Source organism: Chryseobacterium sp. S90, from assembly GCF_047444895.1.
Lineage (GTDB): Bacteria > Bacteroidota > Bacteroidia > Flavobacteriales > Weeksellaceae > Chryseobacterium.
This window is the reverse complement of sequence record NZ_JBLGCX010000004.1, coordinates 112,125-169,795: the sequence shown is the minus strand read 5'-3', so window position 1 is coordinate 169,795 and position 57,671 is coordinate 112,125. Positions and strand designations below refer to the sequence as shown.

At 36.9% G+C, this 57,671-nt stretch carries 50 protein-coding genes (2 of these 50 cut by a window edge); 31 read left to right on the top strand and 19 right to left on the bottom strand.

Features of this window, described 5'->3' with window-relative positions; genetic code table 11:
* Both ACLMCG_RS12845 and ACLMCG_RS12840 read right to left on the bottom strand, forming a co-directional pair.
* Positions 1-71, bottom strand: the 5' portion of a protein-coding gene (locus ACLMCG_RS12845) for a DUF1572 domain-containing protein (protein WP_413959818.1). Its footprint begins 400 nt before the window's first position; 71 of the gene's 471 nt are visible here — the first part of the coding sequence; it begins with the start codon at positions 69-71; the stop codon falls past the left edge of the window.
* 156 nt (positions 72-227) lie between these two features.
* Positions 228-1,919, bottom strand: coding sequence for a DUF6909 family protein (locus ACLMCG_RS12840; RefSeq protein WP_223598347.1), 1,692 nt, complete (start codon positions 1,917-1,919; stop codon positions 228-230).
* 496 nt (positions 1,920-2,415) lie between these two features.
* Between ACLMCG_RS12840 and ACLMCG_RS12835 the strand changes: the two genes are divergently transcribed.
* Positions 2,416-4,611, top strand: a complete 2,196-nt coding sequence (locus tag ACLMCG_RS12835; protein ID WP_223598346.1) for a glutamine synthetase III — start codon at positions 2,416-2,418, stop codon at positions 4,609-4,611.
* A gap of 339 nt (positions 4,612-4,950) precedes the next feature.
* Complete coding sequence (locus ACLMCG_RS12830; protein WP_047422199.1) at positions 4,951-5,661, top strand: C40 family peptidase; 711 nt, start codon at positions 4,951-4,953, stop codon at positions 5,659-5,661.
* Between the two features lie 188 nt (positions 5,662-5,849).
* On the opposite strand, the gene ACLMCG_RS12825 is transcribed toward ACLMCG_RS12830, so the two are convergent.
* The 6 genes from ACLMCG_RS12825 to ACLMCG_RS12800 form a co-directional block, all read right to left on the bottom strand.
* Positions 5,850-6,425, bottom strand: a complete 576-nt coding sequence (locus ACLMCG_RS12825; protein ID WP_413959817.1) for a pentapeptide repeat-containing protein — start codon at positions 6,423-6,425, stop codon at positions 5,850-5,852.
* A gap of 107 nt (positions 6,426-6,532) precedes the next feature.
* Complete coding sequence (rodA, locus tag ACLMCG_RS12820) at positions 6,533-7,762, bottom strand: rod shape-determining protein RodA (RefSeq protein WP_149387557.1); 1,230 nt, start codon at positions 7,760-7,762, stop codon at positions 6,533-6,535.
* Positions 7,759-9,804, bottom strand: coding sequence for a peptidoglycan D,D-transpeptidase FtsI family protein (locus tag ACLMCG_RS12815; protein WP_413959816.1), 2,046 nt, complete (start codon positions 9,802-9,804; stop codon positions 7,759-7,761). The genes rodA and ACLMCG_RS12815 overlap by 4 nt, the downstream gene beginning before the upstream one ends.
* Positions 9,801-10,307 (bottom strand): hypothetical protein, encoded by a 507-nt coding sequence (locus tag ACLMCG_RS12810; protein WP_002982456.1) that lies wholly within the window; start codon positions 10,305-10,307, stop codon positions 9,801-9,803. The genes ACLMCG_RS12815 and ACLMCG_RS12810 overlap by 4 nt, the downstream gene beginning before the upstream one ends.
* Positions 10,300-11,154 (bottom strand): rod shape-determining protein MreC, encoded by an 855-nt coding sequence (mreC, locus tag ACLMCG_RS12805; RefSeq protein WP_047422195.1) that lies wholly within the window; start codon positions 11,152-11,154, stop codon positions 10,300-10,302. Before mreC ends, ACLMCG_RS12810 begins: the two co-directional genes overlap by 8 nt.
* 28 nt (positions 11,155-11,182) lie before the next feature.
* Positions 11,183-12,208: a rod shape-determining protein gene (locus ACLMCG_RS12800; protein WP_002982450.1), complete on the bottom strand. Its 1,026-nt coding sequence runs from the start codon at positions 12,206-12,208 to the stop codon at positions 11,183-11,185.
* A gap of 454 nt (positions 12,209-12,662) precedes the next feature.
* Here ACLMCG_RS12800 and hemA point away from each other — a divergent pair, with 454 nt between their 5' ends.
* From hemA to hemE, 4 genes are read left to right on the top strand one after another with little or no spacing between them, the layout of a single operon-like run.
* The gene (hemA, locus tag ACLMCG_RS12795) at positions 12,663-13,937 is read left to right on the top strand and encodes a glutamyl-tRNA reductase (RefSeq protein WP_142717305.1); all 1,275 of its coding nucleotides are present in this window, start codon (positions 12,663-12,665) and stop codon (positions 13,935-13,937) included.
* Entirely contained in the window at positions 13,924-14,832 is a 909-nt protein-coding gene (hemC, locus tag ACLMCG_RS12790; protein ID WP_413959815.1) for a hydroxymethylbilane synthase, read from the top strand. The genes hemA and hemC overlap by 14 nt, the downstream gene beginning before the upstream one ends.
* A 52-nt stretch (positions 14,833-14,884) precedes the next feature.
* The gene (locus ACLMCG_RS12785) at positions 14,885-15,568 is read left to right on the top strand and encodes a uroporphyrinogen-III synthase (RefSeq protein WP_413959814.1); all 684 of its coding nucleotides are present in this window, start codon (positions 14,885-14,887) and stop codon (positions 15,566-15,568) included.
* 47 nt (positions 15,569-15,615) lie between these two features.
* Complete coding sequence (gene hemE, locus ACLMCG_RS12780; protein WP_047376227.1) at positions 15,616-16,647, top strand: uroporphyrinogen decarboxylase; 1,032 nt, start codon at positions 15,616-15,618, stop codon at positions 16,645-16,647.
* A gap of 79 nt (positions 16,648-16,726) precedes the next feature.
* On the opposite strand, the gene ACLMCG_RS12775 is transcribed toward hemE, so the two are convergent.
* Positions 16,727-17,548: a T9SS type A sorting domain-containing protein gene (locus ACLMCG_RS12775; RefSeq protein WP_413959813.1), complete on the bottom strand. Its 822-nt coding sequence runs from the start codon at positions 17,546-17,548 to the stop codon at positions 16,727-16,729.
* Positions 17,549-17,700: 152 nt separating this feature from the next.
* Between ACLMCG_RS12775 and ACLMCG_RS12770 the strand changes: the two genes are divergently transcribed.
* Positions 17,701-17,826: a GNAT family acetyltransferase gene (locus tag ACLMCG_RS12770; RefSeq protein WP_223598340.1), complete on the top strand. Its 126-nt coding sequence runs from the start codon at positions 17,701-17,703 to the stop codon at positions 17,824-17,826.
* A gap of 51 nt (positions 17,827-17,877) precedes the next feature.
* On the opposite strand, the gene ACLMCG_RS12765 is transcribed toward ACLMCG_RS12770, so the two are convergent.
* The 5 genes from ACLMCG_RS12765 to ACLMCG_RS12745 all read right to left on the bottom strand — a co-directional run bounded on the left by ACLMCG_RS12765 (position 17,878) and on the right by ACLMCG_RS12745 (position 23,773).
* Positions 17,878-19,098 (bottom strand): aminotransferase class V-fold PLP-dependent enzyme, encoded by a 1,221-nt coding sequence (locus ACLMCG_RS12765; protein ID WP_413959812.1) that lies wholly within the window; start codon positions 19,096-19,098, stop codon positions 17,878-17,880.
* Positions 19,099-19,337: 239 nt separating this feature from the next.
* A complete protein-coding gene (locus ACLMCG_RS12760) occupies positions 19,338-19,979 on the bottom strand; it encodes a 50S ribosomal protein L25/general stress protein Ctc (protein WP_223598338.1) in 642 nt (213 codons plus the stop codon).
* A gap of 55 nt (positions 19,980-20,034) precedes the next feature.
* Complete coding sequence (locus tag ACLMCG_RS12755) at positions 20,035-20,973, bottom strand: ribose-phosphate pyrophosphokinase (protein WP_184558726.1); 939 nt, start codon at positions 20,971-20,973, stop codon at positions 20,035-20,037.
* An 85-nt stretch (positions 20,974-21,058) separates the two neighbouring features.
* Positions 21,059-22,522 (bottom strand): G-D-S-L family lipolytic protein, encoded by a 1,464-nt coding sequence (locus tag ACLMCG_RS12750; protein WP_413959811.1) that lies wholly within the window; start codon positions 22,520-22,522, stop codon positions 21,059-21,061.
* Positions 22,523-22,534: 12 nt separating this feature from the next.
* Positions 22,535-23,773, bottom strand: coding sequence for an OmpP1/FadL family transporter (locus tag ACLMCG_RS12745; RefSeq protein WP_223598336.1), 1,239 nt, complete (start codon positions 23,771-23,773; stop codon positions 22,535-22,537).
* Positions 23,774-24,211: 438 nt separating this feature from the next.
* On the opposite strand from ACLMCG_RS12745, the gene ACLMCG_RS12740 reads away from it, so the two are divergent.
* From ACLMCG_RS12740 to ACLMCG_RS12715, 6 genes are all read left to right on the top strand, one after another.
* Positions 24,212-25,609, top strand: a complete 1,398-nt coding sequence (locus tag ACLMCG_RS12740) for a stage 0 sporulation family protein (protein ID WP_413959961.1) — start codon at positions 24,212-24,214, stop codon at positions 25,607-25,609.
* Positions 25,602-26,066, top strand: a complete 465-nt coding sequence (locus tag ACLMCG_RS12735) for a gliding motility lipoprotein GldH (RefSeq protein WP_413959810.1) — start codon at positions 25,602-25,604, stop codon at positions 26,064-26,066. Before ACLMCG_RS12740 ends, ACLMCG_RS12735 begins: the two co-directional genes overlap by 8 nt.
* A gap of 6 nt (positions 26,067-26,072) precedes the next feature.
* Positions 26,073-28,451 (top strand): transglycosylase domain-containing protein, encoded by a 2,379-nt coding sequence (locus tag ACLMCG_RS12730; RefSeq protein ID WP_413959809.1) that lies wholly within the window; start codon positions 26,073-26,075, stop codon positions 28,449-28,451.
* A gap of 75 nt (positions 28,452-28,526) precedes the next feature.
* Positions 28,527-30,068, top strand: a complete 1,542-nt coding sequence (locus tag ACLMCG_RS12725) for a protein adenylyltransferase SelO (RefSeq protein ID WP_413959808.1) — start codon at positions 28,527-28,529, stop codon at positions 30,066-30,068.
* Positions 30,069-30,154: 86 nt separating this feature from the next.
* On the top strand, positions 30,155-30,970 hold the full coding sequence (locus ACLMCG_RS12720; protein ID WP_413959807.1) for a T9SS type A sorting domain-containing protein: 816 nt from the start codon (positions 30,155-30,157) through the stop codon (positions 30,968-30,970).
* Between the two features lie 74 nt (positions 30,971-31,044).
* The gene (locus ACLMCG_RS12715; protein ID WP_413959806.1) at positions 31,045-32,322 is read left to right on the top strand and encodes a DUF6080 domain-containing protein; all 1,278 of its coding nucleotides are present in this window, start codon (positions 31,045-31,047) and stop codon (positions 32,320-32,322) included.
* A 53-nt stretch (positions 32,323-32,375) separates the two neighbouring features.
* On the opposite strand, the gene ACLMCG_RS12710 is transcribed toward ACLMCG_RS12715, so the two are convergent.
* Positions 32,376-32,933 carry an SPOR domain-containing protein gene (locus tag ACLMCG_RS12710; protein ID WP_223598330.1) on the bottom strand — a complete coding sequence of 186 codons (558 nt, stop codon included), beginning with the start codon at positions 32,931-32,933 and terminating at the stop codon, positions 32,376-32,378.
* A gap of 184 nt (positions 32,934-33,117) precedes the next feature.
* Between ACLMCG_RS12710 and ACLMCG_RS12705 the strand changes: the two genes are divergently transcribed.
* The 13 genes from ACLMCG_RS12705 (at position 33,118) to ACLMCG_RS12645 (ending at position 49,242) form a co-directional block, all read left to right on the top strand.
* The gene (locus ACLMCG_RS12705; protein ID WP_223598329.1) at positions 33,118-34,476 is read left to right on the top strand and encodes a c-type cytochrome; all 1,359 of its coding nucleotides are present in this window, start codon (positions 33,118-33,120) and stop codon (positions 34,474-34,476) included.
* Between the two features lie 23 nt (positions 34,477-34,499).
* Positions 34,500-37,559, top strand: a complete 3,060-nt coding sequence (locus ACLMCG_RS12700; RefSeq protein ID WP_413959805.1) for a TAT-variant-translocated molybdopterin oxidoreductase — start codon at positions 34,500-34,502, stop codon at positions 37,557-37,559.
* A gap of 25 nt (positions 37,560-37,584) precedes the next feature.
* Positions 37,585-38,982 carry an NrfD/PsrC family molybdoenzyme membrane anchor subunit gene (nrfD, locus tag ACLMCG_RS12695; protein ID WP_149387537.1) on the top strand — a complete coding sequence of 466 codons (1,398 nt, stop codon included), beginning with the start codon at positions 37,585-37,587 and terminating at the stop codon, positions 38,980-38,982.
* Positions 38,969-39,490 (top strand): DUF3341 domain-containing protein, encoded by a 522-nt coding sequence (locus ACLMCG_RS12690; protein WP_413959804.1) that lies wholly within the window; start codon positions 38,969-38,971, stop codon positions 39,488-39,490. Before nrfD ends, ACLMCG_RS12690 begins: the two co-directional genes overlap by 14 nt.
* Position 39,491: 1 nt before the next feature.
* Positions 39,492-40,181 carry a c-type cytochrome gene (locus tag ACLMCG_RS12685; RefSeq protein WP_047380199.1) on the top strand — a complete coding sequence of 230 codons (690 nt, stop codon included), beginning with the start codon at positions 39,492-39,494 and terminating at the stop codon, positions 40,179-40,181.
* Positions 40,182-40,189: 8 nt separating this feature from the next.
* Positions 40,190-41,521 carry a hypothetical protein gene (locus ACLMCG_RS12680; RefSeq protein WP_047422176.1) on the top strand — a complete coding sequence of 444 codons (1,332 nt, stop codon included), beginning with the start codon at positions 40,190-40,192 and terminating at the stop codon, positions 41,519-41,521.
* 157 nt (positions 41,522-41,678) lie between these two features.
* The gene (locus ACLMCG_RS12675) at positions 41,679-42,695 is read left to right on the top strand and encodes a hypothetical protein (protein ID WP_413959803.1); all 1,017 of its coding nucleotides are present in this window, start codon (positions 41,679-41,681) and stop codon (positions 42,693-42,695) included.
* Between the two features lie 175 nt (positions 42,696-42,870).
* Complete coding sequence (locus ACLMCG_RS12670; RefSeq protein WP_223598325.1) at positions 42,871-44,070, top strand: hypothetical protein; 1,200 nt, start codon at positions 42,871-42,873, stop codon at positions 44,068-44,070.
* A 3-nt stretch (positions 44,071-44,073) separates the two neighbouring features.
* The gene (locus ACLMCG_RS12665) at positions 44,074-44,610 is read left to right on the top strand and encodes an adenine phosphoribosyltransferase (protein ID WP_047380195.1); all 537 of its coding nucleotides are present in this window, start codon (positions 44,074-44,076) and stop codon (positions 44,608-44,610) included.
* A 228-nt stretch (positions 44,611-44,838) separates the two neighbouring features.
* Positions 44,839-45,546, top strand: coding sequence for a tetratricopeptide repeat protein (locus ACLMCG_RS12660; protein ID WP_149834126.1), 708 nt, complete (start codon positions 44,839-44,841; stop codon positions 45,544-45,546).
* Positions 45,547-45,549: 3 nt separating this feature from the next.
* Positions 45,550-46,068, top strand: coding sequence for a 6,7-dimethyl-8-ribityllumazine synthase (gene ribH, locus ACLMCG_RS12655; RefSeq protein ID WP_034734563.1), 519 nt, complete (start codon positions 45,550-45,552; stop codon positions 46,066-46,068).
* A 165-nt stretch (positions 46,069-46,233) separates the two neighbouring features.
* Entirely contained in the window at positions 46,234-48,312 is a 2,079-nt protein-coding gene (locus ACLMCG_RS12650; RefSeq protein ID WP_413959960.1) for an LTA synthase family protein, read from the top strand.
* Between the two features lie 66 nt (positions 48,313-48,378).
* The gene (locus ACLMCG_RS12645; protein WP_413959802.1) at positions 48,379-49,242 is read left to right on the top strand and encodes a neutral zinc metallopeptidase; all 864 of its coding nucleotides are present in this window, start codon (positions 48,379-48,381) and stop codon (positions 49,240-49,242) included.
* A 64-nt stretch (positions 49,243-49,306) separates the two neighbouring features.
* Here ACLMCG_RS12645 and ACLMCG_RS12640 read toward each other — a convergent pair whose 3' ends face one another.
* Entirely contained in the window at positions 49,307-50,170 is an 864-nt protein-coding gene (locus ACLMCG_RS12640) for a GLPGLI family protein (protein ID WP_413959801.1), read from the bottom strand.
* A 12-nt stretch (positions 50,171-50,182) separates the two neighbouring features.
* On the bottom strand, positions 50,183-51,121 hold the full coding sequence (locus ACLMCG_RS12635; RefSeq protein ID WP_413959800.1) for a GLPGLI family protein: 939 nt from the start codon (positions 51,119-51,121) through the stop codon (positions 50,183-50,185).
* A gap of 213 nt (positions 51,122-51,334) precedes the next feature.
* Here ACLMCG_RS12635 and ACLMCG_RS12630 point away from each other — a divergent pair, with 213 nt between their 5' ends.
* The 5 genes from ACLMCG_RS12630 (at position 51,335) to sufD (ending at position 55,944) form a co-directional block, all read left to right on the top strand.
* Positions 51,335-51,664, top strand: a complete 330-nt coding sequence (locus tag ACLMCG_RS12630) for a HesB/IscA family protein (protein WP_027372006.1) — start codon at positions 51,335-51,337, stop codon at positions 51,662-51,664.
* Between the two features lie 82 nt (positions 51,665-51,746).
* Positions 51,747-53,195: a Fe-S cluster assembly protein SufB gene (gene sufB / locus ACLMCG_RS12625; protein WP_047422168.1), complete on the top strand. Its 1,449-nt coding sequence runs from the start codon at positions 51,747-51,749 to the stop codon at positions 53,193-53,195.
* Between the two features lie 7 nt (positions 53,196-53,202).
* On the top strand, positions 53,203-53,706 hold the full coding sequence (locus tag ACLMCG_RS12620; RefSeq protein ID WP_413959799.1) for a GNAT family N-acetyltransferase: 504 nt from the start codon (positions 53,203-53,205) through the stop codon (positions 53,704-53,706).
* A gap of 18 nt (positions 53,707-53,724) precedes the next feature.
* Positions 53,725-54,468, top strand: a complete 744-nt coding sequence (sufC, locus tag ACLMCG_RS12615; RefSeq protein ID WP_047376159.1) for a Fe-S cluster assembly ATPase SufC — start codon at positions 53,725-53,727, stop codon at positions 54,466-54,468.
* A 141-nt stretch (positions 54,469-54,609) separates the two neighbouring features.
* Positions 54,610-55,944, top strand: coding sequence for a Fe-S cluster assembly protein SufD (sufD, locus tag ACLMCG_RS12610; protein WP_374200527.1), 1,335 nt, complete (start codon positions 54,610-54,612; stop codon positions 55,942-55,944).
* 71 nt (positions 55,945-56,015) lie between these two features.
* Here the strand turns inward: sufD and ACLMCG_RS12605 are convergent, their stop codons facing one another.
* Both ACLMCG_RS12605 and ACLMCG_RS12600 read right to left on the bottom strand, forming a co-directional pair.
* Entirely contained in the window at positions 56,016-56,939 is a 924-nt protein-coding gene (locus tag ACLMCG_RS12605) for a DUF3078 domain-containing protein (protein ID WP_223598319.1), read from the bottom strand.
* Between the two features lie 226 nt (positions 56,940-57,165).
* Positions 57,166-57,671, bottom strand: partial view of a DUF3078 domain-containing protein gene (locus ACLMCG_RS12600; RefSeq protein ID WP_413959798.1) — the 3' portion only. The gene runs 421 nt beyond the window's last position; 506 of the gene's 927 nt are visible here — the last part of the coding sequence; its start codon lies off the right edge, out of view; it ends in the stop codon at positions 57,166-57,168.

Here is a 57,671-nt window from a genome sequence, read left to right as displayed (position 1 = left end):
GTATTGGCAATCCAAAGGCCATCAAACAGTACTTCTCTGAATCTTTTTGATAATTGTGATACTGAACTCATAAGCTGCTATCTTTTGTTTTTTGAAGATATACAATGTAAGAATTTTTTACAACAGAGCCTTGCCAAGGTGTAAAACCTTGGCAAGGCTCTCTCAAAAACAAAAAACCTCAAATGCAAAATACACCTGAGGTTGATATTATAAATATTGAATTATAATTATTTTTTCGCAGAAACTTCTTTCTTTCCGCTTCTTAAAATCTTCTCAAGGATTCTTAAAGTAATCAGATACGTTGGCTTTACTCCTGTAAGACCTAAGCCTCCTGAAGATAATGTACTTCCTGTTTCCAGCGGGTTATCCGATGCATAATAAGCATACATTACAAAAAGATCCGGTGAAATATGGTGTCTGATCTTTGAAGCGACCTGAATCGCTTTCTGATAATGTGCTCCTTCCATTTCAAGCCCAATCGCTTTCCAGGAAGTATTCATAAAGTAGGATAAGATATCTCTGTTTTGCAGTGAAGTTCCCAGAACAGTAATCATTGGACCTTCAAAAGCTTTTAATTCATCATCTTTGAAATCTTCCAGCTTCAATGCATTCTCAAATGGATAATTGTCTGCAGTTCCTTCAAAAATATGAGAAGTAGGAATCATAATATCTCCTTTTTCTCCTGTAAGAATTCCCGCTTTACCCATGATAGAGACAGATTTCACTTTCATCATATAGATTTCTCCTTTATGTTCAAAAGGTCTTAAAAGCTCATCCATTACCTCAAAAGCCTGCTCTCCGAAAGCATAATCAAATACCATGATCACATCATCTCCTGTAAACTTACTGTCTGCAAACGGTGTATTCTTCAGATCTGTTTTGCTGAGGTCTATAATCTGAACATCTATATTACTTCCGCTTTTATCAGCGATATGAATCATCCCTTCATCCAAAGCGTATTTTGAAACTTTATCACGAAGTTCTTTTTTGTTCGATATCTCTTCGTATAGTTTATAATCCACTTCATGATGTTGTTTCTTTTTAAGAGCATTATTAGCGTACAGCATATTTTTCACCGAGTGCATATTGGCAGAAATAATATGTAAAGGTCTCATATGAAGATCATTTTCAAATAAAACCTCTTTCACTTTATTCGCCCATTTTTCACCAAAATAATGGTGACCTACTCTTTCCTTTAGTATAGAACTGAAATGAATTTCCCTCTCTCTACTTCCTTTTGCATCATCAAGGCTTACTTTCCCTAAGTTGTAAATGATTTTGAATAAACGGTCAGGGTTATGATCGTCACCAAAAGTATTATATGCTCTTAAAGTTTCATCAAATGATCTTCCGATTAAAGAAGAAAGATGAATAAGTGCCACTTCTTTTTCTTTTCTGCTGAATTTCTTTTCCCCTTTCACAACCTCTTCGATAATCTTAAAGGCACGTGTCGGCTTCCAGTTTTCATCCTGGATAAATGCCAGGTTGCGGATTTTATCAGCTTCTATAAACAGGAATGTCAGGTGGGTAAGAATGTCATAAATTTCGGAACGTCCCAAAAGAACTTCAATATTCATCTGGTGTTCGTCTATTCTATAACAGTTTCTTCTTCTTTTCTTTGGAACAATTGGTTCGAAACTCCCTTTATCAAACCCTTCATCAGATGTAAGATGAATAAAAGCACATTCCTCAATTCCTTCCGGAAGTCTGTCCAAAACATACATCAACCCGTCAAGTTCCAATTTGCTTGGAATATTCATGGTACCATAAATCTCTGGGTTGATTGTCTTCAGCAAGCTTCTGATGCTCTCTCCTGAAACTCCTCCCGGCTTGAAAAACCCTCTATAAAATAAGTGTCTCATAGAAATGTATAGTCTTTCAATAGCCTCCGTTGTTTCTCTTGCTCTAGAATTTGTCATAAAATAAATTTCACACAAATATACAAAATCTCCGCTCAACTTATTTTAACTATCTTTTAATAAGTTGTTTAAAACCTATAGATAAGCGGGGTTTATTTGGGAATCCTTTGACTTGTTATATCATTTTGTCTGATACTTATTGTGGTACTACTTTGGTCCTTTCCTGTATTTGTTTTCTATTTCTCTTTCATCTTTTTATTTATTTCAGAAAAAAAATCAAGAACTAGTTTAAAATAATTGTAATTTTAATGGTATACAATTCCATTATTATATTGGACTGTATATTCTCTTTTCGTACAGCTAAAGTTAATATCTCTGGTTTTTCAAGCCTGCGAATGTTAACTTTTAACCAAAATTTACAAATCCACCCTAACAAAAACACCCAAACAAATGTTTAATTTGTGTAAATTTTCAAAACACCCCTAAAATTTTTAGGGTTAAAATATTTTCAATTCATTTTTTTTGTAAATTTGCCGTGTAAAAAATCAACCCAATTATGTCAACCTTAAGATTCAAAGCACTAGAAACCCTTCCATTTAAGGATTTCAGAAAAGACAACTCTGTTGAGATCCCTGCAAAATTATCAGAGCTATTCTGTAAAAATGTTTTCTCAGAAGAAACAATGAGAGAATATTTAACTAAAGAAGCATTCGGTTCTATTATGGATGCTATTAAAAAAGGAACTAAGATCCAGAGACATATTGCAGATCAGGTAGCTGTAGCTATGAAAGACTGGGCAATGAGCAAAGGGGTAACCCACTATACTCACTGGTTTCAGCCTTTGACAGGTACTACTGCAGAAAAGCACGATTCTTTCTTCACTCCTATTGAAGGGGGTAGAGCTATCGAAAGATTCAGCGGAAACATGCTTATCCAGCAGGAACCTGATGCATCATCATTCCCTAACGGAGGTATCAGAAATACTTTTGAAGCAAGAGGTTATACAGCTTGGGATCCTACATCTCCGGCATTCATCATGGGAACTACATTATGTATTCCTTCTATCTTCATCTCTTATACAGGTGAAACGCTAGATTATAAAGCACCTCTTTTGAGAGCTTTGAACGCTGTGGACGAAGCTGCAACGAATGTAATGCAGTATTTTGACAAAAACGTAACGAAAGTAACTCCTACGTTGGGTTGGGAACAGGAATATTTCCTTGTTGATTCAGCATTATACCAATCACGTCCGGACCTTGTATTAACAGGTAAGACATTATTAGGACATTCTCCTGCAAAAGGACAACAGTTAGATGACCATTATTTCGGTTCCATTCCTACAAGGGTAATGAACTTCATGAAAGAGTTGGAAATCGAGTGTATGAAATTGGGAATCCCTGCAACAACAAGACACAACGAGGTTGCGCCTAACCAGTTCGAGCTTGCTCCAATGTTTGAAGAAGTGAACGTTGCTGTAGACCACAACTCATTGTTGATGGACATCATGGCAAGAGTTGCTCATAAACACCACTTCCACATTCTTTTCCACGAAAAACCATTCGCTGGAGTAAACGGAAGCGGAAAACACAATAACTGGTCTTTAGCAACAGACACCGGAGAAAACCTTCTAAGCCCGGGAAGAAACCCAAAGAAAAACTTACAGTTCTTAACATTCTTTGTTAACACTATCAAAGCGGTTCACGAATATGCAGATCTTTTAAGAGCAAGTATCGCTTCTGCAAGTAATGACCACAGACTTGGTGCCAATGAAGCGCCGCCAGCAATTATTTCTGTATTTATCGGAAGCCAGCTGTTCAGTGTTTTGGAAGAACTTGAGAAAGTAACCAACGGAAAATTATCTCCGGAGGAAAAAACAGAATTAAAATTAAATGTAGTTGGGAAAATTCCTGAAATCCTGTTAGATAACACAGATAGAAACAGAACTTCACCATTTGCATTTACAGGAAATAAATTTGAGATCAGAGCGGTAGGTTCTTCTGCAAACTGTGCGGAATCTATGACTGTAATGAATACCATTGCAGCAAAACAGCTTAATGATTTCAAGAAAGAGGTTGATGCTTTAATTGAAACGGGTCTTAAGAAAGACGAAGCAATCTTTAATGTATTGAGAGAGTACATCAAGCAGTGTAAAAACATTATGTTTGAAGGTGACGGATATTCTGATGACTGGGCGAAAGAAGCTAAGAAAAGAGGATTGAACAACCTTAAAACAACTCCAGAAGCATTAAAGCAGGAAATGGATAAGAAATTCTTGGATCTATATGAAGAGATGGGAATTTTCAACCACAGAGAAGTTGAGGCGAGAAACGAAATTAAATTAGAAAAATACTCTACCGTTATTGATATTGAAGCAAGAGTGTTAAGTGATATCGCAAGAAACCACATCATTCCTTCTGCATTAAATTACCAGAACAGGTTAATTGAAAACGTAAAAGGTCTTAAAGACATCTTTGGTGATAAAGAATTCAAATCTTTGGCAAAAGAGCAAATGAGTTTAATTACAAGCATTTCTGAAAATGTTTCTAAAATTAAACTTGGTGTTGAAGATCTTATCAAAGCCAGAGAAGCAGCAAAAAGCGTATCAGACAGCCAAAAACAGGCAGAAACTTATTGTAACAAAGTAAAACCATTATTTGATCCTATCAGAGATGCTTCTGATGCATTGGAAATGATGGTTGACGATGAGCTATGGCCGATGACAAAATACAGAGAAATGTTGTTCACAAAATAACACCTGTAAAGTTCCATATTAGTTCAAATTCCTCGGTTTTCCGGGGAATTTTTTTTGTTTTATTAACATACCTGGAAATGAAGCTTTTAAATTGTAAAACCTGATATATAGAAGAAAATCGACATCGTTTGTTAAAGAATCTTAATAAAAAAAACCGCATACTTACCAAAAATAGGCCGTTGCGGTTTATTTTTCTTTAACATATGTAAATAATATGTTAAAATGTGTTAAAGTAAGATCCTGACAATTATCATATCAGGGGTCTTTTACTCGGAATCTTTACTTTTGTATTGCTTTTGAAAATAAATATTCCTTTTTAACACGGATAATCAAATATATATGAAGAAAAGAGTTTTGTTTTATTTAGTTGCTTTAGTTACTACAGTTTCATTGCAATCGTGTGCTACAAATTATGTGGTTTCAAAACCAGCAACTTACACAAAAGAATACAAAACAGATGCCAAACTAGCTTCTTTAGATAACAAAAGAATGGAGCAGGATAAGCAGAAACTTATCGACTCTTTCTTAGCTGAAAAGGCTGCATCTATCGCTAGTGCTAAAAAAGCAGTTAAGAATTCTGAGATTGCGAAAGTAATCAAACATAATAAAACCATTGACGGTATCCTTGAAGAAGCTGAAACATACCTTGGAACTCCATACAGATACGGAGGAACTACAAGAAACGGTATAGATTGTTCAGCTTTTGTTCTTTCTGTATTCGGAGCAGCAGCAGGGCTTAGCTTACCTAGAGTAGCAGCATCTCAGGCTCAGGAAGGAGAAAGAATTGAAAAAGGAGATCTACAGAAAGGAGATTTGATTTTCTTTTCTCACGGAAGAAGAATTTCTCACGTAGGTATTGTAGAAAGTGTTACTGAAGAGGGTGAGATCAAGTTTATCCACGCAGCAACATCAAAAGGAGTAATGATTTCTTCACTGAATGATTCTTATTGGGGACCTAAGTTCAGATTCGCTAAAAGAGTGATCAATGAAGAAGGAGAAGCTTACAATAACTTAGCAGCAATCACTCCCGCTACACCAGCAAATTTTTAATTTTATAAATAATTGATTTAAATAATGAAGCCATCAGAATTCTGATGGCTTTTTTATACACCCTATTTGCACTAAGTTTCAGCTTGTGGTAATGAAGAATGTATATTAAAAAAGAAAAGCGAATTAAAACCCACTCTATTGATTCAACATTGATATTTTTATAAACAATCAGTACATGGCAGAAGAAATCAACTGTTCTTATCAATTTCAATATCCAGTTTATACAATAGTCCATATATTTCAGAAAGTGAAAATCTGGCCTTTTTAAGCCTATTTAAAGCCGGATCTATTGAATAATTGACAGAAGTTCTGAAATCTGCTTTTTCAAGATTTGTAGTATCGAAAACAGCGCCAGACAGATCACAGTTACCAAAGACAGCATTTGATGTATCACATTCAGTAAAGTCTACCTCAATTAACCTCGAATTTTTAAAAATCGTTTTCTTAATGGAGGTCTGATAGAAAACTGAATTATTCAAAGCACATCCATCAAATGTAAAAGATAAACCGAAGGCATTACAATCATTAAACTGAAGACCAAACATTTTACATTCTTTGAAAATCACACTATGAAAAGCGGTTCTTACAAGCTTTGCCATGCTGAGGTTACATTCTATAAATTCACAGTCTGTAAAGCTGAATCCGGAAAGGTTTGCATATTCAAAATTACAGTTCCGGAAAGTACAGTTTTCATACTCTCCTTTTTCCAGTTGAGAAAAGTCTGTGTTTTCAAAATCCTGATCCAGGAAATAAGCTTCTTTCATATTTTCATGATTTATCAATGGCAATATACTCCACCTATGGGCGGATTTTAAATTAAGAATAAAAATTTCAGCTTTTAAACGTTGATTTTTTTGATCTTAAAAGACCATTACACCAAGCTGTTTTTATCCGAATAATTAAGTTTAAAGAAAATAAAAGTCATCATAGAGAATGCCAACAGAGAACTTCCTCCATAACTGAAATACGGAAGAGGGATCCCAACCGTAGGGAAAAGTCCCATAACCATGCCTAAATTGATCGAAAAGTGCATCAGAAGAATCGAGGCAAAACAATATCCGAAGACCCGGTTAAAAGTAGACTTCTGCCTTTCTGCGAGATAATATATCCTTCCGATATAAATCATGTAGCATAAGATAAGAATTGCACTTCCTAAAAAGCCCCACTCTTCTCCTACTGTACAAAAGATATAATCCGTTTCCTGCTCGGGTACAAATTTTCCCTGGGTAACAGATCCTTCACGATATCCTTTCCCCCAAAGCCCACCGGATCCGATAGCTGTTTTGGAATATAGTAAATTGTATCCTGAAGTATCCCTAAATGCCTTTTCACCTTTATAAAGAACATCAATTCTTTCTCTCTGGTGTTTAGGAAGTTTTTCTAAAATAGTTGGAGATGCGAAAGCCAGTCCGCACAGAAGAAGGATAGATCCTGAAATTCCCGAAATAGAAATCACATCCCAGGACATTCTATGATAGTTCATCGCAATCAAAATACCGGCAATTACCAGAACAGCTATTGCAACATAAATAGGAGGAACAGCTAATGAAATCAGAAAAACACCGGCAAAAAGAAATCCTATCCCAAACAAAAGACCACTCAGTCCTTCTCTGTATAAGGCAATGAAAAATGCAATAAATACAAGCATGGAACCTACATCCGGAATAGCAAGAACCACAACCGCAGGAACGCCGATAATAGCTAAAGTAGTCAGTAAAGACTTCCGGTTTTTAAGATTAAAATCAGGTCCTGAAACATAGTTGGCAAGCATCAGCGCCGTTCCTATCTTCGCAAATTCTACAGGCTGCATGGTAAAACTTCCAAATTTATACCAGTTCTTTTGTCCTAAAATTTCTTTTCCAAAAGGAAAAAGTCCGATAAGTAGTAAGACTCCGCCAATGTAAATAATCCCTGCCATATTTTCAAAGAACTTACTTCTGCTGAAAAATATGATAAGTCCTACAAATAACGAAATACAGAAAAAGATCAATTGCTTTTCCCCTAGTTTCTGGTCAACACTGTAAATATTTGCAATGGCAAAAACACAAAGCAGGAAATACAGCCCAAGGCCTAATTTATCTATTCCTTCCGTCCATTTCATTGCTTGACAGTTTTTTTAGCAGTGTTATTCTTTTTAGTTTCCTCTTCTATTTTCTTTTGCAGTTTGGCTTTTTGTTGCTTAACAAGATTCAGACTGTCCTTTATTCTTTTTTGTTTAATAGAATCCGGCTTAGGATCAACGTATAACCCTTTACGTTTCAAATCTGAAATCCACTGCCTTTTATATTCCGGCATAAAGCTGGAGGTAATCATCTTTTTATAAAGATTCTCACGCTTCAGATCACCTGTGATATATTTTTCAGCAATTACTGTACAGGCCGGACCAGCCCAAGTAGCCCCAAACCCTGCATGCTCCATTACGGCAACCACCACAATTTTAGGTTTATCCGCAGGGGCAATCAATACAAAGATAGAATTATCCTTTCCTTGCGGAACCTGTGCAGTACCTGTTTTAGCTAATTGTGTAAAGTCATTGGATTTCAATCCTCTTGCCGTTCCTCTCAAAACCACAGCTTCCATACCTTTTAAAACAGGTTCAAAATGCTTTGGATCAACCAACGTTTTATGTTTAACCTTAAATCTTGGATCAGGATTAGGTTTTCCATCAATTGCTTTAACGATATGAGGGGTATAATACCATCCCTTATTAGCGATAGCACCTACATAATTGGCCAACTGAATAGGAGTTACCAAAACATCTCCCTGACCCATTCCATTATAAATAGCTCCGGTTGACATCTCATCCCAGTTTTTAAAATCAGTTCTTTTGGAACCGCTTGCTTTCATGATGGCTTTGAACCTTTTCTCATAAAAATCTCCGGAAGGTATTCTTCCTTTTGCTCCTACAGCAAAATCATTATTTAAAAACTCTCCAACACCAAAGCTGCTCATGATCTTTTTCCACTCATCAACACCTTTTGAAGGATTTCCAGGATATTTTTTAATGATAGCGATAAATGCATAGGTAAAGAAGCAGTTACTTGAAACCTGAATAGAAGGAATCAACGGATCTGCTCCACCATGTCCTTTAATTCTTTTTCCTTTATAGAAAAACCCACCGCCACATGGGAAAATAGTCTTTTCATCCATTACTCCCATCTGCATAGCAGCCAAGGCAGTCAACAATTTGAATGTCGATCCCGGAGGATATCCTGCCTGCAAGGAACGGTCAAAAGTGGGCTTATTCTCGTAAAGAGTATCTTTTGACAGAGCATATAAATTCTTTGATTTGTAAGGTCCGGTGAAAAGATTCGGGTCAATATCCGGTCCGGTAGCGGCAACCAGCACTTCCCCATTATTAGGATCTAAAGCTACAATTGCACCGTGCTTGTTCACCAGCATTTCTTCAGCAGTTCTCTGAAGATCATAATCAATGGTTAATGTAATGTCTTTACCAGTAATCACATCTTTATCCAGTGATCCGTTTTTATAAGACCCAATATTCCGGAGCCTGATATCTTTTTGGATATATTTTACTCCTTTTACTCCACGAAGTTCTTTTTCGTAGGATTTTTCAACTCCGGTTTTTCCGATAAAGTCTCCCGGTAAATAATATATAGAATCCTTTTTTATTTCACGCTCATTTACTTCACTGGTATATCCCAGAAGATTACCTGAAGTAGAGACTTCATATTGACGCTGAGGTCTTTGTACAATATTAAAAGCCGGATATTTAAAAATAATTTCCTGAACTCTTGCAATATCTTCTCTGCTCAGATCCTTCAGAAAGGTCATCGGAGTCAGTTTGGAATAGTATTTTTCCTTTTTAATAACATCAATTCTTTTGATAAAATCCGCTTTGGAAATCTTCATAAGACTACAGAATCCGAGCGTATCAAAATCCGGCCGCATTAAAGCCTGTGTAAAAGAGACTTCATAAGCAGGCTGGTTTCCTACCATGATTTTACCATTCCTGTCAAAAATGACTCCACGCTGTGGAATAACATATTCGGTTTTGATGGAGGTATTCGCTGCATTTAATGCATAACGGTCTGTAAACAACTGTAAATAGGCAAGCCTCGCCACAAAAATAAGGGCGATGACAACGAGGATGGAAAAAATTTTAAAATAACGTGTGTTCAAACTTTTTGTTTGATTTTAAATATTAATGCGTAAATGACTATAAATATAAATGAAATTACACTAGTCACCAACACATTAAACAATATTTCAAAAAATCTGCTAAACTTAAAGAATTCGATATACTGTACTAAAAGCTGGTGCAGAAAAATACTTGAGAATAAAAACAGCAAAAACTGCGCCCATTGAAGGGACTGAAATGAGAAAAAGTCCGTAGATGTATCGGTAGAAGTCCTGAAGATCAACGTTCTGAAATAAGCAATCAGTGTTGTTGCAAATGCATTGATTCCCCACGAATAAAGAAAACCATCAATTGACAGCCCTATTAAAAAGCTCAATGCCAGGAACTGAAATTTATTCCTGAAAAAAGGATAGAACATGACAAATACGGGATACAATACCGGAGTATATTTCCCGAAAAGCGTAATCCTGTTCAATACAAATATCTGTAATGCCACAAGAAAAATCATGATCAATATATCAGTAAATAAAGTCCTGCTAATCATTTTCTTTTTTTATTACAGCCTGCATAGTGTCCTGAATCTTCTGCACTTCTGCTTTCTTAAGATTCTTCACTACATATACTTTGTTCAACGCTCCCATTTTTTCACTCAGCTCAACGGAAATATCCCAGAAACCGGTTTTATTATCTACAGAGTATCCTGCAATAGTACCGATGGTCACTCCTTTAGGGAAGATTGCAGATTTACCATCTGTAACAACCGTATCCCCTACTTTTAATGCAACATATTTTGGAATATCTGCAAGGTGCATCACTCTGGAATTATCACCATTCCACGTTAAAGTCCCGAAATATCCTGAATTTTTGAGTGCTGCATTAATTCTGATCTTGTTAACACTTAAGACCGACTGAACTAATGCATAACTGTCTGTAGAATTAATTACAATTCCCGCAATACCTCTTGGTGCCATTACCCCCATCTGAGGAAAGACCCCGTCTCTACGGCCACGGTTGATTGTAAAATAGTTGTTTCTTCTGTTGATACTGTTGAAAACAATTTCACCATCAACAAAAGTATAGATCTGCCCGCCACCGATGGTATCGTGAACTCTTTTGAAAACAGGTTTTTTTGCTCCGTCTTTTCCGTAGAGTTCAGTCATAAGGGCTTTATTCTGAACCACAAGATCTTCGTTGATCTGTTTTAGTTTCAGATAGGAAACTCCTTCATCAATATATCCGGAAACCCAGGAATTGAACGCAGCAGTCTGCCCCGCTATCCAGGATTTCTGCATGGCATTTCTGGAGAATATCAAAACCAGAGCAATAATTTGCAGAAATATAAAGAAGACGAAAAGAGTATTCTTCGAAAATAATCTCAGCAAAAATCCCATTCAGATATAAAGTCGTAAAAAGTTAAAATTATTTAATTAAGAAATTGAACTTATCCATATTCTTAAGGGCAATACCTGTTCCGCGAACTACAGCTCTCAACGGATCTTCCGCAACAAATACAGGAAGACCTGTCTTTTTGTGGATTCTGTCCGCAAGACCTCTTAATAACGCTCCTCCTCCGGCAAGATAAATACCTGTTTTGTAAATATCGGCTGCCAGTTCCGGTGGTGTAAGAGAAAGTGTTTCCATTACAGCATCTTCGATTCTGATGATGGATTTGTCTAATGCACGTGCAATCTCTTTATATCCAACCATAATTTCTTTAGGCTTCCCTGTGATAAGGTCTCTACCTTGTACCGGGATATCCTCGATGTCTACATCAAGATCTTCTACTGCAGAACCTACTTCAATTTTGATTCTTTCAGCAGTTCTTTCTCCGATATAAAGGTTATGGTGAGTTCGTAGGTAATAAGCAATATCATTGGTAAATACGTCTCCGGCAATCTTCACAGATTTATCACATACGATACCTCCTAAAGCTACTACCGCAATTTCCGTAGTACCTCCACCTATATCGATGATCATATTTCCTTCAGGTTTCTGTACGTCTATTCCCACCCCAATTGCTGCTGCCATTGGTTCATAGATCAGTCTTACTTCTTTTGCGTTTACTTTCTGAGCAGAGTCTCTTACCGCTCTTTTTTCAACTTCAGTGATACCAGAAGGGATACAGATTACAATTCGTAATGCCGGTTGTATGAATTTACCTTTGATTCCAGGAATTTTTTTGATAAACTCCTTGATCATGTGTTCAGAAGCGTGGAAATCAGCGATAACCCCATCCTTCAAAGGACGGATGGTCTTGATATCCTCGTGAGTTTTACCCTGCATATGCTTGGCCTGCTCCCCGACGGCAATCGGCTTACCCGATGAACGTTCAATTGCAACAATTGAAGGTTGATCTATAACAATTTTATTATTATGGATGATTAGGGTATTAGCAGTTCCAAGGTCTATCGCAATTTCTTGCGTAAACATATCAAATAAACTCATATTTTTCTTCTGATTTTAAGTTTACAAAGATATAAATTTAACCCTACTAAAGAAATTTCCCACCAACTTAATTTGGTTAAAATTTTATTAAAATTTATAATTCTTTATTAACTTTCAGTTTAGATGTTTACAGACTTTGAGTTAAACTAAAATTAATGGGTTGTTAAAAGGGCGAAAAAGCGAAATCACCAACAGGTAAAAAGGCCTGCACACAACAGGCAAACGGGTTTCTAAGCAACCCTGCAGTGCATTTAAAATTTTCAGGGTTTCTTAAAAAAATTAACAAAGAAAAATAATCAATAGTAAAATTTAAAGAAACCCACTAATAGAGACAAACTCATTTTTTTGCTGTCTTGCTCTTTTCTCCATTATCATCTTATAGTTTTTTACGATAATTATCATATACACTATCTGAGAGTGATTAATTAAAAAAAGCGTAAATTTGCGACTGCTTATGTTACAGTATTCCAACATTCATCGAACGTCAAATTTTGCCGTGCTTTCTATAAGCTACGAGAAAGCCGACGTAGAAACGAGAGGAAAGTTTGCATTTTTTGATGAAAACATCAAAAACTTTGTTTCCAGGGTCCACCAGGAAGACCTTGGGGATGCATTTGTGGTTTCCACCTGTAACAGGACCGAAATTTATACGACTTCTCCCAATTACCTTTTAGTGGCGGAAGAATATTGCAAAACTATTGGAGTACATCTTACGGATTTCCTTCAGTTTGCCAATATTCTGACCAAGGAAGAGGCTCTGATTCATCTTTTCAGAGTTGCTGCCGGTCTTGAAAGTCAGATTATCGGAGATTTTGAAATTATCGGACAGATCAAAAAAGCATACAGCCGTTTCAAAAAAGAAAGACAGAATTCTAATCCTTATCTTGAAAGAGCTATCAATGCAGCTATTCAGATTTCGAAAAGAATAAAAAATGAAACCGGAATTTCCAACGGTGCAGCTTCTGTTTCTTATGCGGCGGTTCATTATATTTTAAACAGCCAGAAAAGAATTGCTGAAAAAAACATTCTTCTTTTGGGTGTAGGTGAGATTGGACAGAATACTGTTGAAAATCTGGTAAAGCATGTCTATCAGCCAAAAATTAAAATTGCAAACAGAACTCAGGAGAAAGCTGAAAAGATTTCCCAGAAATATAATATTCCTCACGTTGATTATTCTGATTTTGACCAGGAATTAAAAAACACTGATATTCTTATTGTGGCAACAGGAGCCAAGCATCCTATTGTCAACCAGTCTCATTTCCCGAACGGAAAAGAAACATTGGTGATTGACCTTTCTATTCCTCATAACGTTGAAAAGAATGTTACCGAAAATAAAAATGTAACATTGATTGATGTTGATGAGCTTTCAAAACAGATCCAGGAAACGATTCAACAGCGTGAAAGAGAAATCCCGAAAGCTGAAAAAATCATCAAGGAGCTGATGAAAGACTTTATTGAATGGGAGAAAAAGAGAAAGCTGGCACCGAATATCCACCATTTCAAAGCCGTTTTAAAGAATATGGAACGCAATGAAATGCATAATTTTTACAAAAAAAATAAATACATAAACATCACGGACATGGAACTTTCTGACAAAATGATCCAGAAAATTACCAACCGTTTTGCAAAATACATCATTGACAATCCTTTGAAAGCCGAAGAAATTAGTAAATTAATGCACGAAATATTAGTTGAACAACCAAACAACGAATTCAATGAAAAGCATTAGAATCGGAACGAGAAATTCCGCACTTGCACTTTGGCAGGCTAGAGAGGTTGCAAGGCACCTTCAAAACAACAATTATTTAACGGAGATTGTTCCTATCGTTTCTTCTGGCGATAAGAATCTTAATCAACCTTTATATTCTTTAGGAATTACAGGGGTTTTCACCAGAGACCTTGATATTGCCTTATTGAATGACGAAATTGATATTGCCGTACATTCTTTAAAAGATGTTCCTACTCAATTACCTCAAAATATTGAGATGATCGCTTATCTGGAAAGAGATTATCCTCAGGATATTCTGATCAGAAAAGAATCTGCAAGGAATAAAGAATTCCATGAGCTTAAACTGGCGACCAGCAGCTTGAGAAGAAGAGCTTTCTGGCTGAGAAATTATCCGACTACTGATTTTTCGGATATCCGCGGAAATATTCAAACCAGACTTCAAAAACTGGAAGACGGAAACTTTGATGCGACCATTTTATCGCTGGCGGGAATCAAAAGAATGAAAATGGAAATTGATTACGAGATGCTTCCATTAATGATTTCTGCTCCATCACAAGGAGTAATTTCCGTTGCAGGACATACCGACAAACCTGAAATCAACGAGATTGTACGTCAGATCAACCACAATCCTACCCAGATCTGCGTAGAGATCGAAAGAAACTTCTTAAGCACTTTGGAAGGCGGCTGTACTGCCCCTATCGGAGCTTTTGCTGAAATCATCGGGGATCAGATCCGCTTCAAGGCTGCACTTTGTTCTTTGGATGGGAAAAACTGCATTGCCGTGGATGAAAACTTTATATACACTCCAACAGAAAATTTTGGAGAAAAGTTTGCAAAAGTCGTTCTTGAAAACGGAGGAAAAGAATTAATGGCAGAAATCAAAAGCCAGATTTAATTTCAGATTCAGTTACTTTAGCTCCTCTTTTCATCTTCTTAATTGTACAGACATGAAAATCTTATTTACCAAAAATATAGACCAGAAAATAATATCCAAAGAATTAGGAGAGGATATGTTGGCTGACTGTGTTGAGGTAATTAAGACCAAACCCATTATGATCAGCCCTTTTGATCTGAAGAATTACTCATTGATTTTTACAAGTGTTAATGGAGTCATTTCATTTTTCAAAAACAAGTTTAAGCCTAATGAGGATTTTACAGCCAAAAATTACAACAAGATCTATTGTGTTGGCGAAAAAACGAAGAGAGAATTAAGAAAACACGGCTTCGGAACATTTAAGGTTTTGAAAAATGCTGATACTCTTTCGAGATTCATTATCGGAAAATGCCAGCATGAACAATTTCTTCATTTCTGCGGCAACCTTGCCATCAATGTCCTGGACAAAGAGCTTCCTTTACAAAACATTAAGTACAAAAAAGTTACGATATACAATACTGAGGAAACTCATCCTTTAATAAATGAAAAATATCATGCTGCAGTATTTTTTAGTCCGAGCGGAGTTCGTAGTTTTGCAAGGCGAAATTCTCTGGAAGGCATGAAGCTGTTTTCGATTGGCGAAACCACTTCCGGCGAGTTGAGAAATTATACGCAGGAAGAAATTTTTACTTCTGAAGAAAATACACTGACTTCAATCTTTGAACTGATAAGAAGAGAAATCAGAAGTAGAATTTAGAATATTTGTTACCGAAATATTTCCGGTACTATTAGTTTAAATAGATTATGATAAAAAACGACCTATATTTAAAAGCACTTCGCGGAGAAACCGTTGAAAGACCTCCTGTCTGGATGATGAGGCAGGCTGGAAGATATCTGCCGGAATTCATTGCCTTGAGAGATCAGTATGATTTCTTTACAAGATGTCAGACTCCTGAGCTTGCGGCTGAGATTACATTACAGCCTATCCGCAGATTTCCTTTGGATGCAGCGATTCTGTTTTCTGATATCCTGGTAGTGCCACAGGCCATGGGGATTGATTTCAAAATGAAAGAATCTGTTGGACCATGGTTAGATACTCCTATCAGAACAATGGAACAGGTTCAGAATATTGAAACTCCGGATGTGAATGATACTTTAGGCTACGTTTTTGATGCTATCGAACTTACGCTACAAAAACTGGACAATGATATTCCATTGATTGGTTTTGCAGGTTCTCCATGGACAATCCTTTGCTATTGTGTGGAAGGAAAAGGAAGTAAGGCATTTGATATCGCAAAGTCTTTCTGTTTCCAGCAGCCTGAAGCAGCTCATTTATTACTGCAAAAAATTACTGATACTACGATTGCCTATTTAAAGAGAAAAGTAGAAAAAGGAGTTTCTGCAGTACAAGTTTTTGATTCTTGGGGAGGAATGCTTTCTCCTACAGATTATCAGGAATTCTCATGGCAGTACATTAACCAGATTGTTGAAGCATTAAGCCCGCTTACTCATGTGGTTGTATTTGGAAAGGGATGTTGGTTCGCATTGGAAGATATGACAATGTCTAAAGCTTCTGCTTTGGGTGTAGACTGGACTATTAAGCCGGAATTTGCAAGAACACTTACAAACCATACAATGACGCTACAGGGTAACTTTGATCCTGCAAGACTTCACTCCACTCCTGAGACGATCAAGAAAATGGTGAATGAGATGATCAACCGTTTCGGAAAAGACAGATATATTGCCAATCTAGGTCACGGAATTTTACCTAATGTTCCTGTAGAAAATGCTGAGGCATTCATCAGAGCAGTTGTTGACTGGAAACCGAACTTATAAGTTTATTTCTTTTAAAAATATACAAAACCTTATAGGATATCCTATAAGGTTTTTTGTTTTAATAGTTTATTGATAAGTCTTATTTCTTTATTATTTTCTTCTTAATCACTTCGCGATCATTATTTGTAATCATTATGATATAAGTTCCTTTAGGAATATCTGATAGATCATATGAACCCGATTCTTTATCAAAAGTTTTCACAAGCTTCCCGGACATATCAATAACGCTGACTTTTTCAAGCTTATTTTGAGATCCCAGTTTAATATGAATATTATCTCTTACAGGATTTGGATATACCATTATATGATCAGCATGTAAAGCTTCTGAGACAGCCAAAACCCCGCTTGTAATCATCACATTGTCTACTACAACACCGTAAGAATAGTCACCGGCATCGTCATACACAAATCTTAACTTAAAAGCTGCATTCACATAGGGTGTTAAATCTATATTTGCAGCCGAAGCATAAGACGTTACCACATATGATAAGGTATTAAAATCAAGATCCCATACCCCTGCTTCTCCCGAAAAAGTAAAAACCTGAACCCAGGATGTCCCATTGAAAACTTCAACTTTTAAAGTAGAATCAAGATTATCAATCATATTGGCATAATTAAACGACAGTTTTGGGTTTACAACTCCGGTAAGATTAATTACAGGAGAAATCAGTCTGGCATTCGTATTAATTCCGGTTGGTCCTGCATCATCATCATCAAAAAAAGCTGCTCCATCAGGAAAGCCTGCGAAGCCATTCTGCGCACCCACATTCCAATTAAAAGCTGTATCCGGATTTTCTACCGTCCATCCGGCTGGCAGAGCATTACCGTTGAAGTCTTCAGAAAAGACTTGGCCATTACATATTCCACAAATGCACAAAAATAAAATAAATGAATTTTTCATGGTAAAATATTTGGTGTTTACGCAAAATTATGAAATAATATTTTACATAATATATTTATATATAAAAATAAATCCAATACAAACCCAAGATAAAGTAATAGAAATGTTGCATATTATTTATACCTTTAGACGTAACCTTTAAATCACATCAAATGAAAAAACTAAACAAAGACAAGATGAAAAGCATCATGGCGGGTGGAGAAATCTGCCTTGAATGTGCTATTGGATACTACCAGGTTATTATTGACGGCCGGTGTTACTGCATTTCATGGGAATAATAAAAAAAGCAGCTCAACAGCTGCTTTTTAGTTTATATGATAATGAATTAATTAGCTCAACATTCGTTGGGCTTTCTTAACCCCTTCTACCAGACTATCAATTTCTTCGAAAGTATTATAAACAGCGAAACTGGCTCTTACCGTTCCTGCAATATTAAAGAAGTTCATGATCGGTTGTGTACAATGATGTCCTGTTCTTACAGCAATTCCCATTTTGTCCAGAATCATTCCTACATCAGACGCTATTCCCACACCTTCAAGGTTAAAGGAAACAACACCAGTTCTCTTTGCTTTTTCTCCATAGATTTTAATTCCTTCTATTTCCAAAAGCTGCTTCTGGGCATATTCCAATAAAGCATTTTCATGATTCTGAATATTGGCATGACCTATCTTGTTGATAAAATCAACAGCAGCTCCTAAAGCAATGTTTCCTCCTACATTGGGTGTTCCTGCTTCATATTTAAATGGAAGACCTGCATAAGTAGTTCCTTCAAAAGAACATGTTGCAATCATCTCTCCTCCTCCATGAAATGGTGGCAAAGCTTCTAATATTTCACGTTTTCCATACAGAATGCCCGTTCCCATAGGAGCATACATTTTATGGCCTGAGAACACAAAGAAATCACAATCCAGCTTCTGTACATCAATATTGAAATGCGGAGCAGACTGGGCCCCGTCAATTACAACATAAGCGTCTGTATGCTTTCTTGTTTTTGATATAATTTCTTCAATAGGATTTACAATTCCCAAAGCATTAGAAACCTGGTTTACAGAAACAACTTTTGTTTTTTTGCTTAAAAACTGATCAAAATGATCCATCTGAAGAATTCCGTTTTCATCAATAGGAATTACACGAAGCTTCGCTCCTGTTCTTTCACAAAGCATCTGCCATGGAACAATATTGGAATGATGCTCCAGATATGAAATAATGATCTCATCATCTTTCTGCAGTTTCTGTGTTAAAATATAAGCGATCAGGTTCAACCCTTCAGTTGTTCCTTTTGTAAAAATTACTTCAAAATCGTGTTCAGCATTGATGAATTTCTGAATCTTTCTTCTTGAAAGTTCCATTTCTTCCGTAGCCAGCTGGCTTAGAGTATGAATTCCTCTGTGAACATTGGCATTAAGCTCTGTATAATATGCGTGACAGACTTCCAAAACCGAATTTGGCTTTTGAGATGTAGCCGCATTATCCAGGTAAACCAATGGCTTACCATTCACTTCTCTGTCCAATATAGAAAACTGGCTTCTTATTTCCTGAATGTCAAACATTTATTTATTTTTTAAATTAAGACGTCCTTATTTAGAACACTTCAAATTTACGGCTTTTTTTCCGAAAGGAAGCATGAGACTGAGAGCTGATAGTTATCAGTTGATAGAAATATTCAATAGTGTATAGCTAAAAAAACTGATGAGATTATAGGTAAATGAGCAAATTTTCCTGTATTAGCCCCTGCACAAAAAAACCCGTCAAAAAATGACGGGTTTTATATTGTTTAAATAAGCAATTCTTATTCTGCTGCAGTTTCTTCTGCCGGAGCTGCTCCTTCTTCAGTTGCAACTTCTTCTTCATCTTCATCATCCATTGCTGCTGCACCTCCTTTCATTGCATTTCTAGACATCTTAACAGCAACTACTACTGCATTGTCCGGGTGCATGAAAGAATATCCTTCTGTTTTGATACCACCGATGTAAAGTTTGTTACCAATTCTTAATGGAGTAACATCTACAACGATCTCATCTGGCAAGTTAGCAGGAATAGCTCTTACTTTTAGTTTTCTGAAAGACTGACGTAAAACACCACCAGCTACAACACCTTTTGAACGTCCAGTAATTCTTACAGGAACCTCCATAACTACTGGCTTATCGTCAGATAGTTGATAGAAGTCTACATGAAGAATCTTGTCAGTGATTGGGTGAAACTGAATGTCCTGAAGAACAGCTGGAATTGTTTTTCCGTCAACCTCAATAGATACCGTGTGTGCTTCAGGAGTGTATACTAATCCTTTAAAAGCTTTCTCTTCAGCAGAGAAGTTTAAAGGTGCTTCACCTCCATAAACAACACAAGGAACTAATTCAGCATCACGTAAAGCTTTTGTAGACTTTTTGCCCACGTTTTCTCTTTTTGTACCTTGAATTGTAATAGATTTCATTTATAATAAATTTAAAAAATTATTCTTATTTATTTTGCAAGTTGTTTAAAATCAATTAAATAACAAACTTACTGCTAATTGATTTATGCTCATGAACCATGGTCATAACATCTGCAAATAACGGGGCGCAAGATAGCACTTTTATTTTAGATGACAAATTATTTTTAACAGGAATTGAGTCAGTTACAATAACTTCCAATAATTTTGAGTTCTCAATATTATCGTAAGCCTTTCCTGAAAGCACTCCGTGAGTTGCCATAGCTCTTACTGTTTTTGCTCCCTTTTCAATTAAGATATCTGCAGCTTTGCAAAGTGTCCCTGCAGTATCAATCATATCATCAATAAGGATTACGTTTTTACCTGTAACATCACCGATAAGGAACATTTCTTCTACAACATTTGCCTTTTTTCTTTCCTTATAAGCAATTACTACTTCAGCACCTAAATGACCTGCATAGTTTTTAGCTCTTTTCGCACCTCCCATATCCGGAGAAGCAATGGTAAGGCTATCAAGATTTAGAGATCTGATATAATCCACGAAAATACTTGAAGCATATAAATGATCTACCGGAATTTCGAAGAACCCCTGGATCTGATCTGCGTGAAGATCCATTGTCATTACTCTTGTTGCTCCTGCTGCTGTAAGAAGGTTTGCAACTAACTTCGCACCGATCGGCGCTCTTGGTTTGTCTTTTCTGTCCTGTCTGGCAAGTCCGAAGTAAGGAATTACAACGGTAATGCTCTTTGCAGAAGCTCTTTTCGCTGCATCAATCATTAGAAGAAGTTCCAAAAGATTGTCTGCAGGAGGGAATGTAGATCCAATCAGGAAAACTCTTCCTCCTCTTACAGATTCGTCCAAAACAGGCTCAAATTCCCCGTCGCTGAACTCCTGAAAGTTGATTTTCCCTAATTCTTTCCCATAATTCTGGGCAATTTTCTCTGCCAAGTCCCTGCTGGTTCTTGTACAAAATAGATAACTTAACTGATCGGCCATTTTTACTTTTTAAAAGATTTTGCAAATTTAAAAAAAAACCACAAGATTTACTCCTGTGGTTTCTAAGTTTTTATTTTATCAATTATTAAGGGAATTTAACTCCTGAATATTTGTTTGGATCTACCTGCGGAAGTGTAGACTTGTATTTAGCATTGATAGACTTGATAAACTCATTAGCAACAATACCATATCCACGTCCTGTAAGGTGAACTCCATCCAGAGAGAAAGCTCCTCCTGTAACGAATGCTGCAGTATATTTCACCCCATCCCAGACAATTCCTGATTTAGAATTCAATTCCAACATTTTAGCATCCATATCTACAAAAGCAAGACCTTTATCAGCTGCTGCTTTTTTAATAGCGGCATTATAACCAGCAGTTGCGGTAAGTACTTTTGCCGTTTCAGTTTCAGTAAGCACCAGCTTATCTTCTAAAGGAACCGAAGTACCTCCTCCAGCCTGTGGGGTAAGAACTTTACTTGCCGGCAAAAGAATTAAATCTTTAGCTGTAGTTTGTCTGTATTTCGGAAGCCCTGGAACTGTTGACAAATCTTTGTCTGCAATTACAGCCCCATTTACAGCTGCCCCAGCAGTGAATTTAATTAATCGTCTCTGATATTCTGCATCGTTGATTGCTCCCAATGTTTTAGCCTGAAGTAATCCCGCATTATATTGAGCATATCCTGTATTAAGCTGAGTTACCTGAGCATCTGTCAATCCTGTAAGAGGCAGAGCAGGAACTCTTGTAAAGTAAGGAACATTGGTAACGGTTGGAATGTTAGCAATCACTCCTTTTCTTTTTGTACCAGCAGGAAATAATTTATCTACTAAATAAGCATAGGTATTACTGAATCCTACTCCTATTGCTCCATCTACAGGAGTAATAGGAACATTTGGATCAGCTCCCCCTGAGGTGGCATACAATAACACATCATTGTTTCCTATCCATAAAGAAATAAAAGTAGGATCCTGCTTTAACGCATCTTCTAATACAGAAGTTGATGTGGATGATGCAAATCTTACGAAATATGGGTTAGCAGTAGCTGGATTAGCGACTAATCCGGCCGGATTTCCGTATCCCGGTGCCAATAAGTGAGCTACTCTCGCCCCTGGAACCCCCATATTCTGGTAAGGGCCTCCTGAAGAAATATTGTCAAGTGCACCTCCGGGAGCTGTTGGACCTGGAGTTAAAGCACCATTTACAACACTTAGCACATACTTACCTGCAAAATCCCCTGTTGTTGGGTTAAATAAATTAGTAAACCCTCCGGTATCATTAGGCATCAACGGTTGTTTAAAGTCTCCTCCACCTGCAAGTTTCATCTGCGCAGCAATCATACTTGGATAAGATTCATTCTGGCCACTGCTGTACAATGCTCCATCACGATATCCTGAAGTAAGAGAGTTTCCTAAAGAAATATATTTTGTAAAGTCTGCATCTCCTTTTGTCACCTGGATATCTTTCACATCCGTATCGAAATCCGTATTACAGCTTGTTACTGTAAAAAGAAGTGCAGAAACTGCAATTGTCGATATTATAATTTTTTTCATAGTCTTCTAAAATTAAAATGGATTATAAGAGAAACCTAGACCAAAGTAGAAAGCTGTTGCTTTTGACTGTCCGTTAAGCCCTATATTAACATTGTTTACCTTTCTGTACTGAGGCATTGCATATCCTCCGGCAACATCAATTCCGAAGTGTTTCAGCTTAAAGCCTACCCCACCTGTAACTACATAAGTATCATATGAAGGGGTTTCCGGAATAAAGTTATCTGTTGTATAAGGTGCTTCATCATAATAAGCTCCCAAACGTCCGTAGATCATATCAGTGAACGCATACTGAGTCCCCAGTCTGAATGTTTTGGAGTTTTTGAAGTTCTTAGGATTGGTAAGAATGGTAGGATCCGATGGATTGTTTCCAATAGGAGCATTCTCGAAATCTAAAGTAAGTTTGCTGTATCTTTCCCATCCATGATAGTTAAAGTCTGCAGAAACCTGCCATTTCGGGGTCACTTTATAGGTTAAACCTATAGTATATTCTTCAACTAATGGAAGAACTGCTGAGAAACCATCTTGTCCTGCTGCATTCAGCTTCAACTGTGTATAAACAGATTGTGATGGAAACTGGAATGTTGCCGTTCCGCTTTTAGCTTTCATATCTATCGCTGAACGGTAGGCAATACTCACGTCCAATTTTGGGTCAGGTCTGAAATAGAAACCAAATCCGTATCCGTGTCCGGTTGCATTTTCATCATTAATATTAACTTTCCCGTCAAATTGTGTTACCGCTTTGTCCCAATCTACTTTTCCTCTTGCATAGATATAGCTGGCACCAAAAGATACCCAAGGAGCCAGTTTTACAGAGACCATTGGCTGGAAATAGAAACTTTTCAGTTCCATTTTCTGAACCAGTTCTTTACCCTCCCAGTTTTCAGGCCATTTTATTGTACTTCCAAAAGGTGTGGTAACACTAAGACCTACGGTAAGTTTCTCTATTGGTCTATAAGTAATCGCTGCATAGAAAGGAGTCCCTATAGGGTTATCCGTTTCTGCACTTTGTAAAGTATTGAAGTTTTGAAAAGTAACTTTATTACTTGCACCAAACCCTCCTGCCACTACACTCAGTTTGGAAGGGATAAATGACATACCCGCAGGGTTAAAGAATGTCACACTCGCGTCTTCGGCATGAGCACTAGTATGCGCCATTGCCAATTGTTTTACCCCTTGCAGGGAAACTCTGAAGCCTCCTGCGTAAGATAGAACTCCCGCCAATAAAGCAGTTGATACTAATATTTTTTTCATAGACTATTATTATATAAGCCAAATATAAAATTATTTTGAATACGTCTGTTAATATTTGCTAATATTTTAAACAATATCTTAAAAGAAAACTATGTTTAAAATAACACCTTCACACAAACAAAAGCCAAGATTTTCATTATTAAACATTTAAGAACATTTTAAAATAATCCATACTTGTGCGTTTAATATTAAACAATTGTTTAACCTTTAAACTATCTTACTTCAAAAATTCAGAACAGGGAAACAAATGGTAATAAATGTTAAAGTTTAAAAATCTTCTCTTCAACTATTTCCCTTATAACAGGCTTCCCTCAGTCTTCAGCTTCCATTCTTACTTAAAATACATTAATGTTTTGCCCCGAATTCAGGTTATTTAAGTATTTTAGAATTGCATAAAGATAAAAATACATAAATTTGCAGATTATAAATAATAGTAATATGAGTTGTGGATGTAAAACATCCGGCGATTCTGCACATTCTTGCGGACCTAAAAAAACCGCAAATGGCTGTGAAAGCGTAAATACCTGCGGGAATAGTTATAAATTAAGTGTTTTTGACTGGCTATCTGACATCAACAATCCTGCACCTAACAGGTGTGATTTTGTAGAAGTTAGATTTAAAAATGACAGAAAATCGTTTTATAAAAATGTAAATAATATTCCTTTACATATTGGTAGCGTAATTACAGTAGAATCAAGTCCGGGACACGATGTAGGCGTTGTAAGCCTTACGGGAGAATTAGTAAAGATTCAGATGAAAAAGAAAAAGTTTTCTGAAGAATTGGCACTCAAAATATACAGACAGGCCAACCAAAAAGATCTTGAGGTATGGCAGGAAGCAAGAAAAAAAGAAGATGGCGTAAAGCTTGAAGCAAGAAAAATTGCTCAGAGAATAGGCCTTGAAATGAAAGTTACTGACGTGGAATATCAGGGTGACTCTTCAAAAATCACCTTTTATTACACTGCTGAAAACCGAGTGGATTTCAGACAGTTAATTAAAGATTATGCCGGAGCATTCCGTACTAAGATCGATATGAAACAGATCGGTTTCAGACAGGAAGCTGCAAAAGTAGGTGGAATAGGATCTTGCGGACGTGAGCTTTGCTGCTCTACTTGGCTTACGGATTTCAGATCGGTAAACACCAATGTGGCAAGATATCAGCAATTGAGTATTAACCCTCAAAAACTGGCTGGGCAATGTGGTAAACTTAAATGTTGCCTTAACTATGAGCTAGACAGCTATTTGGATGCATTAAGCAACTTCCCTTCTTCTTCAACCACTTTGGAAACAGAGAAAGGAAAGGCATTCTGTATCAAAATTGATGTATTCAAAAAGAAAATGTGGTTTGCTTATGTAGACAGTTCCATCGCATGGTATGATTTTGATATTGATCTTGTTAAAAAACTGATTTCAAAAAATAAAAGAGGAGAGAAAATACTTCCTCTTGAAGATCTGAAACAACCGGAAGCTTCTGCTCAGAATATTGATCTGATCCAGGAAAACAGCGTAGATCGTTTTGAAAAGAAAAACAGAGGAAACAGGAACAGAAACAACCAGAATAAGCCAAACAACCATCAACAGGGGCAACAAGGACAGCCACAAGGTCAAAAAAGAAACAGGCCGGAGAGACAAGACAGACCTGAAAGATCTGAAAAGTCCGAAAACCCTAATTCTCAATCTGGAAATCAGCCCAGACCTCAGAAACAAAATCCACAGCAAAAAGCACCCGTGGAAAAAGTAGAAGGTAATTCTGGCGATGACAAGAAGCCACAAAACAACCCGAACAAGAAGAAATTTAAAAAGAAATATCCTCCAAAAAAAGATAATAATGCATAAAATTTTAGGATTATTTTCCCTTATCCTTTTCTTTAGCTGTAACTCTTCCTCTGGGGGAGATGTCATCATGAATTCCGTTGATAACAAATGGAATAAGAAAAATGAGCAAAAATTTAATCTTGAAATTTCAGATCCGCAGAATCCTAAAAATATTATATTTGTTGTAAGAAATAATAATAGTTATCCTTACAGCAATATAAGGTTTATTGTGAATTTCACCAATCTCCAGAATAAGAAAAAGGAAACGGATACCTTGAATTATGTGCTGGCAAAACCAAATGGAGAATGGCTTGGTACAGGCTTTGGTGATACAAAGGAAACTTTGTTTCAGTATAAATTGAATTATCAGTTTCCGGGAAAAGGAAAATATGAAATCGATCTGACCCAGGCGATGAGAAATGACAATCTTTCGGGAATTGAGGATATTGGGGTAAAAATAGAAACGGCTAAACCGTAACCATAAATGGAAGAAAACAAAAAAAATGCAGGAAATAAGGGGAAAACATTTCCTCTGCCTCCTAAAAAAAAGAAAGATACCTCCTGGAAAAAATGGGTCTCATTTATCTGGATTGGACTCGTTGCGGTAGTTCTGGGAATTTCGGGACTTTTCTTTGCAGTTTCTCAGGGATTCCTTGGGGAAATGCCTGATGTAAAAGAACTTGAAAACCCTGATATCTTTGTCGCTTCAGAAATCATTTCTTCAGACGGAGTTATGCTGGGTAAATTCGAAAAGGAAAAAACACAGCCTATCGTTTATAAGGATCTTCCTCCTTTCCTTATCTATGCCCTGCAGGCTAAAGAAGATGAGCGTTTCAAAGAACATTCAGGAATCGACTTATATTCTATTGCCAGAGCCGTGGCATATGGTGGTGGCCGTGGTGGTGGTTCTACAATCACCCAACAGCTGGCAAAACTTCTTTTCACAGGAAATGCTTCCCAAAATAAATTTGAAAGAGCATTCCAGAAATTAAAAGAATGGGTAGTAGCGGTAAGCCTTGAGAAAAGGTATACCAAAGAAGAGATTGTTACTCTTTATTTCAATAAATTCGATTTCCTTTTTAATGCTAACGGTATTGAAATGGCTTCCAGAGTTTATTTTAACAAAAAGACTTCAGAGCTTACATTACCTGAGGCTGCAACATTTGTAGCAATGCTTGAAAATCCAAGAAAAAACAATCCTTACAGATACCCTGAAAAGGCAAAAGAAAGAAGGAATGTGGTATTGGATCAGATGCAGAAAACCGGATATATTGATGCTGCCACCTATGAGAAAGCAGCCAATACTCCTATTGAAGTAGACTTCCACCCTATTAAAAGTATTACTGACGGATATTCGGCTTATTACAAATTCTATCTGAGAAAAGAGATTGATAAGTATCTTGAATCTCACGAAAAAGAAACCGGTAAAAAACTTAACCTTTATAAAGACGGCTTAAAAATATATGTTACTCTTGATTCTAAAATGCAGAAGTATGCAGAAGAAGCAATCAAAGAACACTTAACGGATCTTCAGAAAAGGTTTGATGCAGAACAAAGAGGAAGAAAAAACAGACCTTTCTACTATCTTAATGACAAACAGATCAAAGATGTGATGCTTCAGGCAATGAAAAGAACCGGCCGATACAAGCTGTTAAAAGCTGACGGAATGCCAGAAGACTCCATTATGATGGAATTCAAGAAACCTATCAAAACTTCAAGATTCACATGGAATGGAGAGGAAGAAGTTGAAATGTCTCCTTGGGATTCTATCAGATACCACAAACAGATAGCACAAGCAGGTCTGATGTCTATGGTTCCGGGAACCGGAGAGATCAAAGCATGGGTAGGAGGTATTGACTGGCAGCACTTCCAATATGACCACATCAAGCAAGGAAAGAGACAGGTAGGATCTACCTTCAAGCCTTTCGTGTATGCAACAGCTATCATGAAACTGGGAATGACTCCTTGTTCAGCGGTTTCTAACGGAACTTATGACCACAACGGATGGCATGTGCCGGGAAGAGGAGGAATGCTTACTTTGAAAGACGCATTGGCACACTCTCAAAACCCTGTCGCTGCAAGACTTATTGAAATGACAGGAGTAGATGCTGTTATCCAGACTGCAAGAGATCTTGGAGTAACAGAAGATATTCCGAGAAACAATACAATTGCTTTAGGTTCATCAGATATTACTATTTATGAAATGCTAGGTGCCTACAGTACTTTTGCCAACTATGGTAACTACAATAAGCCTGAAATGATCTGGAGAATTGAAGATGCCAACGGTAGAGTAATTAAAGAAGTAAATGTAGAGCCAAAAGAGGTAATGAACCCAATGTACGCTTACACCATGATCGAACTGATGAAAGGTGTTGCACAGTACGGAACCGCTTCCGGAGAATTAGGAAGAAGAGGAATTTCAAAAGCAGTAGAAATTGCTGCCAAAACAGGAACAACTCAGAACAACTCCGACGGATGGTTTATGGGAATCACTCCAAAATTAGCAACCGGAGCATGGGTTGGATGGGAAGACAGAGCAACTCACTTCTTTGGAACCGGTGAAGGTCAGGGTGCAAAAATGGCATTGCCAATCTGGGCTATCTTCATGAAGAAAGTATGGGCAGATAAAAGTTTAGGAGTTACCCCTGATGATAAGTTTGTTAAACCTTCCGATTGGAAAGACGGCTGTTCAAACCTTAAAGGATTAAGCGGAGGGTATGGAGATGACGGAAGTCTTCAGACCATTGATGAGATTAAAAATCCAAGACCGGTAGATCCTACGCCTAAAAAACCAACAGAAAAGAAAGAGGACAACATTAATGAAAATCTTCATTCCAATGATGAAGTAGATTTCAATAAATAAATTCTCTTTTATAAATACACAAGACCTTTCAATAATTTGGAAGGTCTTTTCTTTTATAATTAATACCTTTGAAGTATGAATATCGAACGCATCAGCCAACCTTTCATCGAGAATTTTCCAGGTGATTTTTCAAATAATCCTATGCAGAGAAACACCCCAAAAGTTTTATTTGCCACCATCAAACCTGCTGGTTTTGGTCAACCTGAATTGATTGCTTTTAATAAAGTCTTGTCCGAAGAAATAGGATTAGGAAAATTTGAAAATAAAGATCTGGACTTTCTGGTTGGAAATAACCTTCCGGAAAATGTTCAAACCTACGCTACCGCTTATGCAGGGCATCAGTTTGGAAACTGGGCAGGGCAACTTGGGGATGGAAGAGCAATCCTTGCAGGTGAAATCACAAATGACACAGGAAAAAAGACAGAAATCCAATGGAAAGGAGCCGGAGCAACTCCTTATTCAAGACATGCTGACGGAAGAGCCGTATTGAGATCTTCTGTACGTGAATATCTGATGAGTGAAGCGATGTATCATTTAGGAGTTCCTACAACAAGAGCACTTAGTCTGGCTTTTACCGGCGAAGATGTAATGCGCGATATTATGTACAGTGGAAATCCTCAGCTTGAAAAGGGCGCGGTGGTCATCAGAACTGCTGAAAGTTTCCTGCGCTTCGGACATTTTGAACTGATGTCTGCTCAAAGAGAATACAACAGCCTGCAGGAACTTGCTGATTTTACTATTGAAAATTATTTTCCGGAAATAATATCATCAGATACTCAAAAATATAAAGACTTCTTTCAGAATATATGCATCCGCACCGCAGACTTAATGGTGGAATGGTTCAGAGTAGGATTTGTACATGGAGTGATGAATACAGATAATATGTCTGTTCTGGGGTTAACTATTGATTATGGTCCTTACTCTATGATGGATGAATATGATTTGAATTTCACCCCCAATACTACAGATCTTCCGGGAAGAAGATATGCATTCGGAAAACAGGGACAGATTGCCCAATGGAACCTTTGGCAGCTTGCTAATGCGCTTCACCCCTTAATTAAGGACGAAAAGTTTTTAGAAGACACTTTAAATAATTTTGGAACTTATTTCTGGAAAGCTCATGATCAGATGCTTTGTAAAAAATTCGGATTTGATCAGCTTCAAAAAGAAGATGAGGATTTCTTCACCAATTGGCAGGGATTAATGCAGGAGCTTCAGCTAGATTACACCCTGTTTTTCACTCAACTGGAAAAAATAACTTCGGAAACTGATATCAAAGAACATTTTAAAGAGGTTTCTTATATTGTTTTGAATGAACAAATGTTGGCAAAACTTAGCAACTTCATTAAGAGCTATAACGCACGATTAGACTTAAATTCCATATCAAAAGAGGCTTCATTGGCCATGATGAAAAAAACAAACCCAAAATTCATCCTGAGAAATTATCTTCTTTACGAATGCATTGAAGAGATCAATAACGGCAAAAAAGAAATGCTGGAAAAACTCACCAAAGCTTTAGAGTTTCCTTACCAGGAATTGTATCCTGAGTTCTCCGTCAAAAGGCCATCCGGATATGATGATACTGCAGGATGTTCCACACTTTCATGTAGTTCATAAATAATAAATATTCATAAACAACCTAAAAAAGAGTAATTATTTTCATTTTTTTATTACTTTTACTAGTAACTTTAAAACCAAAACAAATGAAAACAAAATTACTATTCATGTTCTTAGTCTCTTTTATATTTGGGAATGCACAAATTCTCTCAGAGACTTTTCAAGGTACAATATTTCCTCCTACAGGATGGACAACAGGTACAAATTTAGCATCCAGACCCTGGGGATTCACTACAATAATCTTCAATGCAACCGGACAAGCAACATTTAACATCACAGGAGGAAAATCCGCAGGTATTGGATGGGACGCTCAGGCACAGGACGCTCATTTAACAAGTCCTTCTTTCAGCTTAGTAGGAACAACAAATCCAGTGCTAAAGTTTAACGCCAAAATAGGATACGAATACATGGTTGATCCTAACCCTAACGGAGATTTAAAAGTAGAAGTATCCACAGATGGAGGAACTACATGGACTCAGGTATGGGTTGAAGAAGACTATGGAGTATTTGTTGATTATGCAACATTGGCAATTACAGTTAGTTTAACACCATATGCCGGACAGGCAAACGTTAAATTCAGATTCCACTATGTTGCCAATGATGCAGATAGTCTTTCAATAGATGATGTACAGGTTTTATCAAGTGCCACACTAGCTACACAGGAAGCAGGTGCTAAAATAAAAGACATCACTAACATCTATCCTAACCCAACAAAAGGAGAAATTAACATCAAAACAGATAAAAAAATCAAATCTGCCACAGTAATTGATGCAAGCGGAAAATCTCTATTCAATAATACGTCTGAAAGATTAGATATTTCTTCACTTCCAAAAGGAATCTATTTATTAAAAGTGGACTTCTCTGATGGAACTTCGAAAACAGAAAAAGTAATCAAACAATAATAACGTTTGTACAAACTTTTACAACCACCATCTTTGGTGGTTTTTTTATTTTACTTTTGCAAAAAATTTGACACGTGTCTTTTATCAAAACAAAAATCATCAATTTCTTTAAACTGATTTTCCCTTCCACTTACACCGAGCTGGCAGTTTTTCTCTTTTTTATAATCTGCTATGGAATTTTAGGCTCATATATTGCCCTTCATTACAGAATCATTTTTGACAGCAGAATTCCATGGGATGCTTATTTCAGTTTTGATAACAAATCTATCCTTATGACAGGAGGTAGTTTTGAAAGACACCCTCTATCCTATTATTTTTTCAACTGGATAAGAGAATTTTCATTATTTATTTCAGGCGGAAAAATGGACGCTAACTTCAGGCTTACACTGGCTTGGCTCAGCAATATTATCATCAGCTTAAGCATTGTTCAGGTATTTAAATATCTAAAGAACATTATTTGTGTCCCACTATGGCTAAGCGTCTTAATTATTTTGTTCTTTGGAGTTTTTTCAACCAATATCATACTATCATTTACTCCGGAAAATTTCACCTATACGCTGTTTTTACTCTCATTATACAATTATTACGCAGCAATAAAACTCAGAAAGGAAGAAAAAACACCCGCTATTGCCCTTTCACTCGCAGGAATTACTATTGGCGGACTTACTATTACCAATTTTGTAAAAGTTTTCATTCCGCTTCTTTTTGAAAAAAACCTTTTCAGAGATTGGAGAAAATTCGGAAATGCAGTATTTAGAACAACTGTTCCTACGATCTGCTTTGTATTGCTTTACCTAAACAGAATTGATTTTAAATATCAGAATATCTTTTCCAAGACTAACCAGCAGTATGAGAAATTCTCAAATGTAGAATCCATGCCGACCTGGGACATGATTCTGTCCTTCTTTTTCGGAGGGAACATTCTTTTCCCGGGATTTATTATTTCGGATAAGCACAATATGAAGGGATTCGACTTTAAAGGACTTTACATGGACCTTTATTCATCTACCTTTCCCTACTTTTTTGTAGCCATATTACTTACACTTATAATTTGGAGTTATTGTAAAAATTTCAGAAACAAATGGGTTCAGGTTATTGCCATTTCTTTTTTTATAGACATTGTGATCCATTGTGTAATGAGGTTCGGACTTCATACTTCATCTATCTATGGAGGACATTTTGTTTTCGTCTATCCACTTCTTTTGGGATGGCTTTTTTACGCTTACAGATCATCACCGAAAATAATGTCGGTTTTAACATTAACTGTGCTTTTATTGTTTGTTTACCTACTTGCGAACAATTTATTCCGAATGGCAGAGTTTTTCTGGTTTATGGAAACTTATTACCAATAAAAAAGCTGAGAAATTTCTCAGCTTCTTTGTTGGTATGTTGAAAGGAATCAATTCTATTTTGCTTCTGCACAGAAAATTCTGTACTGCACTGCAACTGCAGATTTGAAATATTCTCTGATTTTTGAAAGATCACTTGCAGCACTCTGTTTTGTGAAATAACTTCCGGCTAAAATCTTATAATTTGGTCTTAAAGAAGCATCCGTTTCCACCTTAAGATTAGGAAATCTTTTTCTGAAATAAGACTTTACTTCATTCGCTTCTTCATTACTTTTCACAGTGGTAATCTGAATCTTGAAACCTAAAATTCTAGGATTTTTCTTACAAATTTCAGCATTGGTAAGCTCTCTGCTCGGCACAAAGATTTTAGGAGGTTTTGTACTTATCCCTGTAGAAAATCCACTATCACTTGAACCGGAATCTTTAGGAGAATTTGTGGGAGCGACTTTAGCACATTTTCCTTCAATTCCTTCCAAAGCTGCATTTATTTTGGAATCCATGGTCATAACAAGTTCTGTACCCGAAAGGGTATCTTTTTTAACAACTTGCTGGGCTTCAATACTATAAAAACCAAATAAAGATAATATCGAAAATATTTTAATCAAATTTTTCATTTAAACTTGTTTTCGCAAATTTATACAAATTAAAAAACTATACCAAACAGGTTATTTAGAATCAATACAAATTAAACGTAAATGATATTTTCCCTTTTCGATATACCGTTAAATTCCTGTTAAAAATATTATTTTTGCGGAATTGATTGAATGTTCAATAATTTACTAACATAAGATAATTTAAATGATTAGTTGGAGAAAGCATTATAAAAAAACGTTGATCGCGATAGGCTTATTGCTATCAACCAGTGCTTCATTTTACGGGCAAGACGGCGATCCTAAAAACGGAGAGAAACTTTTCAAAGCGAATTGTACTGCATGTCACGCGCTGGACAAACAAGTTGTTGGACCACCATTAAAGGGGGTTGTAGAACGAGTAAAGACAGAAGGTGGTGTAGACAAAGATTGGCTTCACAAGTGGATCAAAGATAACAAAGCTCTGAGAGCTTCTGGGGATAAATACGCCAATGAGATTTTTGAAAAGTTTAATAAGACTGAAATGCAGGTCTTTCCAAATCTTACAGATAAGGATATTGACGACATTTTAGCTTTCACGACTAATCCTCCTGCTCCGGAAGAGAAAAAGCCGGAAGCAACTCCTGCAGCTGACGCTACTGCGGCAGCACCTGCAGACAAAACTACTACAAACGTTGTTATTATTTCACTTTTAGCGATCGCAGGTTTACTGGTTTGGATCTTAGCAAAACTAAGACAATTGGTAAAACTGGGTCAATCTGAAGATTTAGCTGGACTTAACGAAACAAGAGTTCGTTCTTTCAGTGAAATGTATGAGAAGTTCCACTACATTGGTAAAGGTTTATTAGCAATCCTTGCTATTTTAGCTGCCTATGGGGTATGGAACTGGTTGATGTGGATTGGGGTTTACAAAGGGTACAAACCTGAGCAGCCTATCTACTTCTCTCACAAAATTCACGCTGGAGAACAAAAAATTGACTGCCAGCTATGTCACTCTAGTGCTAAATACGGAAAGGTATCTGAAATTCCTTCTATGAACGTTTGTATGAACTGTCACAGAACAATTTCTGAATACAACGCAGATCACTACATGGAGCCAGGAAAAGATAAGGCATTCTATGACGGAGAAATCCAGAAGATCTACGCTGCAACAGGTTGGGATCCTGCAAAACAACAGTACACAGGAAAAACACAACCGGTTGAATGGACAAGAATCCACAACATGCCAGACTTCGTTTACTTCAACCACTCTCAGCACGTAATTGCTGGAGAACAAGCGATCATCAATTCTTTCAACAAAAAGAATCCTACCAACAAAATTGATGTTGTATGTAAAGCTTGTCACGGTAAAATTGATACAATGAATGTTGTTCAAATGGCTAACGACTTTACTATGGGATGGTGTATCGAGTGCCACAGAACGACTGAAGTTGATATGAACAACGGTTATAATAAAGAGTACTTCAAAAATCTACATGACAAGTTGAAAAAACAATATCCACAAGATGGAGGTAAGATCACTGTAGATGCAATTGGAGGTCTTGAGTGTGGTAAATGTCATTATTAATAACTAAAAAATTAGAAGTATAAATGGCTTCAAACAAAATACAATTCAGAAGTATTCATGAACTTAAAGATCCAGCTTTGAATAATAAGCTGGCTCAGAAAGAGTTTCAGGAAGAAATTCCGGTAGAAGATTTCCTTGGAGATGCTGAGAAAAACGGATCTAGTACTTCAAGAAGAGATTTCCTGAAATTATTAGGATTCTCTACAGCAGCAGTTACATTAGCTGCCTGCGAAGCTCCGGTAATCAAAACGATTCCTTATGTGGTAAAGCCGCATGATATTATTCCGGGAGTCCCTAATTATTACGCTTCAACATATTTTGACGGTTTCGACTTTGCTAGTGTTTTAGTAAAAACCCGTGAAGGTAGACCCATCAAAATTGAACCAAACCCGGCTGGGGGCGATTTAGGTAAAACTAATGCAAGAGCTCAGGCAAGTGTACTTTCTCTTTATGATAATGATAAAGTAAAACAGCCTAAACTGGACGGTAAAGATGAAACTTTCGATAAAGTAGACAGTTTCGTTATTAAAGGTTTGGAAGAAGCTAAAGCGTCTGGCAAAAAGATTGTGGTTTTATCACACTCTTTTGCTTCACCAACTTTCAAAAAGTTATTCGCTGAATTCAAAGCTAAATATCCTACAGCTGAATTAGTAACTTATGATGCTTTCCCTTACTCTGCAGGATTAGATGCAGCTCAGGAAGTATTCGGACAAAGAGCATTACCTGTTTATGACCTTAAAGGTTCTGAATTGGTAGTTTCTTTCCAGGCTGATTTCTTAGGAGACTATAACGCTTCAAGCTTAGAAACTTCTTATGCAGCGGCTAGAAAACCGGGAGCAAGCATGTTGAGACACATCCAAGTGGAATCTAACATGTCATTAACTGGTGCTAATGCTGACTCAAGATACAGATTAAAACCAAGTGCTGTAAACAAGACTTTAGTTGAAGTTTACAATGCAATCGTAGGTGGTGGTACTTCTGATAAGACTGCTACTGAAATTGCTAACGAATTGAAGGCAAAAGGAAGCAAAGCTGTTGTTTTTGCTGACGGTTCTAAAGGAGCACAGGTTTTAGCACACTTAATCAACCAAAAATTAGGTTCAGTAGCTTTCACTGGTAAAGCAAACTTCCTTAAAGAATTCAACGGTGCGAGATACCAGGAATTCCTAGGATGGGTAAATGGTGGACAAGTTGGTGTATTGGTTACAAACAACGTAGACCCTATCTACTCTCATCCAAAAGGAGAAGATTTCAAAAAATCTTTATCAAAAGTTCCTTACGTAGTTGCTGTAGCAGATAAGAAAAATGAAATGTACAAAGCAGCAAAAGCTGTAATTCCTGTAGCTAACTGGCTAGAGTCTTGGGGAGATATCGAACCACAGACAGGAGTATATTCATTGATGCAGCCTACTATCCAGAAAATCTACAAATCAAGACAGATTGAAGAGTCTCTATTGGTTTGGAAGAATGGTAAAAACAATGCAGCAAACAATTACTACGATTATTTAAAAGCAAGCTCTGCTTCACTTTTAGGTGGTACTTCTTTCAACAAAGCATTGTATAACGGTATCAACGCTTCTACAAACGCGGCAACTTTATCTTACGCAGGTGGAAACGCTGCACAGGCTGTTGCTGAATTAGGAAACTTCAAAGCTTCAGAATTAGAATTAGTATTATACACTAAGACTTCAATGGGAGACGGCACTCAGTCAAACAACCCTTGGTTGCAAGAGTTACCAGACCCAATTACAAGAATGTCTTGGGATAACTACTTAACAATTTCTCCTAAAGATGCAGAGAAATTTGCAATTGATAACGATCTTAACGCAAGAATGCAGTTAGATGGTTCTATTGTAAACCTTACTGTAAACGGAATAAAAATAGAAAACGTTCCTGTATTCGTACAGCCAGGACAAGCTGAAGGATCTGTAGGTCTTGCACTTGGTTATGGTAAGAAAAACTCAGGAGCAACTGCAGATACTGGTGTAAATGCTTATCCTTTATTTGATGGTTCTAACCTTGTTCTTTCAGGTGTTAAAATCGAAAAAACAGGAGAAGATCACGAATTTGCAGGGATTCAGCTTCAAAATACATTAATGGGTCGTTATGAAATCGCGAAGGAAGTTCCTTTAGCTGAATTCATTAACGTTGCTTTTGATGATGAGCACAAAGGATGGAATAAGCCTTTGGAATACCACACAATCAGCGGAGCACTTCCGGCGAGAAAAATCGACCTTTGGGATGCTTTCGATGATACAGATGGACCTCACTTCAACTTATCTATCGACTTGAACTCTTGTACTGGTTGTGGAGCATGTATTATTGCTTGTCAGGCAGAGAACAACGTTCCTGTAGTAGGTAAAGAAGAGGTAAGAATGTCAAGAGATATGTACTGGTTAAGAATTGACCGTTACTATTCTTCAAGACAAAAAGTAGAAGTATACGAAGGATTGAAAGAAGGAATGGCTGTACCAGAATTGTACGGTACTGCTTTCGGAGACGGAGGTGCATTAAATCACCCTGCAGACAACCCGGATGTAATCTTCCAACCTGTAATGTGTCAGCACTGTAACCACGCTCCATGTGAAACTGTATGTCCGGTAGCGGCTACTTCACACGGTAAGCAAGGTCAAAACCATATGGCTTACAACAGATGTATCGGTACAAGATATTGTGCAAACAACTGTCCGTACAAAGTAAGACGTTTCAACTGGTTTACTTATAACCTAAATGACAAGTTCGATTTCAACATGAACAACGATTTAGGAAGAATGGTACTTAACCCGGATGTAGTTGTAAGAACTAGAGGGGTAATGGAGAAATGTTCAATGTGTATCCAAATGACTCAGAATACTATTCTTGAGGCTAAGAAGGAGGGAAGAAAAGTGAAGGATGGAGAATTCCAGACTGCTTGTTCTAAAGCTTGTTCTACCGGAGCAATGACATTTGGAGACATGAATGATAAAGATTCTGCAATTAGAGAGCAATATGCTTCTAACAGAAGATATTATTTACTTGAGGAGATTGGAACAAAACCAAACGTGTTCTATCACACTAAAGTAAGAAACAGAGTAGAAAAATAAAGTTTAAATAATAAATAGGTAAAAAATGTCAGGACATTACGAAGCTCCGATAAGGGAACCTCTAATTATTGGTCACAAAACTTATCACGATATTACAGAAGATATCGCACGACCTATCGAAGAAAGAGCAGGTAAATTATGGTGGATCTCATTATATGCTGCACTAGTTCTATTCCTCTATGGATTCGGCTGTATCGCTTACACTATCGGGACAGGTATTGGAGCATGGGGGCTTAACAGAACTATTAACTGGGGTTGGGATATTACCAACTTCGTATGGTGGGTAGGTATCGGTCACGCCGGGACCCTAATCTCAGCAGTATTATTATTATTTAGACAGAGATGGAGAATGTCTGTAAACAGATCTGCAGAGGCGATGACGATCTTTGCGGTTGTACAGGCAGCAATCTTCCCTGTAATCCACATGGGTAGAGTTTGGGTTGGTTACTGGGTATTCCCTTTACCAAACCAATTTGGTTCTCTTTGGGGGAACTTCAACTCTCCTCTACTTTGGGACGTATTTGCGATCTCAACATATTTCTCAGTATCAACTGTATTCTGGTTCATGGGACTAATCCCTGACTTTGCAATGATCAGAGATAGAGCGAAAACTCCTTGGACTAAGAAAATTTATACATTCCTTGCATTCGGTTGGGGTGGTAAAGCAAAACACTGGCAAAGATTCGAAGAGCTTTCTTTGGTTCTTGCAGGTTTGGCTACTCCACTTGTATTCTCAGTACACACTACCGTATCTTTTGACTTCGCAACTTCAGTTATTAAAGGATGGCACTCAACAATCTACCCTCCTTACTTCGTAGCTGGTGCGATCTTCTCAGGATTTGCAATGGTACAGACACTATTGTTAATTGCAAGAAAAGTTTGTCACTTAGAAGAATATATCACAATGTATCATATCGAAATTATGAACATCGTAATCGTTCTTACAGGTGGTATGGTAACTGTAGCTTATGCTACTGAATATTTCATCGGATGGTACTCAGGATCTAGATTTGAAGATTTCACATATCTTTCTCCAGGTGCTGCTGTAGGACCTTACTGGTGGGCATTCTGGTCATTGATCATCTGTAACCTTGTGATTCCTGCTTCTTTCTGGTTCAAAAGAGCGAGAACGAACATTATCTGGACGTTCATCGTTGCATTGATCATCAACATCGGTATGTGGTTTGAGCGTTTTGATATCATCGTTATCAACCTTTCTAGAGACTACTTACCAGGATCATGGACAATGTTTAAGCCAACGATCATTGATGTGGGTGTATATTTGGGAACTATCGGATTCTTCTCTGTATTATTCTTATTATACGCAAGAACATTCCCTGTAATTGCACAGGCTGAATTAAAATCGATTTTGAAAATCTCAGGTGAAACTTATAAAGCAAAAGAAGGAGATGAGCACCACTAAAATTGTATACGGACTTTATGCTGACGACGACGATTTAATGAACGGCGTTAAGGCATTCAACGATAAAGGAATCGCTATAAACGAAGTATATACTCCGTTTCCGGTTCACGGACTAGACAAGGCTTTAGGGTTAAAGAAAACTAGAATTTCTGATGCCGCATTCTTATATGCTCTTTACGGTGTTACTATCGGTGCTACTGTAACTTGGTATGTGATGAATCATGACTGGCCGCAGAATATCGGTGGTAAACCAGCTTTTGACTGGGCACATAACATGCCGGCATTCGTAGTTCCAATGTTCGAATTAATGGTATTCTGTGCTGCTCACATGATGTCTTTAACTTTCTTGGTTAGAAACAAAATGTATCCGGGAGCTCCTGTTCAGAACCCAGACCCGAGAACTACTGATGATAAATTCATGATGGAATTTGTAACTGAAGATGTAGAATCTGTAAAGCAGTTGCTTATTGAAACTGGAGTTGAAGAAATAACTGTTAAAGACGCTTAAAATGAAAAAGAATGTATTAAAAATTACAGCAGTTTTAGGTTTAACAACAGTTTTACTTAACTCTTGCGGACCAAAGGAGAATACTCCGTTGGTATATTTCCCGGATATGTATTTTCCGGTAGCTTATGATCCATTGATGAAAGCACAGGATGCTTATTCAGATCATGAAAATGAAATTCCTGCTTTTGTTAAAAATAGTGGCGCAACAGGTCTTGCTCCTGTAGAAGGATCAGTTTCTCAAAATAAAGATGGAGTTTTTGAAGAAAGCTTACTACCTAAGAATGTTGACGAGTACAACGCTGGGTATGACGCTTCTAAAAAACTTACAGTATCTCCTCTGAACCCAGCTAATGCAGCTAAGGATATTGAAAGAGGAAAAATATTGTTTGATCACACTTGTGCTGCATGTCACGGAACAGGAGGTGATGGACAAGGACCTATTGTACAAAGTGGGGCATTCTCTGGAGTACCTAACTATGCAGACAGAGAAATCACTGTAGGATCTGTTCATTATGTATTAACAAACGGTAGAAATGCCATGGGATCTTATGCGGGACAACTGAACGCAGGAGACAGATGGAGAGTAGCATTGTATGTGATGAGTGCTTTCAAAAAAGGAGCAGCAGCACCGGCAGCAGCTACAGCGGCGGCACCAGCAACAACTGAAACGACTACCGAAACTAAAAAATAAGAAAAGAAATGTATAGTTTTTCACCAAAATTAAAATCAACTTCTATAATACTTCTTGTTGTAGGTTTAGTTCTTTTCGGTATTGGTTTCTTTATGAACAAAGGAATTTCTACTGAGAAAATAGAACACATGATGGAAGCTGTTCATGCTTCTGGTCATGATGCTCCTACACACTCAAGTGAAATGGTTGGACCACAGGATCACGCAGCTCATTTAGAGCATGCTGAGCTTCAGGTTCACAATCAGCCATTAGCATCGCTGCACTTTGTAGCTGTCTTTTTCTTTGGAGTAAGTTGCGCTGTACTGTTCTTTTACTGTATTCAGCACGCAGCTCACGCAGGATGGCCTATTATCATCACAAGAGTAATGGAAGCTATTGCTTCTTATATTCCTTACGGTGGTGCAATCCTGGTTATCCTAATGATCCTAAACATCACTCATAATGGTCATTTATTCCACTGGATGGACCCTGAATTGACAAATCCAGAGTCTGCTCATTTTGACGTGATCCTATTTGAAAAGAAAAGATTCTTAAATATTCCTTTCTATGCAATCAGAACTTTAATCTATGTGATTGGTGCTTCTTTCTTTGCTTGGAAACTGAAAGCTCAGTCTAAAAAAGTAGACGAGACAAAATCAAAAGTAGAATATCAGTTTCTGTACAGATGGGCAGTAGGTTATATCGTATTCTTCGGATTTGCTTCTGCAGCTTGGGCTTGGGACTGGTTGATGTCTATTGACCCTCACTGGTACTCTACAATGTATATCTGGTATTCAATGGTTAGCTGCCTTTCAAGTGGTATTGCTGTAATCATTTTATTAAGTGTTTATCTTAAGAAAAATGGTTTCTTACCACAGTTCAATGACAACCACTTACACGACTTAGGAGTTTTCCTTTTCGCTACAAGTATGCTTTGGACATATACATGGTTTGCTCAGTTCATGCTTTACTGGTATGCAAACGTTCCGGAAGAGGTTAACTACTTCTTCGGTAGATTCCAGCACTATGGTACTACGTTTTTACCAATGCTGATTGTAAACTTCTTATTACCGCTTTTGGTATTAGTAAGCAGCAGCATCAAGAGAAACTACAAAGTTGTAACAACAATGGCAGTAGTGGTTATCTTAGGACACCTTTTAGATTACTTCAACATGGTAATGCCTGGAACGGTAGGACCATACTGGAACACTCCTGAAGTATTCTTGTTAATCCTTGGAGCAGTTCTATTCGTAGCTGGACTATTTATGTTTACTGTACTTTCAGCTTTATCAAAACTGAAGTTGATTCCTACAGGAAACCCATTCTTACACGAATCTGAAATTTATGAGTATCCTTTCTAAGGACTTGTAACAAAATAATATTATAAAAGACTGATTGTTAAACAATCAGTCTTTTTTTATGCAATGACGCAAATAAGAATTTCAGGCAACCATTTTCTCTTTTTCTCATCTATATAAAAGTCTGTTGTATTATTAACACCAAAAACAAAATACTGCAATGAAAAAAATTCACTTTTTCTACCTTCTATTCACTCTGATCTCTGTATTCTCGAATGCACAGGTCATTACTTTTGTTTCTGAAAAAAATAATAACCCTCTTCCCAGAGTTTCCGTATTTGGCAAAGACGGAAGTATTCTCGCCTACTCAGATATTGATGGCAAGATTGACAAACAGTCACTGTCACCTGATCAGGAAAAATTTCAGCTGGTTTATAATAACTTTCCCGTTGCCACACTATCCTACTCAGATTTTGATCAGCCAATCATTAAAATCAATGATCAGGTAAAAGAAATTGAAACCGTTGTTATTAAAAATAATAAGCCAGCCAAATACATTTTCATCAAAGGAAATTTTAACGCTTATGTAACCGTAAACAATAAACTGAATAGTTATGCAGACGGAATTGTAACCTATATTTTTGATAATAAGTCCAAAAAGCTGAAAAGCGCCAATGTAGAACAGTACAGAGTTTTCAGACTGGCAGAATCTAAAAATGAGAAAAAAGAAACTTCATCATGGGATTATGGAAATTCACTACAGCTTCCAAAACTTAAAAACGTAGGCAATCCTGAAGAATATAAAACAACAAAAAATATCATTAAAGAATTAAAAGGTGACCGCAAAGATCAGATCGAAGTAACTGGTGGCCTCCTTCAGGATAAAGAATTTTCATTCTTTGGATATAGATTTTACGATATAAAAACAATTCTAAACATGTCCTTTGAAAAAGGATCAGAAAAAACACTCAAAGATTTTCTGGAGTATAATGAACTTGTTTTTGTAAAATTGAAACACAAAAGCGAACCCAATTACAATCAGATAGCAGTGTATACTAATTTCTATCCAACAGAACTTAATTTCAGCAATGACAATGATATTGAGAAAGTGAAATTTGATAAAGACAACAGTAATTACAAAACATCTTACTGGCAGGATTCATCATTTCCTAATATGCAGACTATTTTCAGTAGTTTTTTCAAAGGTGATCTAAAAGAACAGACCAATAAGAAATAATGAAAACTCGGTTCAGAAAGGCTTTCCATATTATAAATATTACTATTGAATTCTGAAATTAAAAGAACATCATCCATTTCCAGAAAAAAATAATAAATAAGCAAAAAACATAAAGTAAAAAATAAAATCCAGTATTAATAAAGGTTTTATTAAATTTGCAACAAACCAAATAAAAATGAAAAAGTTTTCTTTTCTACTTGTTTTCAGTCTGTTGCTTTTTACAGCATGTAAGAAAGATCATGTAGATGCTACGAATACTAAAACACTGCAGTCAAGTATCAATGATATGACTTCCAGTTTACCAACCATTAAACAGATTAAGTTTAATGAGGCTCTTTACATCCTTAAAACATTTGGCGTAGAAGCTGATGGTGATGTAAATGAACTAAAAGCCCTTGGAAAACTGATTAATGGAAAAAAAGTTCCTGAGATTATGTCGCTGGCAGACGAAGTTGCGCAGAAAAACGGAATAGAATGGGCCAGTACTGCCCCACCATCACTTGGAGAAATGAATATCTTCGGGGATGATAAAGCTAAAGAAAGCGATCCTAATGACGTAAAAGCAGGATCATTAAGCCTTATAACAAGACCTACAGGAGATGACGGAACCGGAGCTCCTACTGCTATTCAAATTGTACCAAGACTTGTAGATGCTGCAGGAAACCCGGTATCTTTCACAGGTGCAGGTCTGGAAGCAACCCTTGAAGTATTCAGTAACGGAGTAAGGCTTGCTACCGCTAAAAACCTGATGCAGGATAATAACTTTAAAGGATTCAACCTAAAGTTCTCCTCTATTCCGGCAGCAAAAGTTGTAGATAACAAAATCGATATCACAGTTTCTGTAAAAACAACTGCGAAAACTTTCAAAATGTCAAAAATCGGTCTTGATGTGAATGAAGCAGCACTGAAAGTTCCTGCCATTCCTAAAACCGACACAACAGCTGTACCCGACCAACCGAGTGCTGTAATAGATCCTAATAATCCATCTGCAACCACCGGAACAACTACAGATCCTGCAACAGCTACTCCATCAGCACCAGCTGCTCCAAAACAGCCAACTGCAGATCCTAAAAATACAGTAAGTAAATTTTTGAACAGCGTAAGTTCACAAAACTTAAAAGCAGCTTACGAAACGGCCAGCAATCCAAGCTGGGGAAGCTATGAGTCTTTCTCAAATCCTACTTCAGGTTTCGGATCTGTGAAAAATGTAAGCGTAAAGAATATTACGACAAGTGGTGCCACAGCCAACAGTGCAAGCGTAAATGCTACCTATGATGTAACGGATAAAAGCGGGAAGACAACTTCATTAAAAGTAACTTTCGGGCTTAAAAATGTAAACGGAGACTGGAAAATTTCCAGCTATAAAATCAATTAATAAATGGCTTCAGCAGAACTGATCAAAAAATTAGAAGAAACAATTGAAAATATTCCTGATTTTCCGATTCCGGGAATACAGTTTAAGGATATTTCACCCATCTTTTTAGACCCGAAACTTTACGAAGACGTGATTGCAGATCTTGCAGCCTTCAGTAAAGGGAAAGTAGATGCAGTCTGCGGAATAGAAAGCCGTGGTTATTTGTTTGGAATTGCAATTGCCGTAGCATTGGAAGTTCCATTCATCTTAATCAGAAAAGCCGGAAAACTTCCTCCTCCCGTCATTTCAGAAAAATATGATCTGGAATATGGAAGTGCCATCATCGAAACCCGTGAAGGACAGATAAAACCGGGACAAAGAATTTTGATTCATGACGATCTTTTAGCAACCGGAGGAACTACTGAAGCAGCAGCCAAATTGGTAGAAAAACAGGGAGCAACGGTTTCCCAATTCAGTTTCCTTATCGGATTAAAAGATTTGAATGGTGACGAAAAGCTGAAAAAATTTGGTGCAGAAGTGTATCATATTTTAGGATATTAAGATATAATATATATGCTTCGACAAGCTCAGCATGACAATGCTAATAATTTACTGTAGGATTAGAACAAATAGTATTAGAAGTGTCACGCTGAGCTTGTCGAAGCTTCTTTTTTTAATAAATTCATCATTCCCGATTAGCAATTCACAAAATTTCATCAATAATACTCAGAAAGTATTTTGTAAATCTCTCAGAAACAATTAAATTTGCATTTCAATTTTTAAAAACTTATGGCAAAATTGGGAAAGAGTGCTCAGAACGAGCAAGAAGGTAAAGAAACGGTTGAGTTCTTTAAAGACCTTGACAGAGAAGCTTTAAACACTGAAAGATTTGTTGAAAAATATTCAAAGCCTCTAGGTTTTGTATTTGGAGCATTAATTTTAGCAGTGTTAGGATTCTTCGCTTACAAGCAATTTGTAATTGCTCCAAAGAATGCTGAAGCTGTGAAAAGTTTCCTTTCTGCTCAAAAAAGTCTTACTGAAGGTAAAGATAAAGATGCTTTGGGTGGAAAGTCTGCAGCTAACCCAGGTTTTGTAGGTACATATAACGAATATTCTTCTACTAAAATTGGTAAACTTTCATCTTATAATGCAGGTTTATTAAAGTTCAAAGAAGGAAAATTCCAGGAAGCTTATGATCTTTTAGACCAATTTTCATCTGATAACAAAACTTTGGTAGCAATGAAATTCGGAGCTATGGCAGATGCAAAATCAGGGCTTAACAAAAATGATGAAGCTTTAGCTTTATTAGACAAAGCAGCAACAGCTTCTGATGATCCGTATACAGCATACTATTTCACAAGAAAAGCAGGTATCGTTGCATTAGGATTGAAGAAAAATGCAGAAGCTAAGAAATACTTCTCTGCAATTGACGAGAAATATCAGGACTACGACAACGGAATGTCTGATTCTTATATTGAAATGACTAAATATTACTAAAAAATGGCAACAGTTAATCTTTCCGATTACAAGCCACTTCATATAACTAATGCCGAAGATTTTTCTATCGGCATTGTTTTTTCTGAGTGGAATGATTTTGTAACGTACAATCTTCGTGATGCAGCTTTGGAAATCCTTGAAAAAGAAGGGGTAAAACCTGAAAACATCAAACTTTTCCCTGTTCCCGGAGCTTTTGAACTCAACTATGCAAGCATGCAGCTTTGCAAAGAGAGAAAATATGACGCAGTAATTTCTATCGGGTGTGTAATCCGTGGGGAAACTCCTCATTTTGACTATGTATGTTCTGCAGTAGCGCAGGGAATCAAAGACTGTAACATTATGACGGACACTCCTACAATTTTCTGTGTATTGACAGATGATACCAAAGAACAGTCTATCGCGAGAAGCGGTGGTGATCTTGGAAATAAAGGAGTTGAAGCAGCCGTTACAGCTCTTAGAATGATTGATTTCAAAAAGAAATTATCTGACAAAAAAGGAAATATCGGCTTCGGACACTCTTAACCGCAGATTACCTTAACAATATATTGGGACTATTTTTTAATAGTCCTTTTTTATTGGGTATTTTAAATCATAAATCTTGCTAATAAACAGGATGTTTTTGTTTTTTTCTATCAAAAGTTCTGTACAAAAACTATCTTTGTGAAAACTAATAAAGACAGTAAATACATGTTTTTAAAAAAAATAAAACCGTTCCTATACTTAGGAGTTTTCTATCTTATTATTTCATTGATAATAAGAACAGTATTCTTTTTTCACCCTATCACTACTGCTAGTTTTGGATTTTTTGAAGTCGTGAAAGTACTGTTGATAGGTCTGGTAAATGATATTTTTGTATTCGTTCTTGCCAGTGCTATTCTCGCGCTTTATTTTCTCTTCCTTTCCAATTCCAAATATAAAAAACCTTATGGCTACATTATTTTGGGAGCGTTGGTTCTGTTCTTCCTTTATATCTGGCTTATTCCGAATAACATTTTCAAGCAATATGGAGGTTCTATCATGGAGATAGCGCTTGTTTTTGTTGGAATAAAAACACTTTTCTTCGGATTGATGCTCTTCCTTCCTACCCAAAGAGTAAAGATTCGCAACATTCTGTACTTCATTACATTATTATTATATGTTCTTCTGATTATTTTCAACGGAGTAAGTGAATACTTCTTTTACAATGAATTCGGAGTTCGCTATAACTTTATTGCAGTAGACTACCTGATTTATACCAATGAAGTCATTGGAAATATTATGGAAAGTTATCCTGTGGTTCCTTTATTTTCCGGGATCATGATCGTTACGCTTACCATCACATGGTTCATTTATAAGAAAACAAAAGATGAACTGCTGGAACTTCCGGATTTTAAACAAAAAATGGTTCTTCTGGGGAGTTTCATTGTACTTTGTGCGCTTAGTGCACTTGCGATTCCTTCCTTAATGCAAATCAGGTCAGATAATGTATTTGCGGATGAAATTGAAGCAAACGGACTTCCAAAATTCTATTGGGCTTTTACTCATAATGAGCTGGATTACTTCCAGTTCTATTCACAGATCAATCAACAGCAGGCCGAAAAGAATTTCCTGAGCCAGTACCCCCAGCAGACATTATCAAGAAATATTGTTGCTGAGCAGCCTGAAATGAAGAAAAATGTAGTACTGATCTCTATCGAAAGTCTTTCTGCCGACTTTATGGAACATTACGGACATACACAAAAAATCACTCCTTTCCTTGACAGCCTCGCAGACAAGTCTCTAATGTTTACCAATCTGTATGCTACCGGAAACAGAACAGTACGCGGGCTGGAAGCTTTAACATTGTGTATTCCGCCTACTGCGGGAGAAAGTATTATCAAAAGAGATGACAATAAAAACAAATTTACAACCGGGAGTGTATTCAAATCCAAAGGGTATGATGTCAAATTTTTATATGGAGGATACAGCTATTTTGATAATATGCAGGACTTCTTTGGTGGAAATGGCTACGGAATTGTAGACCGAAATAATTTTAAACCGGAAGAAATCACTTTTGCCAACGTTTGGGGAGTTGCTGATGAAGATATGGCTAAAAAAGCAATTCAGGTGATGAATACTGAAGCTAAGTCAGGAAAACCATTTTTCAATCACTGGATGACAGTTTCCAATCACAGACCTTTTACTTACCCTGACGGAAGAATTGATATTCCGGGAACGGCAAAATCCCGTGAAGGAGGTGTAAAATATACCGATTACTCCCTCAGATTGTTCTTTGATATGGCTAAGAAACAAGACTGGTATAAAAACACTGTTTTTGTTATCATTGCAGATCACTGTGCTTCGAGTGCAGGAAAAACCGAGCTTCCAATGGATAAATACAGAATCCCTGCAATAGTATTTTCAGAAGGATTTATTCAGCCTCAGAAGTTTGATGCACTGATGTCTCAGATCGATGTAATGCCAACCGTTTTAGGACTATTAAACTTCAGCTACCCATCTAAATTTTTAGGTCAGGATGTATTCAAACCGGAATTTCAGCCTAAAGCTTATGTTGCAACGTATCAGGATCTTGGATTTATAAAAGACGAACGTCTGACCATTATTTCCCCGGTAAAAAAGGTAAAACAATATTCTTTGGAACTGGAAAAAAGCGATCTGGCTCCAGCCTTTAAACTGTATTACGACGAAAAATTATTAAAAAATCCAGACCAGAAACTGGTAGATGATGCTGTGTCAGCCTATCAGGCTACATCTTACTGGCTGAAAACGAAACAACTTAACAGATAAATATCTAAATATTTTTAGCGTATAGTTTGGCATAAAATATTTAAATTAACGAATAAATTTATTACTATGAAATGGACAGACGACAGAGGCGGAAACGTTGATGACCGCCGTGGTTCCGGAGGAGGAAGTGGTGGTATGATCGTAGGCGGAGGACTTGGAACTTTAATTATAGCAGCCATTGTATTCTTTTTGGGAGGTGATCCATCCGGTATTTTAAATTCCGGCAGTATACAGCCTTCCGGAAATTCCGGAGAACAGAGAGAGCTTACAACTGGTGAAAAACAAATCGGGGAAATGGTAAAAATGATGGATGCATGGAATAGCCAGACCTGGAATCAGATTTTCACTGAAAACGGAATGACCTATACAGATCCGGGTATTGTTCTTTTTGAAAATACAACTTCTTCAGCATGTGGTACAGCTCAATCTGCCATGGGACCATTCTATTGTCCGGCAGATCAGAAGGTATATATGGATATGAGTTTTTTCGGTGAGCTTCAGCAAAAATTCGGGGCGAAAGTAACTGAATTTACGGTAGCTTATGTTCTTGCCCACGAAGTAGGACACCATGTTCAGACTCTTTTAGGAACCACTCAAAAAGTAGATGCGTTAAGAAGAAGCGGAAGATATTCTGAAGAACAAATGAACAGAGTATCTGTGGCTACAGAATTACAGGCTGATTTCTATGCCGGAGTTTGGGCAAAGAGAACCAATGACAGTAAGCATATACTGGAACCTGGAGACATTGAGTCTGCCATAGATGCTGCAGAAGCCGTTGGAGACGATAACATTCAGAAAAGAGGCCAGGGATATGTTAATCAGGAAAGCTTCACTCACGGATCATCTGCACAGCGTAAAGAATGGTTTATGAAAGGTTACAACACCGGAGATATCAGACAGGGAGATACTTTCAACCAATTATTAAAATAGTTTATCAGAATTATTCAGATTATACAAAATAAAATGCGGCCTTACTTTAAGGCCGCATTTTTATTTATTGCAATTCGATTGGATTAGAATTTTTCTTAGCTTCTTCCTTTACTCTTTCTTCCATTCTTTTCCTCATGTCCGCAGGGTTCTGATTTCCTCCACCGCCTCCCGGGCCTCTTCCTCCTCCCACTCTCACAGTAGTCGAGAATCCACCTTGTCCGCCACCTCCTTGACTCATAAATGACATTGGATCTGTTTTGAATTTCTGCTGCTGCTTTAAATAATCTGCTCTTTTCACTTTTAATGTATTTCCAAACTGATTTAAAGCAGGGAGTTCGGCAATCTTATAGTTTTTCATTAAATCAAAAGAATAATCTCCTTTATCATCTTCCACTTTTACGATCAGTCCCGGAAGCCCTCCGAACTTGTAAGGCCCATCCTGATAAGGAAGATCTGTTGTAAACCACGCTGTCCATTTTCTTCCTCCAAAATCAGTCTCAGCCTTCTGAACTTTATACTCGCCTATTTTTCTCGTTTCTGATTCAATTTTCCAGTTCAGCGGCCTGTCCTCTTCATACGAATAGATATCACGGCCAATTCTGTCTTTGAAATAGGTCTTTTGATTGGTCTTATCCTTTTCCACGGAATAGTTGATATTCGTTCTCAGACTTTCCATCTGATCTCTGTTGATACTTCCTCTACCGCCGCCGCCCTGAAAGGCTTTTTGCATGATAGAGTCTCTTTTGATTCTGTTTTCAGAATAAAACACAGATTTTTCCGGAGAAATATCCAGATAAGCATTTTCAGTCTTGATGTCTGTTTTATTTTCTGCATCAGGCTTCATAGTCACCTGATACACAAACCTGTTAGTTTGTGCAGAAACATTCTGTATGAAGAGTGCCAATGCGATAATACCTAATTTTTTCATTTATATTTTTATTTATTTTAATTCAATTGGATTCTGATCTATACTTCCGGTAAAAGAATGGTTTTCTGCAGAAGAATTCTGCTGCATAGGGAAACTTTGATTTTCGTTACCCATTCCCCGATGCATTCCACCACCTCCATGGCCGCCACTTCTCATTCCGCCTCCGTTCATACCACCGCTGTGTCTTCCTCCGGCATTTATATTTCCACTTCCTGTATTTCCGGCTAGAGCTTTTCTGTTTTTACCAAACTCCAGTTCCAATGCAGCTTTATCACCATGAAAATTAACTCTTGTGCTTTGTTTAGCATCGGAATTTAACTGTTCTTCAAAAGCATTTTTAACGGTAATTTTTTTAACAAGATCAAATTTATAGTCTCCTTTGTCATCTTCCAGCTTCACTATCAATCCCGGTAATCCTGAGAATTTATAAGGTCCGTCAGACAGAGGAATTTCATTTGTAAACCAGGCGGTCCAGACTCTGCCGCCAAATTCGGCAACTGCTTTTTGAGCCGGATACCCGTTTTGTTTATCAACTATATCTGTTACATTCCATTTTACAGGTCTGTCTTCCTGATAGTAAATTTGTTTTCCGGCTGCCTTTTCATAATAATACACTTTCTGTTCCGGAATACTCTTAGTAATAAAATATTCAAAGAAAGTAGGTTCAAAATTTTTCTTGCCTTCCAACTTTGATAAATCTTTTTCCTCTTTTTTATCATTTTCTTTCGCTTCTGGTCTTAGAGAAATAAAAAGAGAGTCTCTTTTCAATTTATTTTCACTGATAAATAAAGATCTTTCTCCTTTTACATCCAGAAAAGTCCTTTCGCTTTTCATGCTAACCAGATTGATAGAATCCGGGTTTACCAGCGTTTCATAAACATATCTTGTGGTCTGTCCGTAAGACACTGCAGTGAGAAACAACACAAAAAAAGCAGTTATTTTTTGTTTCATTACCAATTTTATTTATAGATATGAAATACGTTTCAAGGTTAAAATGAGAAATGAAATCTTCACATAAGCATAACAATTTTATCTAATTTTAACAGAAATAACCCTTTTCAATCTTGCTATTAATATCAGAATCATTAAAATAGATATCTTCGATTTGAGATTGCGGAAATTAGTTCGTATTTTTGCATCATTAAATCATTCTAAATAAATACAATGATAAAAGTATCAGACTATGCAAAGGAGAAAGCCATTCAGTTGATGACTGAAGATGGTTTTAACCCTGCTGAAGATTATATAAGAGTAGGGGTAAAAAGCGGCGGATGCTCTGGTTTAGAGTATGTTTTAAAGTTTGATAACCAAAAAACAGACACAGATCAGATATTTGAAGATAATAACATCAAAATTATTATAGATAAAAAATCCATCCTTTATTTGGCAGGAACAACTCTTGAGTATTCAGGAGGATTGAACGGAAAAGGGTTTGTATTTAACAACCCGAATGCATCCAGAACATGTGGATGTGGAGAATCATTTAGTCTTTAAGAAAAGGCCTTAGATCCTAGAGTTCAGATCTCAGAATCATTCTGAATTTTGAAATCTAAAATCTGAAATCTAAAAAAAAGTAATGAGTAAATATACAGAAGACGATTTAAGAGTCGATCTAGAAAATAAAAAATATGAATTCGGTTGGGAAACCAAAATTGATTACGAAGATTTCCCGATCGGTTTAAATGAGGATATCATCCGTGCCATCTCTGCTAAAAAAGAAGAGCCGGAATGGATGACTGAATGGCGTTTGGAATCTTTCAAAATCTGGTTGAAAATGGTAGAGCCTAACTGGGCAAATATCAAATATGAAAAACCGGATTTTCAAGCAATCCGTTACTATGCTGCTCCTAAAGTAAAGCCGGAGCTGGCTAGTCTTGACGAGGTAGATCCTGAATTATTGAAAACATTTGCAAAATTAGGGATCAATATCGAAGAGCAGAAAAGACTTTCAGGAGTTGCTGTAGATATCGTAATGGACTCAATTTCTGTGAAAACTACTTTCCAGGATACATTGGCAGAAAAAGGAATTATTTTCTGTTCAATTTCTGAGGCCATTAAAAACCACCCTGATTTAGTAAGAAAATATCTTGGAAAAGTAGTTCCGAGAGGAGATAATTTCTATGCAGCATTGAATTCCGCAGTATTCTCTGACGGAAGTTTCTGTTATATTCCTAAAGGAGTAAAATGCCCAATGGAGCTTTCCACTTATTTCCGTATCAACCAGGCAGGAACAGGACAGTTTGAAAGAACGCTTCTTGTAGCTGATGAGGGAAGTTACGTTTCTTATCTTGAAGGCTGTACAGCACCATCAAGAGATGAGAACCAGCTTCACGCAGCGGTAGTGGAACTTATCGCTTTAGATGGAGCTGAGATCAAGTATTCTACCGTTCAGAACTGGTATCCTGGTAATGAAGAAGGTAAAGGAGGGGTATTCAACTTTGTAACGAAAAGAGGACTTTGCGAAAGAAATGCAAAAATCTCATGGACACAGGTAGAAACAGGTTCAGCAGTAACATGGAAATATCCGTCTTGTATTCTTAAAGGTGATAATTCTATCGGAGAGTTCTACTCTATCGCTGTAACGAATAACCACCAGTATGCAGATACAGGAACAAAAATGATCCACATTGGAAAGAATACCAAATCAACGATCATTTCTAAAGGTATTTCTGCAGGAAAATCTCAAAACTCATACAGAGGGCAGGTAAAAGTAATGCCTTCAGCAAAAGGGGCAAGAAACTTCTCTCAATGTGACTCTTTATTGATGGGTAATGAATGTGGTGCCCACACTTTCCCTTATATTGAAATCAAAGATCCTACGGCACAGTTAGAGCACGAGGCAACGACTTCAAAAATTGGAGAAGATCAGATTTTCTACTGTAACCAGAGAGGTATTGATACGGAAAGAGCAATTGCCTTGATCGTAAATGGTTTCAGTAAAGAAGTTTTAAACAAGCTTCCAATGGAATTTGCTATTGAAGCACAGAAATTACTTGAGATTTCATTAGAAGGATCAGTAGGATAAAATAAATATGGTAGTTACAGAGAGATTAATTTTAAGAAAACCTGCAAAAGAAGATTTTGAACGTTTCTTTGAAATTAATCACGACCCTGAAACCAATATTCATAACCCAAGCGGACCCATGAGCTTTGAAAAAGCAGAAAATACATTTACAAAAATGCTTGATCATTGGGACAGCCATCATTTTGGAAGCTGGGCTATTGCTGAAAAGGAAAGCCCTGAAAATATAATAGGTTTTGGAGGACTGAGCTACAAACTCTACGGAGATAAAGAAAAATTGAATTTAGGCTATCGTTTTGCTTCCCAGGCATGGGGGAAGGGATATGCCACAGAATTCACAAAGAAAGCTATAGATTTTGGCTTTAAGGAGAACAATGAGGAAATATTCGCAATCGTTCGTCCTACCAATATAGCTTCTGTTAAAGTTTTGGAAAAGGCAGGTATGATCAAAATCCGGACTCTTAATGATGTTCCTGGTCAACCTGAAAGTTTAGTATATAGAATTCAAAAATAATTTGTTTAAGCAAATAAAATGTTAGAAATTAAAAACCTTCACGCCAAAATTGAAGATGGCGCAGAAATATTAAAAGGTATTAATCTTGAAATAAAGCCAGGCGAAGTTCACGCTATCATGGGGCCGAACGGAGCCGGGAAATCTACCCTTTCTTCTGTAATCGCAGGAAAAGAAGATTACGAAGTGACTGGTGGAGAAATTCTTTTCCAGGGAGAAGACATCAGTGAAGACGCTCCTGAAGATAGAGCACACAAAGGAATTTTCCTTTCTTTCCAATATCCAGTGGAAATTCCGGGAGTTTCTGTAACGAACTTTATCAAGGCTGCTTTAAACGAAACAAGAAAAGCAAATGGATTGGAAGAAATGCCTGCAAAAGAAATGCTTGCATTAATCCGTGAAAAATCTGAAAAACTAGGCATCAAGAAAGATTTCCTTTCAAGATCATTAAACGAGGGATTCTCCGGAGGTGAAAAGAAAAGAAACGAAATCTTCCAGATGATGATGCTTAATCCTAAATTAGCTATCCTTGATGAGACTGATTCAGGATTGGATATCGATGCTTTAAGAATCGTAGCAGATGGAGTAAACCACTTTAAAAATGAAGGAAATGCAGTTCTTTTGATTACGCACTATCAAAGATTGCTTAACTATATTCAACCTGACTTCGTTCACGTTCTAGCAGATGGAAAAATCATCAAAACCGGTGATAAATCTTTAGCATTAGAGCTTGAAGAAAAAGGTTACGACTGGCTTCTTAACTAAGAAGAATATATTATTTCAGAGATTAAAATTTTTAGCAATCATTCATTCGTGAAGCCTGTCAAAATAAAGAATCTCTACTATTAAAAATTGGATTCCCTATTCCTCGGAATAACAATATTTTAGTTCAAAAAAAAAGAAAAAATGGTGCAAACCACAGATATACCAGTAATGGCATTAAAAGAACAACTTACAGAGAACCATAATGAATTTTTGGAGAGTCTTCGTCACAGATTTCTGGATGATGAAAGAAAAGCAGCTCTTCAGAGATTTGCAGACCTTGGTTTTCCTACTAAAAAAGACGAAGAATATAAATATACCAATCTAAAGGAAATCACGGAAAAAAGCTACAACTTCTTCCCGAAAGAGAACCACAATATCACTAAGGAGCAGTTTGATGAATTGCACCTTGGGGAAGAAAATTTTGATTGGATTGTTTTTGTAAACGGTAAACTTCACAAAGAGCTTTCTAAAGTTTCTATTGAAAATGTAGAATTTCTTTCATTCAACTATGCATTAAACGATGAGAAGCATAAAGAGGTTTTTGAAAAATATTTCAATACGATTGCTTCTAAAGAACAGGCTTTTACTAACCTGAACCTTGCTTATTGCAAATATGGATTCTTCCTTAAGGTTCCTAAAAATGTAGTGATTGAAAAACCAATCCACGTTTTCTATATTTCTCAAAATCAGGAGGAAAACACATTCTACAATACAAGAAATCTTTTGATTGTAGAAGAAGGAGCCAAAGTAGAAGTGATTGAAAGCCACCATAATTTTGACAGCACGTATGTATTGACAAACTCTGTAACGGAGATCTTTACTTATCCGAATGCAAAAGCAGACTGGCACAAACTTCAGAATGACAACAACACAACCTATCTTATCGACAGTACTTTCGCAAGACAGGAGAAAGACAGCTTAACTACTGTAAATACGTTCTCTTTCGGAGGTAAACTGGTAAGAAATAACCTTGATTTTATTCATAATGGGTCAAATATCAATTCATTCATGAACGGAATCACAATCATCGGGAAAGATCAGCTCGTAGACCACCATACGGCGGTTCACCATAATTTCCCGAACTGTGAAAGTTATCAGAATTATAAAGGAATCTTCGATGGTAATGCCCACGGAGTTTTCAACGGAAAAGTTTTTGTAGATAAAATTGCGCAGAAGACAAACGCTTATCAGCAAAACAATAACGTGTTACTAAGTGAGGGGGCAAGTATTGATACAAAACCTCAGTTGGAGATCTTTGCAGATGATGTAAAATGTTCTCACGGATGTACGGTAGGCCAGCTGAATGAAGATGCTTTATTCTATCTGAGAGCAAGAGGAATCTCTAAAAAAGAAGCTCAGGCATTACTTTTATATGCTTTCGCAAATGATGCCATGCAGAACATTGATATTGAGCCTCTAAAGGAAAAAATTTCTAAGCTATTGGCTGAAAAACTAGGAGTAGATATAGAATTCTAAGACTTATATATATTGATACGAAAAAGCACTTCTTTTTGAAGTGCTTTTTTTTATTTCTTACGAGTTCTCTCTTATTTCTTTAACCAGCCTTGGTTATCCTTATTATCCGAACGTTTCTTACCATTATCAAAATTATAAGCCAGACCTACGCCCAACGTCTGCTTCAACTGTGTCTTCCAGATCTGATTGTGGTCATACAGAAGATCCAGGGTAATATTGGATGAAATATATTTATTGATCTTCATATTTAAAACCGCTCCGTAAGCCAGTACCAATCTATCAGGATGATCCAGATAATTTGAAAATACTGACGCTGTATTCGTCAGATTAATATTCTCCATGATTTTGATCTTATAGATGGCTGTTCCAAGAAAACCGAACTGGAAAAGTGATGAATCACCATCATTTTTAAGGCCATACGTTCCGGCAGTCTGGAGATCCTTGTCTAAAACAAAAGTCCATCTCGCATTAGCAGGACGCAATGTTACGGTCAGATTATCATTAGGACGGTAAGTAACCCCTGCACCTACATTTAAATATCCGGGAGCCATGAAATTGGAAATCTTTTTAGCATCAGGATTGTTTCCATCTTCATATCCCGGAGCAAACTGAGTCTGAAGGCCTGCTCCTGCGGAGAAATACCAGCTTTCGGCAAATTTTCTACCATAGTTTGTAGAAAGGTTGATAACATCCTGAGTTTTTCTCACTCCTGTTCCCTGGGTATTATTCTGTCCATAACCCAGAATAATGATATTTTCCCAAAGATCTTTCCCCTTCTCATAAGTCAGGTTGTAATTGACACCGGCAAGCCATCCTACGTTGTTGGCTCCACCACCTACCCAGTTTGAAAAGGCAGCCTGATTAAGCATTAATGTATTTTGTCCCTGAATAGACCAGGCTTTAACGGTGTCTGCTGCAGGAGCATCTGTTTTAGTTTCTTGCGCCAAAGCTATCGCTCCAAAAGAAATGGAACCGATCAATAAAAGTTTTTTCATAATGTCGATTTATTACAAATGTATAAATAATAATCTACGTCAGAAGAAAATTCACTTTAAAATGAATTTAACATAGTTGATTTTTCGCTTATAATACAATGAAAACAAATCATTTAAACAAAACTCTATTACACCCCAAACTTAAGTCAACTTAAAACTACAGTATTTTCAAAACAAAAAACACCTCATTTCTGAAGTGTCTTTATATTAAAATTGATTTCTCATATTACTTTTTAATCCACCATTGACTGTCCTTACGATCAGAACGCTTCACACCATTATCAATGGTATAAGCGAACCCAATTCCAAGGGTTTGTTTCAGCTGCGTTTTCTCGATTTGGTTGTGATCATACAGTAAATCAACCGTCACATTGGATGAAATATATTTGTTGACTTTAAGGTTTAATAAAGCTCCGTAAGCAAGAACCAATCTGTCCGGGCGGTCAAGGTAATTCGAGAAAACCGAAGCCGTATTCGTCAGATAAATATCTTCCATTATTTTCAGCTTATAAATTGCTGTTCCCAGGAAACCGAACTGCAATAAGGAAGAGTCTCCATCACTTTTCAAACCATAGCTTCCTGCCATCTGAAGGTCCTTGTCCAGTACAAAGGTCCATCTGGCGTTGGTAGGACGCAAAGTTACCGTCAGATCATCATTCGGCCTATAGGTGATACCCATCCCGACGTTCAGGTAGCCCGGGGCCATAAAATTTGAGATCTTTTTGGCTTCAG

What these genes read in the sequence shown, in the direction of transcription:
- ACLMCG_RS12760 (WP_223598338.1), bottom strand. Translation starts at nt 19,979, where the DNA reads ATGAAATCTATTACAATTCAAGGTACAAAAAGAGAAAACGTGGGCAAA.
- ACLMCG_RS12740 (WP_413959961.1), top strand. Translation starts at nt 24,212, where the DNA reads ATGAGTTGTGGATGTAAAACATCCGGCGATTCTGCACATTCTTGCGGA.
- ACLMCG_RS12800 (WP_002982450.1), bottom strand. Translation starts at nt 12,208, where the DNA reads ATGAGTTTATTTGATATGTTTACGCAAGAAATTGCGATAGACCTTGGA.
- ACLMCG_RS12630 (WP_027372006.1), top strand. Translation starts at nt 51,335, where the DNA reads ATGATAAAAGTATCAGACTATGCAAAGGAGAAAGCCATTCAGTTGATG.
- ACLMCG_RS12770 (WP_223598340.1), top strand. Translation starts at nt 17,701, where the DNA reads ATGAAAAAACTAAACAAAGACAAGATGAAAAGCATCATGGCGGGTGGA.
- hemE (WP_047376227.1), top strand. Translation starts at nt 15,616, where the DNA reads ATGATAAAAAACGACCTATATTTAAAAGCACTTCGCGGAGAAACCGTT.
- ACLMCG_RS12670 (WP_223598325.1), top strand. Translation starts at nt 42,871, where the DNA reads ATGAAAAAGTTTTCTTTTCTACTTGTTTTCAGTCTGTTGCTTTTTACA.
- ACLMCG_RS12665 (WP_047380195.1), top strand. Translation starts at nt 44,074, where the DNA reads ATGGCTTCAGCAGAACTGATCAAAAAATTAGAAGAAACAATTGAAAAT.
- ACLMCG_RS12840 (WP_223598347.1), bottom strand. Translation starts at nt 1,919, where the DNA reads ATGACAAATTCTAGAGCAAGAGAAACAACGGAGGCTATTGAAAGACTA.
- ACLMCG_RS12650 (WP_413959960.1), top strand. Translation starts at nt 46,234, where the DNA reads ATGTTTTTAAAAAAAATAAAACCGTTCCTATACTTAGGAGTTTTCTAT.
- ACLMCG_RS12755 (WP_184558726.1), bottom strand. Translation starts at nt 20,973, where the DNA reads ATGGCCGATCAGTTAAGTTATCTATTTTGTACAAGAACCAGCAGGGAC.
- ACLMCG_RS12810 (WP_002982456.1), bottom strand. Translation starts at nt 10,307, where the DNA reads ATGATTAGCAGGACTTTATTTACTGATATATTGATCATGATTTTTCTT.
- ACLMCG_RS12745 (WP_223598336.1), bottom strand. Translation starts at nt 23,773, where the DNA reads ATGAAAAAAATATTAGTATCAACTGCTTTATTGGCGGGAGTTCTATCT.
- ACLMCG_RS12690 (WP_413959804.1), top strand. Translation starts at nt 38,969, where the DNA reads ATGAGCACCACTAAAATTGTATACGGACTTTATGCTGACGACGACGAT.
- ACLMCG_RS12785 (WP_413959814.1), top strand. Translation starts at nt 14,885, where the DNA reads ATGAAAATCTTATTTACCAAAAATATAGACCAGAAAATAATATCCAAA.
- ACLMCG_RS12660 (WP_149834126.1), top strand. Translation starts at nt 44,839, where the DNA reads ATGGCAAAATTGGGAAAGAGTGCTCAGAACGAGCAAGAAGGTAAAGAA.
- ACLMCG_RS12675 (WP_413959803.1), top strand. Translation starts at nt 41,679, where the DNA reads ATGAAAAAAATTCACTTTTTCTACCTTCTATTCACTCTGATCTCTGTA.
- ribH (WP_034734563.1), top strand. Translation starts at nt 45,550, where the DNA reads ATGGCAACAGTTAATCTTTCCGATTACAAGCCACTTCATATAACTAAT.
- ACLMCG_RS12705 (WP_223598329.1), top strand. Translation starts at nt 33,118, where the DNA reads ATGATTAGTTGGAGAAAGCATTATAAAAAAACGTTGATCGCGATAGGC.
- ACLMCG_RS12680 (WP_047422176.1), top strand. Translation starts at nt 40,190, where the DNA reads ATGTATAGTTTTTCACCAAAATTAAAATCAACTTCTATAATACTTCTT.
- ACLMCG_RS12835 (WP_223598346.1), top strand. Translation starts at nt 2,416, where the DNA reads ATGTCAACCTTAAGATTCAAAGCACTAGAAACCCTTCCATTTAAGGAT.
- hemA (WP_142717305.1), top strand. Translation starts at nt 12,663, where the DNA reads ATGTTACAGTATTCCAACATTCATCGAACGTCAAATTTTGCCGTGCTT.
- ACLMCG_RS12720 (WP_413959807.1), top strand. Translation starts at nt 30,155, where the DNA reads ATGAAAACAAAATTACTATTCATGTTCTTAGTCTCTTTTATATTTGGG.
- ACLMCG_RS12730 (WP_413959809.1), top strand. Translation starts at nt 26,073, where the DNA reads ATGGAAGAAAACAAAAAAAATGCAGGAAATAAGGGGAAAACATTTCCT.
- nrfD (WP_149387537.1), top strand. Translation starts at nt 37,585, where the DNA reads ATGTCAGGACATTACGAAGCTCCGATAAGGGAACCTCTAATTATTGGT.
- ACLMCG_RS12825 (WP_413959817.1), bottom strand. Translation starts at nt 6,425, where the DNA reads ATGAAAGAAGCTTATTTCCTGGATCAGGATTTTGAAAACACAGACTTT.
- hemC (WP_413959815.1), top strand. Translation starts at nt 13,924, where the DNA reads ATGAAAAGCATTAGAATCGGAACGAGAAATTCCGCACTTGCACTTTGG.
- ACLMCG_RS12640 (WP_413959801.1), bottom strand. Translation starts at nt 50,170, where the DNA reads ATGAAAAAATTAGGTATTATCGCATTGGCACTCTTCATACAGAATGTT.
- ACLMCG_RS12765 (WP_413959812.1), bottom strand. Translation starts at nt 19,098, where the DNA reads ATGTTTGACATTCAGGAAATAAGAAGCCAGTTTTCTATATTGGACAGA.
- ACLMCG_RS12605 (WP_223598319.1), bottom strand. Translation starts at nt 56,939, where the DNA reads ATGAAAAAACTTTTATTGATCGGTTCCATTTCTTTTGGAGCGATAGCT.
- sufB (WP_047422168.1), top strand. Translation starts at nt 51,747, where the DNA reads ATGAGTAAATATACAGAAGACGATTTAAGAGTCGATCTAGAAAATAAA.
- ACLMCG_RS12735 (WP_413959810.1), top strand. Translation starts at nt 25,602, where the DNA reads ATGCATAAAATTTTAGGATTATTTTCCCTTATCCTTTTCTTTAGCTGT.
- sufD (WP_374200527.1), top strand. Translation starts at nt 54,610, where the DNA reads ATGGTGCAAACCACAGATATACCAGTAATGGCATTAAAAGAACAACTT.
- mreC (WP_047422195.1), bottom strand. Translation starts at nt 11,154, where the DNA reads ATGGGATTTTTGCTGAGATTATTTTCGAAGAATACTCTTTTCGTCTTC.
- ACLMCG_RS12700 (WP_413959805.1), top strand. Translation starts at nt 34,500, where the DNA reads ATGGCTTCAAACAAAATACAATTCAGAAGTATTCATGAACTTAAAGAT.
- ACLMCG_RS12710 (WP_223598330.1), bottom strand. Translation starts at nt 32,933, where the DNA reads ATGAAAAATTTGATTAAAATATTTTCGATATTATCTTTATTTGGTTTT.
- ACLMCG_RS12750 (WP_413959811.1), bottom strand. Translation starts at nt 22,522, where the DNA reads ATGAAAAAAATTATAATATCGACAATTGCAGTTTCTGCACTTCTTTTT.
- ACLMCG_RS12685 (WP_047380199.1), top strand. Translation starts at nt 39,492, where the DNA reads ATGAAAAAGAATGTATTAAAAATTACAGCAGTTTTAGGTTTAACAACA.
- ACLMCG_RS12645 (WP_413959802.1), top strand. Translation starts at nt 48,379, where the DNA reads ATGAAATGGACAGACGACAGAGGCGGAAACGTTGATGACCGCCGTGGT.
- ACLMCG_RS12620 (WP_413959799.1), top strand. Translation starts at nt 53,203, where the DNA reads ATGGTAGTTACAGAGAGATTAATTTTAAGAAAACCTGCAAAAGAAGAT.
- ACLMCG_RS12830 (WP_047422199.1), top strand. Translation starts at nt 4,951, where the DNA reads ATGAAGAAAAGAGTTTTGTTTTATTTAGTTGCTTTAGTTACTACAGTT.
- rodA (WP_149387557.1), bottom strand. Translation starts at nt 7,762, where the DNA reads ATGAAATGGACGGAAGGAATAGATAAATTAGGCCTTGGGCTGTATTTC.
- ACLMCG_RS12775 (WP_413959813.1), bottom strand. Translation starts at nt 17,548, where the DNA reads ATGAAAAATTCATTTATTTTATTTTTGTGCATTTGTGGAATATGTAAT.
- ACLMCG_RS12635 (WP_413959800.1), bottom strand. Translation starts at nt 51,121, where the DNA reads ATGAAACAAAAAATAACTGCTTTTTTTGTGTTGTTTCTCACTGCAGTG.
- ACLMCG_RS12725 (WP_413959808.1), top strand. Translation starts at nt 28,527, where the DNA reads ATGAATATCGAACGCATCAGCCAACCTTTCATCGAGAATTTTCCAGGT.
- sufC (WP_047376159.1), top strand. Translation starts at nt 53,725, where the DNA reads ATGTTAGAAATTAAAAACCTTCACGCCAAAATTGAAGATGGCGCAGAA.